The sequence below is a fragment of the Thermoflexus sp. genome (assembly GCF_042408365.1).
In the GTDB taxonomy this organism is placed as follows: Bacteria; Chloroflexota; Anaerolineae; order Thermoflexales; family Thermoflexaceae; genus Thermoflexus.
The window spans coordinates 1-45,671 of sequence record NZ_JBHOQJ010000213.1; the positions used below are offsets into that span (position 1 = coordinate 1).

General features: G+C 61.4%; 39 protein-coding genes and 1 riboswitch. Of the genes, 19 read left to right on the top strand and 20 right to left on the bottom strand.

Annotation, left to right across the window (positions count from 1 at the left end; all coding sequences use genetic code 11):
* Positions 1-63 precede the first annotated feature (63 nt).
* The 3 genes from ACFMO5_RS09985 to ACFMO5_RS09995 all read right to left on the bottom strand — a co-directional run bounded on the left by ACFMO5_RS09985 (position 64) and on the right by ACFMO5_RS09995 (position 3,088).
* Positions 64-495 (bottom strand): single-stranded DNA-binding protein, encoded by a 432-nt coding sequence (locus ACFMO5_RS09985; protein WP_376792600.1) that lies wholly within the window; start codon positions 493-495, stop codon positions 64-66.
* A gap of 227 nt (positions 496-722) precedes the next feature.
* Entirely contained in the window at positions 723-1,871 is a 1,149-nt protein-coding gene (gene dnaN, locus ACFMO5_RS09990) for a DNA polymerase III subunit beta (RefSeq protein ID WP_376792601.1), read from the bottom strand.
* Positions 1,872-2,407: 536 nt separating this feature from the next.
* The gene (locus ACFMO5_RS09995) at positions 2,408-3,088 is read right to left on the bottom strand and encodes a uracil-DNA glycosylase (RefSeq protein WP_376792602.1); all 681 of its coding nucleotides are present in this window, start codon (positions 3,086-3,088) and stop codon (positions 2,408-2,410) included.
* Between the two features lie 305 nt (positions 3,089-3,393).
* Here ACFMO5_RS09995 and ACFMO5_RS10000 point away from each other — a divergent pair, with 305 nt between their 5' ends.
* From ACFMO5_RS10000 to ACFMO5_RS10025, 6 genes are all read left to right on the top strand, one after another.
* Positions 3,394-4,332: an SPFH domain-containing protein gene (locus tag ACFMO5_RS10000; protein WP_376792603.1), complete on the top strand. Its 939-nt coding sequence runs from the start codon at positions 3,394-3,396 to the stop codon at positions 4,330-4,332.
* 47 nt (positions 4,333-4,379) lie between these two features.
* Positions 4,380-5,342, top strand: coding sequence for a bifunctional methylenetetrahydrofolate dehydrogenase/methenyltetrahydrofolate cyclohydrolase FolD (gene folD, locus ACFMO5_RS10005; RefSeq protein ID WP_376792604.1), 963 nt, complete (start codon positions 4,380-4,382; stop codon positions 5,340-5,342).
* Positions 5,343-5,381: 39 nt separating this feature from the next.
* A riboswitch (TPP riboswitch) is annotated at positions 5,382-5,512 on the top strand.
* Between the two features lie 80 nt (positions 5,513-5,592).
* A complete protein-coding gene (gene cytX, locus ACFMO5_RS10010) occupies positions 5,593-6,915 on the top strand; it encodes a putative hydroxymethylpyrimidine transporter CytX (RefSeq protein ID WP_376792605.1) in 1,323 nt (440 codons plus the stop codon).
* A gap of 115 nt (positions 6,916-7,030) precedes the next feature.
* Positions 7,031-7,657 (top strand): TenA family protein, encoded by a 627-nt coding sequence (locus ACFMO5_RS10015; RefSeq protein WP_376792606.1) that lies wholly within the window; start codon positions 7,031-7,033, stop codon positions 7,655-7,657.
* Positions 7,658-8,063: 406 nt separating this feature from the next.
* Positions 8,064-8,828 (top strand): fumarylacetoacetate hydrolase family protein, encoded by a 765-nt coding sequence (locus ACFMO5_RS10020; protein ID WP_376792607.1) that lies wholly within the window; start codon positions 8,064-8,066, stop codon positions 8,826-8,828.
* Between the two features lie 318 nt (positions 8,829-9,146).
* Positions 9,147-11,132, top strand: a complete 1,986-nt coding sequence (locus ACFMO5_RS10025) for an ATP-binding protein (RefSeq protein ID WP_376792608.1) — start codon at positions 9,147-9,149, stop codon at positions 11,130-11,132.
* Here ACFMO5_RS10025 and ACFMO5_RS10030 read toward each other — a convergent pair.
* The 3 genes from ACFMO5_RS10030 to ACFMO5_RS10040 form a co-directional block, all read right to left on the bottom strand.
* Positions 11,103-11,438, bottom strand: a complete 336-nt coding sequence (locus ACFMO5_RS10030; RefSeq protein ID WP_376792609.1) for a hypothetical protein — start codon at positions 11,436-11,438, stop codon at positions 11,103-11,105. The genes ACFMO5_RS10025 and ACFMO5_RS10030 overlap by 30 nt on opposite strands.
* On the bottom strand, positions 11,439-12,464 hold the full coding sequence (locus tag ACFMO5_RS10035; protein ID WP_376792610.1) for an MBL fold metallo-hydrolase: 1,026 nt from the start codon (positions 12,462-12,464) through the stop codon (positions 11,439-11,441). It lies immediately after the preceding gene.
* Positions 12,465-12,676: 212 nt separating this feature from the next.
* Positions 12,677-13,717, bottom strand: coding sequence for an NAD-dependent epimerase/dehydratase family protein (locus tag ACFMO5_RS10040; RefSeq protein WP_376792611.1), 1,041 nt, complete (start codon positions 13,715-13,717; stop codon positions 12,677-12,679).
* 425 nt (positions 13,718-14,142) lie between these two features.
* Between ACFMO5_RS10040 and ACFMO5_RS10045 the strand changes: the two genes are divergently transcribed.
* Positions 14,143-14,463 carry an acylphosphatase gene (locus ACFMO5_RS10045; RefSeq protein WP_376792612.1) on the top strand — a complete coding sequence of 107 codons (321 nt, stop codon included), beginning with the start codon at positions 14,143-14,145 and terminating at the stop codon, positions 14,461-14,463.
* Entirely contained in the window at positions 14,423-15,745 is a 1,323-nt protein-coding gene (locus ACFMO5_RS10050) for a hypothetical protein (RefSeq protein WP_376792613.1), read from the top strand. The genes ACFMO5_RS10045 and ACFMO5_RS10050 overlap by 41 nt, the downstream gene beginning before the upstream one ends.
* Positions 15,746-15,836: 91 nt before the next feature.
* Here the strand turns inward: ACFMO5_RS10050 and ACFMO5_RS10055 are convergent, their stop codons facing one another.
* From ACFMO5_RS10055 to npdG, 3 genes are all read right to left on the bottom strand, one after another.
* On the bottom strand, positions 15,837-16,973 hold the full coding sequence (locus ACFMO5_RS10055; protein WP_376792614.1) for a CaiB/BaiF CoA transferase family protein: 1,137 nt from the start codon (positions 16,971-16,973) through the stop codon (positions 15,837-15,839).
* Positions 16,974-16,993: 20 nt separating this feature from the next.
* Positions 16,994-17,752 carry a coenzyme F420-0:L-glutamate ligase gene (gene cofE, locus ACFMO5_RS10060; RefSeq protein ID WP_376792615.1) on the bottom strand — a complete coding sequence of 253 codons (759 nt, stop codon included), beginning with the start codon at positions 17,750-17,752 and terminating at the stop codon, positions 16,994-16,996.
* A gap of 264 nt (positions 17,753-18,016) precedes the next feature.
* A complete protein-coding gene (gene npdG, locus ACFMO5_RS10065) occupies positions 18,017-18,715 on the bottom strand; it encodes an NADPH-dependent F420 reductase (protein ID WP_376792616.1) in 699 nt (232 codons plus the stop codon).
* Between the two features lie 310 nt (positions 18,716-19,025).
* On the opposite strand from npdG, the gene ACFMO5_RS10070 reads away from it, so the two are divergent.
* Positions 19,026-19,364, top strand: a complete 339-nt coding sequence (locus tag ACFMO5_RS10070; protein ID WP_376792617.1) for a hypothetical protein — start codon at positions 19,026-19,028, stop codon at positions 19,362-19,364.
* Between the two features lie 304 nt (positions 19,365-19,668).
* On the opposite strand, the gene tgt is transcribed toward ACFMO5_RS10070, so the two are convergent.
* Both tgt and ACFMO5_RS10080 read right to left on the bottom strand, forming a co-directional pair.
* Positions 19,669-20,808 carry a tRNA guanosine(34) transglycosylase Tgt gene (gene tgt, locus ACFMO5_RS10075; RefSeq protein ID WP_376792618.1) on the bottom strand — a complete coding sequence of 380 codons (1,140 nt, stop codon included), beginning with the start codon at positions 20,806-20,808 and terminating at the stop codon, positions 19,669-19,671.
* A gap of 183 nt (positions 20,809-20,991) precedes the next feature.
* Positions 20,992-23,334 carry a PEP/pyruvate-binding domain-containing protein gene (locus ACFMO5_RS10080; RefSeq protein ID WP_376792619.1) on the bottom strand — a complete coding sequence of 781 codons (2,343 nt, stop codon included), beginning with the start codon at positions 23,332-23,334 and terminating at the stop codon, positions 20,992-20,994.
* Between the two features lie 339 nt (positions 23,335-23,673).
* On the opposite strand from ACFMO5_RS10080, the gene obgE reads away from it, so the two are divergent.
* The 4 genes from obgE to ACFMO5_RS10100 all read left to right on the top strand — a co-directional run bounded on the left by obgE (position 23,674) and on the right by ACFMO5_RS10100 (position 28,211).
* Complete coding sequence (obgE, locus tag ACFMO5_RS10085; protein WP_376792620.1) at positions 23,674-24,969, top strand: GTPase ObgE; 1,296 nt, start codon at positions 23,674-23,676, stop codon at positions 24,967-24,969.
* A gap of 59 nt (positions 24,970-25,028) precedes the next feature.
* On the top strand, positions 25,029-25,649 hold the full coding sequence (nadD, locus tag ACFMO5_RS10090) for a nicotinate-nucleotide adenylyltransferase (protein ID WP_376792621.1): 621 nt from the start codon (positions 25,029-25,031) through the stop codon (positions 25,647-25,649).
* Between the two features lie 296 nt (positions 25,650-25,945).
* The gene (locus ACFMO5_RS10095) at positions 25,946-26,947 is read left to right on the top strand and encodes a carbon-nitrogen hydrolase family protein (protein WP_376792638.1); all 1,002 of its coding nucleotides are present in this window, start codon (positions 25,946-25,948) and stop codon (positions 26,945-26,947) included.
* A gap of 31 nt (positions 26,948-26,978) precedes the next feature.
* A complete protein-coding gene (locus tag ACFMO5_RS10100) occupies positions 26,979-28,211 on the top strand; it encodes a radical SAM protein (protein ID WP_376792622.1) in 1,233 nt (410 codons plus the stop codon).
* A gap of 382 nt (positions 28,212-28,593) precedes the next feature.
* Here the strand turns inward: ACFMO5_RS10100 and ACFMO5_RS10105 are convergent, their stop codons facing one another.
* From ACFMO5_RS10105 to ACFMO5_RS10145, 9 genes are all read right to left on the bottom strand, one after another.
* Complete coding sequence (locus ACFMO5_RS10105; RefSeq protein WP_376792623.1) at positions 28,594-29,826, bottom strand: argininosuccinate synthase; 1,233 nt, start codon at positions 29,824-29,826, stop codon at positions 28,594-28,596.
* Between the two features lie 75 nt (positions 29,827-29,901).
* Positions 29,902-30,357 (bottom strand): N-acetyltransferase, encoded by a 456-nt coding sequence (locus ACFMO5_RS10110; protein ID WP_376792624.1) that lies wholly within the window; start codon positions 30,355-30,357, stop codon positions 29,902-29,904.
* Positions 30,358-30,389: 32 nt separating this feature from the next.
* Complete coding sequence (locus tag ACFMO5_RS10115; protein ID WP_376792625.1) at positions 30,390-31,580, bottom strand: aspartate aminotransferase family protein; 1,191 nt, start codon at positions 31,578-31,580, stop codon at positions 30,390-30,392.
* A 4-nt stretch (positions 31,581-31,584) separates the two neighbouring features.
* Positions 31,585-32,313 carry an acetylglutamate kinase gene (gene argB / locus ACFMO5_RS10120; protein ID WP_376792626.1) on the bottom strand — a complete coding sequence of 243 codons (729 nt, stop codon included), beginning with the start codon at positions 32,311-32,313 and terminating at the stop codon, positions 31,585-31,587.
* Between the two features lie 11 nt (positions 32,314-32,324).
* Complete coding sequence (gene argC, locus ACFMO5_RS10125) at positions 32,325-33,338, bottom strand: N-acetyl-gamma-glutamyl-phosphate reductase (RefSeq protein WP_376792627.1); 1,014 nt, start codon at positions 33,336-33,338, stop codon at positions 32,325-32,327.
* Between the two features lie 576 nt (positions 33,339-33,914).
* Positions 33,915-34,907, bottom strand: a complete 993-nt coding sequence (locus tag ACFMO5_RS10130) for a 2-hydroxyacid dehydrogenase (RefSeq protein WP_376792628.1) — start codon at positions 34,905-34,907, stop codon at positions 33,915-33,917.
* Between the two features lie 213 nt (positions 34,908-35,120).
* On the bottom strand, positions 35,121-35,336 hold the full coding sequence (locus ACFMO5_RS10135; RefSeq protein WP_376792629.1) for a hypothetical protein: 216 nt from the start codon (positions 35,334-35,336) through the stop codon (positions 35,121-35,123).
* A gap of 98 nt (positions 35,337-35,434) precedes the next feature.
* Positions 35,435-36,478, bottom strand: a complete 1,044-nt coding sequence (locus ACFMO5_RS10140; RefSeq protein WP_376792630.1) for a hypothetical protein — start codon at positions 36,476-36,478, stop codon at positions 35,435-35,437.
* A 64-nt stretch (positions 36,479-36,542) separates the two neighbouring features.
* Positions 36,543-37,637, bottom strand: coding sequence for a M24 family metallopeptidase (locus tag ACFMO5_RS10145; protein WP_376792631.1), 1,095 nt, complete (start codon positions 37,635-37,637; stop codon positions 36,543-36,545).
* Between the two features lie 551 nt (positions 37,638-38,188).
* On the opposite strand from ACFMO5_RS10145, the gene ACFMO5_RS10150 reads away from it, so the two are divergent.
* From ACFMO5_RS10150 to ACFMO5_RS10175, 6 genes are all read left to right on the top strand, one after another.
* Entirely contained in the window at positions 38,189-39,553 is a 1,365-nt protein-coding gene (locus ACFMO5_RS10150; protein ID WP_376792632.1) for a nodulation protein NfeD, read from the top strand.
* Between the two features lie 381 nt (positions 39,554-39,934).
* Positions 39,935-40,594, top strand: coding sequence for a winged-helix domain-containing protein (locus ACFMO5_RS10155; RefSeq protein WP_376792633.1), 660 nt, complete (start codon positions 39,935-39,937; stop codon positions 40,592-40,594).
* Complete coding sequence (locus ACFMO5_RS10160; RefSeq protein WP_376792634.1) at positions 40,591-41,478, top strand: PH domain-containing protein; 888 nt, start codon at positions 40,591-40,593, stop codon at positions 41,476-41,478. The genes ACFMO5_RS10155 and ACFMO5_RS10160 overlap by 4 nt, the downstream gene beginning before the upstream one ends.
* A gap of 190 nt (positions 41,479-41,668) precedes the next feature.
* Positions 41,669-42,226: a dCTP deaminase gene (dcd, locus tag ACFMO5_RS10165; RefSeq protein ID WP_376792635.1), complete on the top strand. Its 558-nt coding sequence runs from the start codon at positions 41,669-41,671 to the stop codon at positions 42,224-42,226.
* A 241-nt stretch (positions 42,227-42,467) separates the two neighbouring features.
* On the top strand, positions 42,468-43,760 hold the full coding sequence (locus ACFMO5_RS10170) for a BMP family protein (RefSeq protein ID WP_376792636.1): 1,293 nt from the start codon (positions 42,468-42,470) through the stop codon (positions 43,758-43,760).
* A gap of 346 nt (positions 43,761-44,106) precedes the next feature.
* A complete protein-coding gene (locus ACFMO5_RS10175; protein ID WP_376792637.1) occupies positions 44,107-45,558 on the top strand; it encodes an ABC transporter ATP-binding protein in 1,452 nt (483 codons plus the stop codon).
* The last annotated feature ends 113 nt before the right edge of the window (positions 45,559-45,671 follow it).

Consider the following 45,671-nt stretch of genomic DNA (forward strand, 5'->3'; position numbering starts at 1 on the left):
CCTTCGGCGCCCGGCTCGCCCCTAAACCCCCGGGGGACCAAAACCCAAAATGTGGAAGAAGGGCTAGAAGGGGATCTCCTCTTCCTCAATGGATCCAGGCTCCTCCAGCACCGGCTCCTCCGCCTCCACCGCGGGTGGGGCCTCCGCGGGCCGTGGCCCGATAAACACAATTCGATCCGCCCGCACTTCATACACCGCCCCCGCCGTCCCATCGGAGCGGCGGAAGATGCGCGGGTTCCCCGTCTGGGGGTCCGGCCGCAACCGACCCTCCACCAGCACCGGCCGCCCCTTTTGGAGGTATTGGTTGGCGATCTCCGCCTGCCGGCCGAACACGGAGACCCGGAACCAAATCGTCTCCTCTCGCTGCTCCCCACCGGCATCCCGATACCGGATGTTGCTGGCCATCCGGAACGAAGTCACTGGTGTCCCCTCCGGGGTATATCGCATCTCCGGATCCGTCCCCAAATGCCCGGCGATAATCAATTTGTGATACATTTCCCTCTCCTCCCCTTATCGGATTTTTGGCCCAGGGATTCGGGACTAGGCAAACAGACAGCCCGACTTCTGGTCCGGGCTCTTCCCCCGTGTTAAACAAGCCCTTCGTCCCTTCCCATGGCCCTTCGGACCACTGGGAAGGAGAAAGGTGAAGGATCCTGGGGGGATAGGGCCGCCTTTGGCGGCCCCATCCCGAAATCCCCCACATGAAGGGAATGGAACGGATATCACAAGAACATCGGCATCACCACATGCACGAACGATGGATCGCCCACAGGAAGGACCTTCACCGGCGACTGCGCGGTGGTCATCTCGAAAGCCACCCGATCCCCCTCGATCGCCTCCAGGACATCCATCAGGAACCGCACATTGAACGCGATCTCCAGGCGGTTCCCTTCCACCAGGGCGTCAATGGCCACCCGTGTCTCCCCCTTCTCCGGCGATCGGGATTGCAGGAGAACCTGGCCGAGCTGATTTCCCTCCCCCGGCGTGAGGACCAGACGAACGGCGTTCGAGGCCTCGCGGGCGAACACACTGAGGGCCTTACACGCCTTCAACAATGCCTCCCGAGAGAGCTCCACACGGGTTTCCCAGCGCTTCGGGATGATCGCCTGGAAATCCGGGAACTGGCCTTCAATCAGTTGGGAAAGGACGGCTGCCCGGCTGAGGCGGAAGCCCACCTGGTTCCGCCCCCGCAACACCATCATCGATACAGGCTCCATCTCGCCTTTCAACAAACGGCCCACCTCCTCCAAGGTGCTCGCCGGGAGGATCACGGAGAAGGCTCCTTCGGGGGCACGCAGCACCGGCAGCGTCTTCACCGAGAGACGGTATCCATCCGCCGCGGCCAGCGTCAGGCTTGGCGAAGGAGCTTCTCCGGTTGGCCTCTCTTCGCGACGGATCAGCACGCCCGTTAAGATGGGACGCGTCTCATCTTTGGCAGCAGCAAAAGTCACCTGATCGATCGCCAGGCGGAAATCCTCAGGGTCTAAGGCGAAGCCATCCCCTTCAATATCCGGCAGAATCGGGTACTCCTCCGGATCGAGTCCTTTCATCGCTGTCTCATAGGATCCGCAAACGATCTGGAGGGTCCATGTCTCCCGATTCACATGGAGATGGATCGGCTCATCCGGAAGAGCCCCGATGAACTCCGCCAAAGGCTTCGCCGGGACGGTGATACCTCCAGGCTCAGAAACAAGCGCTTCTTCCCATGTTATGATAGCCAAATTCAGATCCGTCCCTGCCACCTTTAAGCGCCCGGGCTCCGCCTGGAGCAACACATGGGTCAACGTGGGAAGGGTCGCCCGTGAAGGAACCGCCCGACCGGCCACGGAAAGGGCCCGCTCAAAGGCCGATTGCGCGATGGTCACATTCATCGAAAAAGACCTCCTGTCCAGGATACGGGTCATACGCGGATGGTGAGGCGCTATCGTTACTCTTGATTATAGTTGGGAATCATACCGCTCGCTTCTTGTGATGGAATAGCCCCACCCCCCTTCATCCCTCTCCCCACGGCCAGAGGGCCGTGGGGAGAGGGATGAAAAAGCGTTTTCGGAGGAGGGGCCATCAGCCTCTCCATCGCATATCCCAAAAACTAAAGCGGAGGAAGCACTACTGCTTCATCCAGATTTGTTTTTGGGGTATGCCGCCGAGAAGACGGGTGGGCTCCTCCCTCCCCACAGCCCTTTGGGCTGCGGGGAGGGAGGAGAAAATTCTTTTGGGGCTGGGGAGCGCATTGGGTCATACCCAAAAATCAAATCTGGAAGGAGCACTACGATGGAACGCCTATATCCGTATTTGCGTCGCCCGAGCACGGCCGAACAGCTACCAGGGGCCTGAGGGATGGGGCCCTTCATCTCCTCCCATCACCTCTCAATGGCGCAGCGAAGTGTAGGAGCATGGCGAAAGCCCATCATGACAAATAACGCTTCGCCGTCTCCCATATTTTATCGAACATCTCCGGCGTCAGGCGCCCGGTTTGAGTGTTCTGGCGGCTGGGATGGTAGGATGTGATCAGGATGGGCCATCCGGATCCCAGCGGATAGATCGCCCCATGGCGGAACACCGGATACGGGCCATCGTAGCCCAGGGCCCGAAGGGCGGCCATCAATCCTTCCGTGGCGATCTGGCCCAGGGTGACAACCACCTGGAGTCGAGGCAGTGCCTGGATTTCACGAATCAGATAAGGCAGACAGTTACCCCGCTCCTCCCGGGATGGTCGGTTCTCGGGCGGGGCGCATCGGACTACAGCGGTGAGATAGACATCTCGCAGGACCAGCCCATCCTCCCGATGGGTAGAGGTCGGCTGGTTGGCGAAACCCGCCCGGTATAGGGCAGCGATCAGGAAATCCCCTGAGCCATCCCCTGTGAACATCCGTCCGGTCCGGTTCGCGCCATGGGCGGCAGGCGCTAACCCGACTACCAGTAGGCGCGCCTGCGGGTCCCCAAACCCGGGGACCGGACGCCCCCAGTATTCCCAGTCCTGAAACTGCCGCCGCCGGGTGGCGGCAACAGCCTCCCGATAGGCCACCAGGCGGGGACACCGACGACACTGGATGATCTCCCGGGCGATGTCCTCTAGGGATTCCGACATAAGGATGCAGCCTCCGAGCTAAGGGATCATTCCAACGCGGGGGCTTAGGGGGTGGGGCCCTTCCGCGCCTCCTGTATTTTAGCGAGAAGTGGGTCGCACAACCGCCTACCCCTTGTGAAGAAGCAGGCCTCGCACCCCACAGAAATTCCGTAAGCAAAACGATCATCCCTACAGAGTGGGAGGACTGCCCCGCCCTCAGTCTCATAAAAAATAGATAGCCGCCCGGATCCGGCGATCCGCTCTCACCTTTATCCGGATTGGGTTAAACTGGAGAAAGCGGAGCTCCAATGTGAAAGGAGGATTATATGGAGCCGTTCGTCTCTTTGCTTCTACTCCTGGTTTGTGGCGGATTGATTCTCCTGGCCCTGCTGGGCTCCATGATCCGGATCGTCCCGGAATACCAGCGGCTGGTGGTGTTCCGCCTGGGGAAGGTGATCGGGGCGAAAGGGCCCGGCCTGGTGCTCCTGATCCCCATTGTAGACCGGGCGATCACAGTCGACCTGCGGGAGCAATTCCGTGAGATCCCCCAGCAGACCTCCATCACTAAAGACAACGCACCCATCGGCATCGATTTCCTGATCTACTGGCGGGTGGTCGATCCCATCCAAAGCGTGGTGCAAGTACGGGATTTCGTCTCGGCCGCCGTGGGGATCGCCACCACCACCCTGCGAGCGGTCATCGGTGATATCTCGCTGGATGATGTGCTGGCGAAGCGGGAATATATCAACCAGGCCCTGCGGGTGAAGCTGGATGAAGTCACGGAGCGCTGGGGGGTGAAGGTCACCGCGGTGGAGATCCGCGAGATCCAGCCGCCGCGGGATGTGCTGGAGGCGATGACCCGCCAGATGTCGGCGGAGCGCAACCGACGCGCCTTGGTGACCGAGGCCGACGGCAAGCGGGAGGCGGCAGTGAAGGTGGCCGAGGGCGAGAAGCAGGCCGCCATCCTGAAAGCGGAAGGGGAAAAGGAGGCGGCGATCCTTCGGGCGGAGGGGGAGCGTCAGGCCCAGCTCCTGCGCGCTGAAGGGTTCGCGATGGCGCTGGAGCGCATCTTCAGCGTGGCCCGCACCCTAGATGCCAACACGATGACTCTGCAATATCTGGAAGCGATCAAGGCCCTGGGGGCCAGCCCAGCGACCAAGTTCGTCTTCCCGTTGGAGTTCACGCGGCTGATCGCCCCCCTCTCGAACCTCGTTGGGCATGCAGGCTCTCAAAGCTCCCAAGAGAGCAGCGGGTCCCCCCGTTGAGCAAGGACGCTCCGTAGGAAGGCGCAGCCTAGGAGGAGGAACCGCTCGTGGCCGCACGCATCCTGGACGGGCGGGCGATGGCCGCCCGATGGCGGGACTGGGTCAAAGCGCAAGTGGAGGCGTTCCGGGCCCGGACCGGGCAGGTTCCGGGCCTGGCCACGGTGCTGATCGGCGATCACCCCGCCTCGCAAACTTATGTGCGGGCCAAGCAGAGCGCCTGCGCCGCGGCGGGCATCCGCACGTTCAGCCACTGTCTGCCCGCTGACGTGGATCGGGGAACTGTGCTGGAGCTGGTGGAAGCCCTCGCGCGTAACCCCGAGGTCCACGGGATCCTCGTGCAATTGCCGTTGCCGCCTCACTTGGATGAAGAAGAAATCTTGAGCGCAATTCCCCTAGAAAAGGATGTGGACGGCTTCCATCCGCTCAACATCGGCCGCCTGGGGCTTAAGGGGAAGGACCCTTACTTCATCCCCTGCACGCCGTTGGGGATCCTGGCCATGCTCCAGGAAGTGGGGATCCCCATCACAGGCCGTCGGGCAGTCATTCTGGGGCGCAGTCGGATTGTAGGGCTTCCCATGGCGCTCCTGCTCCTCCGGTTCGATGCCACGGTGACGATCTGTCATTCCCGGACCCCAGATCTCGGCTCGGTGACCCGCCAGGCGGATCTCCTGATCGCAGCGGCCGGGCGTCCCGGCCTGGTGCGGGGGGAGATGATCCAGCCCGGCGCGGTTGTGATCGATGTAGGAATCAACCGAGTGGTGGATCCGCAAGCTCCCCAGGGCTACCGGCTGGTCGGTGATGTTGTCTTCGAGGAAGCGGCCGCCGTCGCCAGCGCCATCACCCCGGTCCCCGGAGGGGTCGGCCCGATGACTGTGGCGATGCTGCTGGTGAACACCTTGAAAGCCGCCCAGCGCCAGGTGGAGGGATTCGCCTCCCCCTGGCTGGAACCTTTTCTTTCGAAGACATCCGGCGAGGCTGATCGCCTTCAGCCAAACGCTCCCAAAGCGTGAAAAGTAGACCGACAATCCGGATTATGCTAAAATAAGCGACGAAGCGACGTGGGGAGTCCGCGGGAAAGCGGGCTGAGAGGGCGCCTTGCTGGCCATATGCCAGCCCCGGCGCCGACCCATTGAACCTGATCCGGATCATACCGGCGGAGGGACTGTCGCTGTGGTCATGCCTCCTCGCCCGCCCATCCGTCGGCGGGCTTTTTTGTTCCCCCACGCCGCTTCATTATCATCCTCTACCAGGAGGCTCACCATGGCGTTGCGTAAGGCATGGATTCATGTGGTTCCCCGGATCCAGGCACCCCCCGAGTGGGGCATTGAACCGGTGCCCATGGAGGCCCGACGGCTGGGGTTCCTGGATTACGCGGTCCTTTGGGGGGATCTCGGCGTGGGGCTGCTGGTGATGGCCGCCGGCGCGCTGCTGGTGCCCGGCCTGGGCCTTCCGCAGGCGCTCCTGGCCATCGTCATCGGGACGCTGTTAGGGAACCTGCTCCTGGCCGCCACCGGTTACATCGGCAGCCGAACCGGCGCCCCTACGATGGTCCTGCTCCGGCCTGCCCTTGGCCGCCTCGGTTCATTCCTCCCCACCACCCTCAACGTGCTGCAGCTGATCGGCTGGGGAGCTTTCGAAATCATCGTTATGGCCCAGGCTGCCAACCTCATCAGCGCCCGTTTCTTCGGCTTCTCCAGCTATCCCTTCTGGGCCATCCTCTTCGCCTTATGGTGCACCGTGATGGCCATCGGAGGTCCATTGGTCGTGGTGCGCCAATGGCTGGAGAAGTTCGCGGTGTGGCTGGTGCTGTTGACCACCATCTGGCTGACGATTTACCTGGCAACCACCTACGACCTGGGGGCGATCTGGCAACGGCCAGGGACCGGGGAGATGCCCTTCTGGCTGGCCGTTGACCTGGTAGCGGCGATGCCGATCTCGTGGATGCCCCTGGTGGCCGATTACAACCGATTCGCCCGACGGGCCGGGTCCGCGTTCTGGGGAACCTATGTGGGCTATTTCATCGCCAACGTGTGGTTCTATGGGCTGGGCGCCCTGCTCCTCCTGACCGCCCAGACGGGTCAGCTGGTGGAGGCCATCGGGGCGCTGGCCATCGGGTGGATCGTGCTGCCCATCATCCTCGTGGATGAGACCGACAACGCCTTCGCGGATATTTACTCGGCCGCCGTCTCCCTTCAAAACATCTGGCCGCGGGTTCGGCAGGCGCTCTTCGCAGCGATCATCGGCGCTCTCTGCCTCGTCCTCGCCCTCACCGTCCCTATCGCCCAGTATGAGAACTTCCTGCTGCTCATCGGGACCGCCTTCGTCCCGCTCTTCGGCGTGCTGGCAGCGGATTATTTCGTGATCCGTCGCGCCTACATCGAAGCCGACCTATATCGCCCGGCTCCGGTGCGATGGGAGGGCCTGATCGCCTGGGTGGCCGGGGTGGCAACCTACCAGGCCCTTACCCGCCTCGCCCCCGCCGTGGGAGCCACCTTCCCAACCTTCGGGGTCTCCTTCCTGCTCTACTTAGCCATCGCCTTCGCTCGAGGCTGGGTCGCCCGGGCCCGAACGATCAGCCCGTAAGTAGGGGCTACCTCTTGCGGGCGCCCACATAGTTGATCAGCCGCAGAGAAGGGATCGGGGATGGGGGCTGCCTTCAGCGGCCCCCACCCGAAAATCCCCAAGCGGGGAGGATGCCATGGCGCGCGCTCAGGCGTTGTGGGAGGCATGTCAGGATCTGGTTCAGATCTGTGAGGCCCATCCGTTCGTGCGAGGGATCGCCTCCGGAATACTTCCGCGAGAGCGATTCGCTTTCTACATCGGGCAGGACGCCTTTTTCCTGGAGGCCTTCGCACGGGCGTATGCCCTCGCGCTCGCCAAAGCCCCGGATCGGGATACGATGGCGGCCTTCCGCAAGCTGCTGGGTAGGGTCTTTGAGGAACTTGCCATGCACCAGGGATATGCGGCTCGCTGGGGAGTTGATCTGACCCCGGCCCCTGCCCCCGCGACCCGGACTTACACCGATTTCCTCCTCCGGGTGGCGGCCCTGGAGCCGGTCGGCCACATCGTGGCCGCGATGACGCCGTGTATGCGGCTGTATGCCCACTTGGGTCAAACGCTCCGTCCCCATACGCATCCCGAAAGTCTTTATCGAGAGTGGGTGGAAACTTACGCGAGCGATGATTTTGAGGCGCTGGCACGCCAGCTGGAGGAACTGCTAGACCGGCTCCCCGGAGAAGAAGAGGCGCAGCACATCCTTTACCGCACGGCGATGGAACTGGAGGTTCGGTTTTTCGACGCCGCCTGGGATAACGAGAACGCCTAGCGGCCATGAGACAGGAGATCTATCAGGCCTCCTTTGTTCGCCTCCCCATACCCGGCTCGCATGCCTACCCCGCCCGTTGGACTTCCGCTAAAATCTCAGCCAACAGGAGCCTCGCAAACCCCGTTTGAGATTGTATGATCCTTGGGGATCCTCGGGAGTTGAGGGCTTAAAAAACGGGCGTTCAAGTCCCATGCTGCTTCTTCAGGAACATGGGATGGAGAGAGCGAATGGCCCCTCCCCCTCTCTCCCCCCTCCCTGCGGCCCCTCGGGTCGGGGGGAGGGGGAAGAAAAATCTTTCTCAAATTCAAAAAATGGATAAAGCACTACAAACGGCCTCTCACTCCCGAACGATTTTTCAAGGGAGGCCCTACGACCGCTTACAAAGTCTGAGCCTCGGAGGTGAACAATGCACATCGGACGAATCATGACCGAGGACGGCCCTCAGCTTGTGATCGTTGAAGGCGATGTGCTTTATGCCCTTCTGGGAGATCCGTTCCATGGAAGGTTTCAGCGAGGCGATCCCTTGGGATATGCCGAGGCTGCTTCTTGGCTCGCTCCATGTATACCTTCCAAGATCATAGCGGTGGGCCGGAATTACGTGGAGCATGCCCGCGAACATGACGTGGAGGTTCCCCCAGAGCCACTGATCTTTCTGAAACCTCCCAGCGCGGTGATTGGGCCGGGGAGCGCCATCCGCCTTCCACCGCAATCCCAACGAGTGGAGCACGAAGCGGAACTCGCGGTCGTCATCGGACGCCGGGGGAAGGATATTCCAGAGCATAAAGCTTGGGACTACGTGTTCGGCGTAACATGCGGGAACGATGTGACCGCACGGGACCTCCAGCGACGGGATGGGCAGTGGACTCGAAGCAAGGGCTTCGACACGTTCTGCCCCTTGGGGCCCTGGATCGTCACCCATCTTTCCCCGGAAGAGATCAGCAACGCTGAGATCCTCTGCCGGGTGAACGGGGAAGTCCGCCAGCGAGGGAACACGCGAGAGATGGTTTTCCCGGTTCCCAAGCTTATCGCCTACATCTCGTCAGTGATGACCCTCGAGCCTGGCGATGTGATCCTGACGGGAACCCCGGCCGGAGTTGGACCCCTTCGCTCGGGCGATTGGGTGGAAGTGGAGATCCAGGGCATCGGGGTGTTGCGCAATCCGGTCCAATGAGTTGGAGATAGGTTTGACATCGCCAGGAAGCGGTATTACGCTTTTTTAGGGGCAGGGCTGTGTAGGGCCATGTGAGAAGGCGAGCAGGGTCCTTCTCTTCCTGCTCCCTTCCTAGCTCAAACCTCTGATCGCAGAGCCGTGCTTCTTCCATTTGTCTTAAGGATATGGGATCGTGAGGGCCAATGGCCCCAGCCCCCAAACCCCCAGGGAAACGGCTTCAAAGTGTGTTCAATCGTATCCAACAATCAAAGTTTGTAAAGAAGCGGTGGAGCTCAGCCAATTTGGGCACCTGTTCTATCTCAAGGTATGGAGCGGCCTGTGAATCGACAGGGATCAAACTCCATACGAGCGCTGATCATCGGGGATTCCACTGCTCTGGCACAGATGCTCGCTGCAACGGAGAGCGGCTCATTACGCTTCGAGGCTCGTGGTGTTCCCTCCATCCCAGAGGCGGAGCGGTTGCTTGGTCCTTTCCAGCCGGATGTGGTTTTTGTGGATTGGAGATTATCTGGGCTGCACGACTTTCTGGACCGCATCCGACCCCAGCCCATCGGACGGGTGATCATTGGCCCGCCACTCTCAGCCTCGGAAATCGTACGCCTGATACGCCTGGGAGTTCACGATTTCTTGCTTGCCCCTCACCATCCGGAGGAAATCCTGGACTGTCTTCGGCGGATCACCGCGCTGATCCAGGAGCGCCGCCGGATTTCGGGGATGGCAGAGCGATTGCAGCGCCAGCTGCAGCAACTCAGCGTCCTCTACGAGGTCGGGCAGACACTGACCGCCTCCCTGCGTTTGGAGGAGATCCTCCCCTCGATTGTGGAAGCGGCAATCCATCTGACCCGAGCGGAAGAAGGCGGCGTATGGTTGTTGGATGAGGCCGGCCAGATTCTGCGTCTTCAGATCTATCGGAGTCGGGACACAGAAACCTCTTGCACGGCGTCCCCTATCCCTGCAACCGTGCCCGTCCTCGACAGCCTTCTGGGGCGGGCGGTTCGCACGGGCCGCCCGATCCTGCTGGGGCCGGGGGTTCACAAACTGGACACGGGGATCCTAGTGCGATCGCTCCTCTATGTGCCCCTTCGGGTCCATGGCCACATCCTGGGGGTTTTGGGAGTGATCAATCGTCTTCAGGAGTCCGCCTTCTCGGAAGCGGATGTCCATTTCCTCACGATGCTGGGGGATTACGCCGCAGTGGCCATTGAGAAAGCGCGGCTCTTTGAAGCCATTCAGACCGAAAAGGGGAAACTGGAAGCCATCCTCCAGGGGATCGAGGAGCCTGTCCTCGTAGTGGATTTCCAGGAAACGCTGATTCTAATGAACCGCTCGGCCCATCAGCACCTGGGCCTTCCACCCCAGGCGCTGGGCCAGCCGTTCCGCGCCGTGATAACCCACCCGGAGATCCTTTCCCTTCTCGATAAGAAGCCGCCGATCGGCCAGACCGTCCGCCAGGAGGTCACCCTCCCCACCCGCTTGACCTTCCAGGCGAGCCTGACCGCTGTGGAGGGAGTGGGTTATGTCATGGTGATGCAGGATATCACGTATCTGAAAGAGCTGGACCGAGTTAAATCCGAGTTTGTCTCCATTGTCTCCCACGATGTCCGCACCCCTTTGACCACCATCCGAGGCTATGTCAGTCTGTTGCCCCGCGTGGGCCCGTTGAACCCTCGTCAACAGGAGTTCGTGCAGAAAGTGGAGCGGGCCATGCAGACCATCGTGGAGCTATTGAACAACCTCCTGGACCTCTCGCGGCTGGAATCCGGATATGCCCTGTCCATGGAGACCTGCTCTCTAACGGAGATCTTGAACGAGGCGGTCCAGATCATTCGTCCTCAAGCGGAAGAAAAGCAGCACACTCTGATCGTAGAGATGCCTGGAGATCTACCCGCCGTTCAGGGGGATCCTCGTCGCCTGGAGCAGGTGTTCCTGAACCTCCTGAGCAATGCGGTGAAATACACACCCCCCGGCGGGCGTATCACCGTGGCCGCGCGGGAACAGGAGGGCTATATCGCGGTGCGGATTAGCGACACCGGGGTGGGCATACCGCCAGCCGATCTTCCACATATTTTCAGCAAGTTCTACCGCGTCCAGCGTGAAGGTGAGATGACGGAGGGAACGGGCCTAGGCCTGGCCATTGTGAAATCCATTGTGGAACGCCATGGCGGCCGGGTGTGGGCGGAAAGCGAACTTGGGAAGGGCAGCACGTTCACCGTCCTGCTCCCTTGTCATTCCCCCTACGCCGCACGCTCTCCCCTGGCCCATATTCGGGGTAACCTAACGCAGGATCCCAAGCCCTCGCAATAGCAGCAACACGACCAGCCAGGCCGTATACCCTCCGATGATGCTCCATCCGAAGGGAACACGGAGGGAGAGCAGCGCCCAGGCGGCAAGGACGAACCCGAACGATGGGATAAGAGCCAAGAAGGTGGCCCGTGTGAAATGGGCAGTTTGTTCGAGATCGCGGGTTTCAGCGTAAACAATCCACATGGCCAGCGGGATGCTTAAGGGCATAGCGGCCAGGATCCCTGCCAGCACGCGGGAACGCTCCTGGATCAGCGCCACGGCGGCGATGATCACCCAAGCGATTCCAACGTTTAACCAGCGGTGCATCTATAACCTCCGATAACGAATTGGCGTCCCAGGCTCGTTCTCCAGTTGATCCAGGTTGGCCACCTGTAGGTAGCCCCGGTCGTAGAGATACTCCACATGGGCCCCGGCTTCGAGGAGAGCCAACAACACCCCATAGCCGTATTGCCGGCCGAACAGGGCTTTTGAGACCTCCGCGATGGTGCGGGGTTCCTTGCAGATTTCCAAGACCCGCTCCAGACGCTGATGGTGAAAGGCCTCAATCGCCGCAATCCGCTCATAAGGGTTCAGAATGGGATCCTCATGCCCTCCGAACGCCAAGGCGATATCCGGGATCGCCGCAACCCGACGCAGGGATTCCAAATAATGCCCTAGGCCGGTGTAGCGAGTGATCCGCTCTGGGGCCTGATGGGGGGTCGTATGGGCCAGGATGTGATCCGAGGTCAGCAGCACTTCATCGATCTGCAGGCACACCTGACCAGGGCAATGTCCAGGGGTATGATGCACTCGGAGGATCCCGAATAGCATTTCTCCATCTGTCAATAAGCCTTCCACCGGAGTGGATTGGAACAGCGCTTTCATGCTGAGATAAAGATTAAGAAGGGCGGACTGTCGCTCAGGCGAGACGCCTGCCTGGTTCAGGAAATAACGGATCTCTTGGGCCACCGTGATCAGCCGCTCGGAATAATTCACCAGGACGCGGCGATCCAGTTCGTGCACGAACACGGGTGCTGGGCTTTGCTGACGGATAGAGGCTAATCCTCCGAAATGATCGATATGCCCATGGGTGATGAGGATCGCGGTTAGCTGATGGAGATCCACCTGGCACCCATAACGAGCCCGCAGGATCTCAAAGCCTCGGCGAAGATCCTCTAAGCTCTCCGGCAACCCGGAGCCGGCGTCCACCAGGATGCGATGATCATCGGCGAGGATGAGATACACGTAGCCGTCCAGTTCGGGGAAGAGACGTATCGGGAGACGGTAGATCTCCACCCCGCTCTTGGTACGATAACGCAATACCCCGTCACGCTCCTCCCATGGTCCCTGCATCAGGGCCTCCGTTCTTGGAGTTCGTTGCGGATCGAACTTCCCGAGCCCGAAGGCGGGCGCTCGATCGTGTACCCCATCCGTATGTCTGTTTCGTGGGCCCACTTGACCCCCGACCCAGCCCAGAGCCCCTGAGGGACTGCCCTGCACCGCTTCTGGAATCTTCCTCCCCCTCTCCGGCCCGAGGGAAGAGAAAGATAAGGAACCCACAGGGTTCAGGGAAGCAGATCCCGGATCACCCGCAAGATCCCCTGATCCCATGCCACCCGGTGGGTGATCCCAACTTTGCCGGCGAGCTCCATTTTATGGGCCAGATACCACTCGTAAGTTCGGATGAGGGATTCCGCATTGCTGTAACGGGGACGCCATCCCAGCTTGGCCCTCGCCCGATCGATCGCTACGAAGGAATCTTTGTCTGCGGTCCCATAAACCCACCGATAGAGAGGCGACAGGCGAAGCGCTTCGAAGAGGGCTAGGGCTGCCTTGACCGGGCGGGCCGGCAGGGGCCAGACCCGCGCGCCGGTGCCGGCATGATCGCAAAGCGCCTGCACATCCTCCCGAACAGTGCCGAACCGCTCGGCGCCGATGTTGAAGGTGTCATTCGCCCGATCGGCGTCCACCGTGAGGGCCAGCAAGACAGCGTCGGTCAAGTCGTCCACATCCAGCAACTGATAGCGATTTCTGCCGCTGCCGATAATGGGGATCGGCTTGCCTCGCTCCACCCAATCAAACAGGATCTGGAAAACCCCCAGCCGGCCGGGCCCAATGAAGGTCTTAGGCCGGATCACCGTCACGATCAGCCCCCGCTCTCGGAAGGATTGGCAGATCCGCTCGGCCAGGATCTTGCTCTGGCCATAAGGCCCAACGCCGCGGAGGGGGTCGTCCTCCAGGATCGGATGCTTTTTAGGGATGCCGTAAACGGCCGTGGAGGAGATAAAGACCACCCGCCGGACGCCATGAGCCAGAGCGCTCTCCAGCACTGTTCGAGTGCCCTCCACGTTCACAGAGAAGATCTCCTGGCGAGGCCATAAGGGCAAGGCGGCCGCCGCGTGGATCACAGCGTCAACGCCCCGCATCATCCGGTCCACCATCGCTCGATCGCGCACATCCCCTTTGTTGAACGAAACAGGGCCAATGTAATCCTCCACGATGTAGTCCGCGATGTCCAGCAAGACCACCTCATGGCCATGTTGGAGAAGCTTATTAGCCATATGGAAGCCAAAGAACCCTGCGCCGCCTGTGAGCAAGACCCGCATAGGACCTCCTTCAAACAAAGGGGTCGTCGTTGGCGTATATTTGATCGACTGAGAGGCTTCCTGGCAGAAGCCCGATTCTGCCTGCCCGATCCCCTTCGCAAGAGAGGACCGGTCCAAGGTCCCCGCTTAACGATAACACTAGGTTCGGCAACCTGGCAATGGCGTTCTCCCGATCATCTCAGGATGTTGGGACGATTTTTCCCGCGGGGATTTTCAGTTGGGTGTGGCCGTGGAACAAGGTAAGGACACCCCCTGTGGGTGCCCCATGAGGCTTGGGTTGTCCTTATCCCCCTCTCTCCCGGTTGGGGGAAAGGAGATAAGGGAGCTTATGGGTGGTCTCTGGAACACGCAGGCAGCTACGCTTCGAAATGGCACCGGGGCTATCCGTGTTAAAATGTAGAGCGCATCTCCGTGAGGAGGGCGTTATGGCTGAAACCGGGCAGCGCAAATCACCCAAAGAGGAGCAGGTCCGGCTTCACGCCATTGTCCATGGGATTGTGCAGGGGGTGAACTTCCGATATTACACCCGATTGCGGGCAGAAGCCTTGGGCTTGAGCGGGTGGGTAGCGAACCGCTCCGATGGCACCGTGGAAGTGGTGGCGGAAGGACCACGATCAGCCGTGGAGACGCTGCTTGATTTTCTACAAAAAGGTCCGCCGGCAGCCCGCGTGGACTATGTGGAAACTTACTGGGAGAGGCCTACCGGTGAATTCCGGGGATTTCGTATCCGCTACGAGGTGGACTGAAGCACAACTGCAGCGCCTGGCCTGGGCTACCTTACTGCTTTCTTTTACCATCTGCGTGGGGCTCGCCATCCTGGTCCCATGGCAGATCCTAACGTACCTCCGCACTTCTTATGTCGGTGTCCAGACCCGTGTGGTGGCTCTGTCAGGGATCCTCCGCCTGGAGCATGTGGATCGGGAGCCGCTGGCGATCACACCTGGAAACCCCTATTCCAGACTGACGGAAAGCGATCTCCTGATCACCGACGCGCAATCCCAGGGGCTGGTGATTTTCTCTGAGCCGCTGTCTTCTGCGCCTCAGGATCTTGCCGCTGTCCAGATCTATCCCAACACCCAGGTGGAAGTGCGGCGAGCCCGTTATCCCCGTTTTGGAATCAGCCCGGAGCCGGCCCGTCTCACGCTGTATGTTCGCAGCGGCCGGGCCCGGGTGATCCGTCTGGAAGGCCGCCGGCCTCTGGAACTGGCGATCCAGACCCCCCACGGTCAGGCCGAGGTCATCTCGGGGACCCTGGCCATAGAAGTGCAGAACGACCGGACCGACTTCACCGTGCGCTCCGGCGAAGCGCGAGTAGGGACCTCAGATCAAATCCGGACGCTGAAGAGCGATCAACGGGCGCGCATTGAGCTGAATGGTCGGGTGGAGAGCCCTCTGGAAGCAGGTCGGAATTTGTTGCCGAACCTTTTCCAGACGCCGTTGCCGGAACGGAACGTGGATGAGCCCATACCGCCCAATCAGTGGGCCATCTTCACATTCGTGAAACAACCCGGGGAGAGCCCGGGGACAGTCGCTCAAACCTCGGAAGCCGGTCGTCGAGCCCTGGCGATCTCTCGCTCCGGGTTTGATCATGCACAAACAGGGGTCTTTCTCATCCTCAATCAGGATGTGCGGGATTTTCGCTCGCTTCAGCTGCACATCACCCTTAAGATCCTCTTTCAGGACGTTGCCGTATGCGGCGTGGTTGGAACGGAGTGCCCCTTGATGATCCGCCTGGAATACAAGGACATCAACGGCGTTGATCGCCAGTGGCTTCAGGGCTTTTACGCCCTCGGGGAGGTCACCCCCCAAACTCCCGAGAGCTGCCTCCCACAGATCTGCCCCCCTCCATATAACGTCCACCTTCGGGTCCCCCTGGGTGAGTGGTACACCTTTGATTCGGGAAACCTGATGGAAACGCTTCAAGCCGTCGGGGCCCCTCCGGCCACCCTGACCCGCTTGCGCATTTATGCCTCCGGTCACAGTTACTCGGTGATGATCTCGGAGCTGGAGCTAATCGGTGAGGAGTAATCACCAGGGTTCTCATCGGAAGTTAGATCATCCCTCCGTTAAGGAGCGCACGGGAAAAGCCCGAGGTGAAACCTATACGATAGCACGAAGCTTAAACGCCCTCGACCTTGATAATGCCCCGACGCCTTAGATCCTCCAAATCGGCTGGCTGAAGTCCCAGGCCTTGGAGAACTTCTATGGTGTGTTCCCCCAGGCGGGGGGGTGGGCCGACAGCGGCGAGCCGTTGCTCATCGATCGTAAACGGCAAGCTGAAGGCTTCGGTCTGGAAAGCGGGGGCCAAGTGGGCCAGCGCTCGGATCGCCTCCTCCGGTTCCAGCACTGGTTCCAGACATGCATCCAGCTTTTCACGCAGCTTTTCCCACTCCTGCCGGGTTCGACTCTGAAATAACGCGGTTACCTCGGGGATCAGATCAGGATCAAAAGCCCGGGGAATCCACTCCGGGCGGCCGACCGCCTCACAGAAGGCCCGCCAGAAGGCGGGCTCTAACGCGGCCAACGCCATTGCGCCGCCATCCGCTGTGACATAGACCCGGTAACACGGGAGGGCCCCGTTCAATGGCATCCCCTCCCGCGCGACCGGAAGCCCAGCCTGATGGGCCAGCCAGAAGGGCTGCATCCAGGTGACCACGACTTCGAAGATTGAGGCATCCAGGATGAGCCCGCAGCCGGTCCGCTCGCGATAGAAGAGGCCGGCCAGCACAGCGATCAGCAGCGCCATCGCCCCGCCGAAATCGGCTACCGGCACAGCCGGGGGCACCGGAGGGCCTCCCCGAGGTCCGTTCAACCCCAAAAATCCAGCTAGCGCCAGATAGTTGAGATCATGTCCAGCCCGCTCCCGCCAGCGGCTCCCCGCCCCATAACCGGTTAGAGAGGCGTAGATCAAGCGGGGTTGACGCGCTAAGAGGATGTCGGGAGCCAAGCCCAGCCGGGCCATCACACCCGGCCGGAAGCCCTCCACCACCACATCGGCAGATTGAACCAACCGGAGGAAGAGCTCACGGCCCTCCGGATGTTTTAGATCCAGAGCCACGCTCTTCTTGCCCCGATTCACCGCTGCAAACCACGCGCCGATGCCCTCTACAAAGGGAGGCATCTCCCGAAGCCAATCCCCTCCCCTGGGGGGTTCCACACGGATCACCTCGGCGCCCATGGCGACCAGCCACTGGGTGGCGAAAGGCCCTGGCAACAATCGAGCTAAATCCAGCACCCGGATCCCGGATAGGAGCATGGCTTTAGACCCTCCGCGCTCTACCGAAACAGGTCATGGGATCGTTCCCGGACCAACTCGCGGGCCGAGCTCTCCTGCGGGGTAAAGGAAAGGCCCCGGATCAGCACGGCGGGGACGCCTTCGTCCGCCTGGCCCAACAGCAAGGTGGCCGCCGAAGCCAGCAGGTCCCCTAAGGCGACCTCTGTGTGCTGTAGGGTATAGCCGAACAGGTCCCTACGCCCCCTCCAGTCCTCCAGCGCCGGCAGGCCGCTGACCCCAATCGCCACCCCGATCACCCCTTTCCGATGTGCCCGGCCGTGGCTATCCGCGATCACCACACCGATATCCACTCCGAACCGCTGCCGTATCCCCTCCCGGATCCGTCGGGCGGAACGATCGGGATCCTCCGGCAGACGAAGTACGATCTCCTCGCCCTCCGGAGCCACATTGGAGCGGTCCACGCCGGCGTTGGCGCAGATGAACCCCAGGCGATGTTCAACGATGATCAACCCCGGCCGCGCCCGAAGCACCTCGGCGGTGTCCCACAAGATGACCTCCAACAGGCGGGGATCCTTGCCGGTGATTTGGGCCAGCTCCAGCGCGCGCGGAGAAGGGTTCACCTCGGAGAGACGCACGAAGCGACCCTCCGCCTTTGAAACAATCTTCTGAGCCACCACCAGCACATCTCCCTCTTGTGGCCCGCCCCAAGGGTCCAACGCTTCCGCCAACAGCGCGACCAGATCATCGCCAGGCTGAACGATCGGCAGGCCTTCGAGAGGAAACAGTGTGACCGGTTTCATAGTCTTTGACTCACATTCTGATGTAGACCCTGCTGCACCAGCATTCAAGAAGTTTCCCTTGGAGATCTTCGGGGGCGGGGGGTCGTTTGTAGTCGGGCGCCTCAGCGCCCGTTTTGGGTAGTCCCCCCAGCCCTGACAGATTTCCCTCTCCCATCCCTGCAGCCCAAAGAGCTGGAGGGAGAGGAAGGGGAGAGAAAGGGAAACCATCGGCCTCCCCATAACATATCCCCAAAACGAGGATGAATCCAGCATTGCGGAGGCGTCTTAGCTCCTGTTTGTTTGGACAGGCTCCTGTTTCTTCCCCGGGATGCCCGTGATCCGGATCCCCACACCTCGGGCTTTGTAGCGCATGTTCAACCCGATCAACACCGCTGTCAGCCCTTCCACAATCGGAGCGTTTGCCAGGGGGCCAGCGTCGTAAGCAGTGAACCCGATGGCTTCGGCCAGGGCGATAACTTGCGCCTTTGCCTCGTGATGATCCCCCACCACCAGCACATCGCATTCCGGGGTTTCGCCCAGGTTATGTAGGTGCAAATAAGAGATATTATGAAAAGCTCCCACCACGGGGGCTTCAGGGCCCAGAATCCGCTGGGCCTCAGCGGTCGCAGAGCCATCCGGCGGTGGAGCGTAGCGACGGGGATTGTTCGGGTCCAGGGGGACAACGATATCGACGATCAGTTTGCGGGCAAGCGTATCTCGAAGGGCCTGAAGGATGGCTGCATGGCCCTCATAGGGGACCGCGATCACCACCACCGTACCCCATGCCGCGGCCTCGGCGTTCGAAAGGCCAACAAGCTCCGCGGAAGAAGCCAACGGACGCAGGCGTTCTACTGTGTGGCGGGCTCGTTCAGGATCGCGGGAGCCGATGGCGATCGGATAGCCGGCCCGGGCCCAGCGAAGCGCCAGCCCGGAGCCCTCTTTCCCGGTCCCTCCCAAGATGGCAATGCGCGGATGGGAAGCCATAGGCGTTCCTCCACCAAATAGCGTATTGAAGCCTCCCGTATATAATATTTGCTTGACCCTCCATGCGCACATCTCCCTCTGGGGACTTTTAAAGATAGCGCTTCATCTATGACGCATGCAGGATCTTTGGGAGTGGAGGAGGGGCGATGCGTCCCTCCTCTTTATTAACCAGACTTTGGACAAACTCGTTCATTTCCTCCGTGTGGAGGATTTTGGAGTGGGTGGGGCCGCCTGTCCTCCTTGATCGCATATAGCGCCCCTTGATCCCCAATCCCGGTTTTCAAACACACTCTAAACCGGAGGCGCTGGGATGGCTCGAGACAAAGATATGGAAGATCTGGAGGCGTTCTTCCGACGTCTGGAATCTGATCCGGAGTCGATCGATCCGGAGGCGCTGATCGGGGCGTTCCGGACGATCCGACGTTGGATGTTGATTTCCTCGGTTCGCCTCGAGGTGCTGGCGGAACGAATGGCCGAGCTGGAGGCAGCTCGCCGCGAACTGGAGAAGCGAATGGCCCAGTTAGAAGCGGCCATGGAAGCTCTCCAGCGACGTTATGAAGAAAGCGAGGCCCTACTTCGGCAGATCTTGACCCACAACCTCTGGTGGGACTTCGCACGGGGCGTTATGCCTTTGTTCTCTTCGAATTAACGCCACAGGCTTCATACACGATTGCGTGCGTCCCAGCCCTCCCCCTTGATTCTTCCTCTTTACGGCCCTTCGGACCGCGTTGGGGGCTTTGGGGGCGGAGCGGGGCGCCTTGGGCGCCCCGCTCCGCCCCCAAGAACCGCTCGCATCCCCTTGCCCACGGCTCACAGGGCCAAGGAGGGGATGCAGAGGGTGGGGTCCTTCCGCATCCTCTTGTGGGCTCCGAACGGCGTAATTCCTAAAACAATTCGTGAAATTCTTCTGTGGGAACGATCCGCGCTCGCTGAGAGCCGATGGATTACCCAACTTAATCGGCTTCACGCTCAAGGTCCATGGCGAGAGCCGCCTGGGTTTCCAGCACAGCCATCCGGAAATCCGCGAAGCGGCCCTCCAGAATGGCCTTTCGCATGTCCTCCATAAACCGGAACAATGTATAAAGGTTATGGAGAGTGGTCAGATGCATCGCCAGGGGCTCTCCGACGTTAAATAAATGCCGCAGGTACGCTCGAGAGAACCGTTGACAGGTGAGGCATCCACACGCTTCATCAATAGGGCGTGGATCCTCGGCATAAACCGCATTGCGCAGGTTCAGACGCCCCGTCTTCGTGATGGCAGTCCCATGGCGGGCCACCCGAGTGGGCATCACGCAATCGAAGAGATCCACCCCACGGGCCACCGCTTCCACAAAATCCGTTAGGGTCCCTACCCCCATCAAATAACGAGGTTTCTCCTCTGGAAGCAGGGCATCCATCAGCTCCAGGGTACGATAGGTCAAGGACTTGGGCTCGCCGACCGAAAGCCCTCCGATCGCATACCCAGGGAAATCCAGGCCGACCAAAAAGCGAGCGCTCCGGGTTCGTAGATCTTCAAAGACCCCACCCTGCACGATGCCGAAGAGGGCCTGATCTGTTCGGGTGTGGGCGGCCCGGCACCGCTCGGCCCAACGATGGGTGCGCTCCAGAGCCTTCACGTTGTAATCGTAATCCATCGGTGGGGGACACTCATCCAAGCACATGATCAGATCCGCTCCCAGGTTCTCCTGGATACGGATGGCCTTCTCGGGGGTGAACCGATGGAGGGAACCATCCAGATGGGAGCGAAAAGTGACGCCATCGTCATCCACCTCCCGCAATCCCTGAAGGCTGAAGATCTGGAAGCCGCCGCTGTCCGTGAGGATGGGGCCCTTCCACCCCATGAACTCGTGCAGGCCGCCCAGACGGGCAATACGCTCATCGCCAGGCCGCAGATACAGATGATACGTGTTGGCCAGAATCAAATGAGCCCCCAGCGCCTCCAGATCCCAAGCCGGCACAGTTTTCACCGCCCCCTGGGTGCCCACCGGGGCGAAACACGGCGTAGGGATGCGCCCGTGGGGCGTATCCAGAAAGCCCGCCCGTGCCCGCCCATCCCGGGCGATCAGAGTGAATTGGAAGCCTTTGAGGTTCATCCTCAATGCCCTCCTAATAGGGATATGCGATGGGAGGAGAGGTGGAAGGATCTTGGGGTAAGTGGGAGCCGCTTTCGGCGACCCCACCACCCCTTGTAGAAGGAAATGGACGAGTTGGTCCAAGGTCCAGATCCCTAGCTCGGGAACGGGCGGCAGCGATCCTGAAGATCGCCACGGGATGATCTACGATTCCCCTCGCCTCGGCCCCAGATAGGCCATCGCCTCCTCATGATCGCCATCCATCACGAGGTGCAGATATCGTCCCCCCGTCGCCTGAGGGACATCGATGACTTTCACATAGGGCTCATAAGGGGTCTCCTCTGGCAGCAGTGCCGTCAAACAATTAGGCGCCCGAATGAAGAAATCGGCTTGGAAGATCGCCCGCTCATCTTCTGGAAGAATGGCTAGCGGGTAAATCTGGGCCTCGATCAGATCGCGAAAGAAATGCGTTCCATAAGAGAGCTCGGGCGTCCCCTGGGCCCCCCGCAGCCCGATCTCCACCAGGGCCCGGGCGTTATAAATGTCCGCGTAGCCCACCTTCACTCCCAGATAGGGATTCGCGCTCCCCCAGCGGCCGGGCCCGATCAGAATGAACCGTTCTCCCGTCAGCCGCCGGTTCAGCCGCCCGATCACCCGTGCGATCTCTAACCGAGTGCTCAGCGATGGGATTCGAGTATAGATCATCGGATCCACATAGATAATGTAACGGATATCATACACAGTTCCATAAGGCACCATATGGTAAGAAGTGAACAGGATGTCTTCCGCCGGGATATCTTTCGGAACGCGTGGGCTGGCTGCCTGCTCCCGATCGGTTTGAGGGCGGCATTGCAGTAGCCGGAGCATAGGACGAGGTGGTCGTCCTCCTTCCAGGAGGACAGCAAACTCCACGTCGATCGGTCGTCCGTAATAACGCTCCAGTTTGCGCAGCACAGCCCGCATCAGGGGAACAAAGTCCGTCTCCTGGAGTAGACGATCGAAAGTGATCACAAGTGAGCGCGGGTCCACATTGCGTCCAAGAACAGGCTGAAGGTAGTCCCCCTTGTGAACCGATGCCAGATAGGCCAAGCCCGGATAATCCCCCTCCAAGACCTCCGCGATCGGCAGAGTCCGAAAGCTGTTGTCCTCCATGTCAATCACATCAATGAAATGCTGGGCGTAGCGGGCGATCGATTGCGGATCCTTCTCGGGTCGTAGGCCGGGATGGCTGAGGGCGATCATTCGGGGGTAATCATGGGCCACCCGTTCCACCGCGCGGGTGCCCAGCCCGACCACCATGCGCACAAAGCCATCCTCCCGTCGGATACGCGGGCTCCATCGGAAGGGATTGCGAGAGTAGGCGACTCCGGCAACTGGTGGGAAAAAGTAGCGCCCATAGCGGGCTCCCTCCACCTTCTGGAGCAGGATCGCCATTCGCTCATCATAATCCACCAAGCCCACATGCCGCCGGTAGATCAGCGGGTCCGGGTGGAAGACGCTGGCATAAACCCGCTTGATGGCCGTCAGCAGCGCCTCCAGGTTCTCCTCCAAGGAGCCCTGGTTGGGGCAGAAATGGCTCTCGTATTTCCCCGCGAAGGAGGCCCCAAAGTTGTCCTCCAGGAGGCTCGAGGAGCGCACAATCAATGGGTGGGGGCCGATCTCCCGAAGAAGATCTCGCAGCCGCTGCACAAACCACGCTGGGAAGCGGCTCTCCAAGAAGGCATGCTGCACTTCAGGGAACTCCGCTCGGATTTCCTCCTCGCTCTTGTATTTCTGGTTCAGATAGGGAAGCAACCCGTTGCGCTCCATAAACTCGTAGAAGACATCGGCTCCGATGAACCAAGACTCCGGGATGCTCACCCGCTCAGCCAGAGGGAAAGGATCCTCAGGATCTGACTGCTGGAGGACCCGCCAGGCCAGCATCATCCCAGCTGCCTTGCCTCCGATCTTCCCTTGGCCGATCCGCCGATCGTAGATCGCTCGCAGATCCGCTGCGGTGAAATGCTCTCGGGCGATCCCCACAAAGGCCAGCTGATCGCTGATGATGCTCTTAATGAGGACGACGCGGATCTCTTTCAAGTGTGGAAGCACAGCCTTGCGCTGCTCGGGAGGAACCGCTTCATAGGCCTCCGCCTGAGCGAAGAGCGCCTCAAGCGGGGCGAGCTCAGGATTAAAGGAGAGGATCGGCCGATGCCCTGGCGCCCGCTCTTCCAACACCGAGCGGACGATCTCCACGAACAGGCTGTGGGGAAGGTTGTAAGCGAAATAGAACTCCGTGAGCTGGTCCCGGATTTGAGCCAGCCGTTCCTCCCACTCCTCCGCCGATTCCTGACCGAAGGGATCCGTCAAGCCCTCCAGGCGCTGGGAGATCAGGGCCTTCTCCCGGACCTCGGCCTCGAAGGCCTCAGGGGTGATGATGCCACGTGCGAATAGCTCCTGGCGCATCCGCTCGTGGATCCGGCGGGCCAGAATCGGATAACGGAGGATTTCCAAATGCAAGGCTAGCGCCGGCGGCAAATGCCATGGATACCCGTGCTCACCGTCCATCTCAGCTCCACCGTCCGTTGCATTCTGAATTTTGAGCATATCGCGGGCGTAAGGGACGGTCAACATCGTTAGGGGCAGCCGGCAGAGCTTTTCAATAGATTTGGGGGGGTTCGGGGGCCTTCCCCCCCGGCCCAGCCCCCGAAAAAATTTCTCCCTCCTCCCCGCGGCCTGAAGGGCAGCAGGGAGAAGGGAGAAAGGGGAGATGGACCATCCCCTTCCCCACCGTTATGCCATCTTCGTTAGTTCGTTAGAACTTTGAAAAGCCCTGGATGAAGGTAAGACCTTCGCCCGGCTGCATTGGATCTGGTTTAAAATGAAAAGGATATATGGAGGATTCCGATGGGCGAACCATGGGTTTTCTGTGACGAAGTGATCATCGAAGTGAAAGCTGGGGACGGCGGTGATGGATGTGTCTCGTTCCGACGCGAGAAATACGTCCCCATGGGTGGACCGGATGGGGGCGATGGAGGAAAGGGTGGGGATGTGATCCTGCGGGTGAACCCCCATCTGAACACCCTGGCTTATTATTACCGCCACCGCCACTTCCGAGCGGAGGACGGCCGCCATGGGCGGGGAGGGCGGAAAACGGGAGCCAGCGGGGAGGATCTCATCCTAGACGTGCCCCCCGGGACCGTGGTCCGAGATGCAGAGACCGGGGAGCTCTTGGCGGATTTAACGGAACCCGGACAGACGGTGGTCGTGGCCCGGGGCGGACGGGGTGGACGGGGGAACGCCGCTTTCGTTAGCCCGACGAATCAGGCCCCTCGAATCGCGGAACGCGGGGAGCCAGGGGAGCTCCGTCGCCTTCACCTGGAGCTGCGTCTCCTGGCCGACGTCGGGCTGATCGGCAAGCCCAACGCCGGGAAATCCACGTTGTTGGCCGCCGTGACAGCGGCCCGCCCGAAGATCGCGGACTATCCCTTCACGACGCTGCATCCCCATCTGGGGGTGGTCGTTCTGGATGACACGGCTTCCTTCGTGTTGGCCGATCTGCCCGGCCTGATCGAGGGAGCCCATCAGGGAGCGGGCCTCGGGCTGACTTTTCTACGCCACGTCGAGCGCACCCGTGTCCTCATCCATCTGCTGGATGGGCTCTCCCCAGACCCCATGGCGGATTACAAGGCGATCCGTGCCGAGCTGGGTCATTACAACCCCGACCTGCTGAGGCGACCGGAGATCATCGCCTTCAACAAGATGGATCTGCCCGAAGTTCAAGCTCGATGGCCAGCGGTGGAAGCGGCCTTCGCCGCCCAGGGTCTTTCGATACACCCGATCTCCGCAGCGGCGAAACAGGGCACCCGAGCCTTGATGTGGGAGGCCTGGAAGCGATTGCAGGAAGCCCCACCCCTCCCCTCCTTGCAACCCGCCACGCCGTCCCTCTTCCGGCGCGAGACTCCGATCCGAGTGATCCGTGAACGGAATGGATGGCGGGTCCTGGGGACGGCAGCGGAAAAAGCCGTGCGGATGGCCCGCCTCGACTCCGAGGAAGGCTTGCTCAAACTGCACCGGGAGTTGGAGCGCTTGGGGGTCATCGAGGCCTTGGAGCAGGCAGGGGTCCAGCCCGGGGATACCGTCTATATCGGCGATGTGGAGCTCGAATGGGTGGATTGGGCCGATGTCGGGAAGCGCTCATAACGGTGGACTCAACCAGCGCTCAAGGCCTTACCGAGAACAAAGGATTCGGAGCGCTTTGAATGAATCGCCTGGGTCTGCTGGGAGGAACTTTTGATCCCCCTCATTACGGACATCTGGTGCTGGCGGAGCAGGCCCGGATCCAGCTGGGCCTGAACCGGGTGCTGTTCATCCCTGCGGCGCAGCCTCCCCATAAGCTGGCAGCGGAGGTCACGCCGATTGAGCATCGCATGAATATGTTGGCCCTTGCCATTGCGGGTAACCCCTTCTTTGAGATCTCCCGGGCCGATATCGATCGCCCGGGCCCTCATTATACGGTGGATCTGCTGGTTTACCTGCGGGCCATCTATTCAGAGGCAGAGTTCTTTTTCCTAATGGGATCCGATTCTCTGGTGGATCTCCCCCGATGGCGGGACCCTCATCGCCTGATCCAGATGACCTGGCTGGCCGTGATGCCTCGGCCCGGGTACGTGGTTCATATGCCGCTTTTGGAACAAGCCTTGCCGGGGATCAGCAAACGACTGATCTGGCTGGACGCGCCCTTTCTGGACATCGCTTCCCATGATCTGCGCCGGCGCATCCGGAGCGGCGGCTCAATCCGCTACTTGGTCCCTCCAGAGGTGGAGGCCTACATTTATGCCCACGGCCTGTATCGAAACGCGGCGGCCTCATCGCCCGCGTGAGTCCAGACCGAAGCGACGAGAGATGGAATAGCGACCGCTCCATTCGCAGACCGAAGCGGAAACGAGCATCGCTCACTACTGTTGGATATGGTGAAGGCCAACGGCCCAAAGGGCCGTGGGAAGGGGGGATCCAAAGCATTTCGGGGGCGAGCTGGGGGCCTTTGGCGCCCAGCTCGCCCCCAGACCTCCATGCCAAAGATCAAATTTGGATGAAACACTACAGCCAGGCTGGGGACCGCCTTCGGCGGCACTCAACCCCCAAGCGGTCCGAGGCGTGGGGGAGAAACGTGGCCCGCATGGTTCAGCTCGTTGCCATCCAGATGCGCTGGTCCGCCCAGGATGGCCGCTCTCCGAGCGTTTTCGCCGCCCGGATCGAGGGGCTGCTGGCTCAGGCCACCTCCGGTCTGGATCCGGGGGAGCCAGCGCTGGTTGCGTTCCCCGAGGATGTGGGACTGCTAAGCGCGTTGGCCGTCCTTCCCCCGGCGCTCTCGGAACAGTCTTCTATGGCCGCGGCGATGGCCCTCGCCATCCGTCAGCGCTTTCTCCCTGTTCTTTACCATCGACTCCGTTACCGGGTCCGCTGGGCCCGCGCCCTGCTGTTGGCCATCCAACCGCGGTTGGCCCAGCTGTATCTAAGGACCTTCTCAACCCTTGCTCGGAAATATCAAGTTTATGTGGCCGCGGGCTCCGCTCCGCTGGCGGAGATCCCTCAATCTTCCCCCTTCCATCTCGAACACCTGCGCCCACGGGGCCCCGCCGTTTACAACACGGCCGCGCTCTTTGGACCAGATGGCGCTCTACTCGGCCTTCAACGGAAGGTCGCCCTGATCGACCTGGAGGGCCCCCAGGGCTTGGATTTAACTTCCGGCCCTCTGGAGCAGATCCAGGTGTTCGCTACGGAGGTCGGCCGGATCGGGATGGCGATCTGTCTGGACGCCTTCGCCCCGGAATCCCCGGTGCGGGATCGGCTGGCTCGCCTGGGGGCCGAGATCCTGGTCCAGCCTTCGGCGAACCCAGGGCCCTGGACTCCCGAGCAGCAAGCGGACTGGCTGCGGGGCGCATGGGCGGCAACTGTTCAGGAGGGACGGTTCGTCTATGCGATCAATCCGATGATGACGGGAACCCTCTTCGATTTGGCCTTTTATGGCCAATCCGCGCTCTTCGCGCGGGATCCAAAGTTAGGCCCCGGGGATTGCGGTTACCGGGACATCGGTCCGAGGCCGGGTTTCCTGAAGGTCGCAAAAGAAGCGGATTCCGAGGAGATCCTAGTAGCCCGTGTGCCGCACCCTGGGGGGTGAAACGCCCCAGTAACGGGGGAAGTATCCGATGATGCGCCTGGAGACTGCTGAAGGCCTGATCACGTTGAACCTGCAGCGGGGTGCGCTCGCCCTCCATCTTTATGGGCAAGATGTTCTCGCCTATGATCGGGCCGGCCGGCTCTGGAGTGCCACCATCGGTGGGGTGACTTACCGTCGAGGGTTGGATAACCGGATTCAAGCCGTAGAGGCAACTCCGGAAGGGGCCCGACGTCGGTGGCTGACGCGGGAGGAAGTTCGGGATTTGGAGGACAGGCTCGCCCGTCAGCTTCGATCCCTTCTGCCCATCCTCTCCAGCGGCCCTGTCCGATGGATCACCCCTCCTTCCGATGAGCGATCGTGGTTGGACGCCCTCAGGGTGCTTCAACGGGCTTCCCAAATGGACTTCGAGGCCCTGGAGGCGGATGCGCGCCGGTTTGCGGAGGTCTACGCGCCCATCGGGATCCTCCCACCTGACCAATACCTCTCACTGGTCGTTCAGGCCACCATCGGGTGCCCATTCAACACGTGCATTTTCTGCGGCTTCTACCGAACCCTTCCCTTCCGGGTGCGATCGCCGGAGGAATTTGAGGCCCACCTAGAGGCGATCCGCACGTTCTTCGGTGAGGGATTATCGCTGCGGCGAACGATCTTCCTGGGCAGCGCCAACGCCCTGGCGATCCCCATGCCGCGTTTGTTGGCCCTACTGGAGCGATTGAGGCGGGCTTTCCCATTGCGAGCAGATGGCGAGGAGAGGCACGGATTCGCAGGGATCTACGCTTTTTTGGATGGTTTCACCGGACTGAAGAAAACCGTGGGCGATTACGAAGCGCTGCGTGCCCTGGGCTTGCGCCGGGTTTACATCGGCCTGGAGAGCGGCCACGATCCGCTCTTGACCTTCCTGCGCAAGCCGGCAACCGCCGAGCAGATGATCGAAACGGTGCGGCGTTTGAAGGGTGCCGGCCTCCAGGTAGGGGTGATCATCATGATCGGCGTCGGTGGAGATCGCTTCGCGGCAGGCCACGTCGAAGACACCGTGGCCGTTCTGAAGGCGATGCCCTTGGGACGAGGAGATCTCGTTTATCTTTCGGATTTCGTGGAAGTCCCCGGCACTCCCTACCGGGCCATGGCCGAGGCCATGGGGATCCGCCCGCTTTCCCCGGCGGAGCGCCGGGCCCAAGCGGAAGCCATTCGCGCTGGCCTGCATCGCGCGGATGGGGAAGGCCCTCGGGTGGCCCCTTACGCCCTGGAGGCGTTTTTATATTAGGGGCTAGGGGCCGAAGGCTCCCAACCCTTAAAAGATTTTTTCTCTCACCTCCCTATCGAACATGCTTTCCAGCCGTTTTCCTTGGGGATCTTCGAGGGGTGGGGAAAACTACCAAAACGGGCGCTGATGGAGTTTTAAAAATTAACTCACATAGGGTTTGGGGCCTCCCGCTTCCTTCACAGCGTATCCTCAGCGTGGAGTGTCCGGATTAATTTGTTCAATTTCATAAGTGCCCTACTATAAACGGCCCCCAGCCCTGGAAGGGTTTCTCCTTCTGCAGTAAAACCACACCGGGAGGGGAGGAAATGGGGTTCTTCGTGGGGTGCCGGCCGCCTTCGGTGGCCCGCACCCCACGAAGAGAAAATGACCGTTACCGAGCGGATCAATCCCGCTCCTCAGGGAGGCGGGCCTCCCCGCGCAGGCCCCGGGTGACCAGGCCATGGACCTTCAACGGAAGCCCGAACAGCCGGATGAAACCGGCAGCGTCTTTATGGTCATAAGCTCCGACTGTATCGAAAGAGACGATGTCCTCTCGATAGAGGCTGTAGGGCGAGCGCCGACCCACGACGAAGACGTTCCCTTTGTAAAGCTTGAGCCGGACTTCCCCAGCGACGTTGCGCATCACCGTTTTCACGAAGGCATCCATAGCCTCCCGCAGCGGGCTGAACCACCAGCCGTAGTAAACCAGCTCGGCGTAACGCAGCGCCAGGCCCTGTTTGAAATGCATGGTCTCCCGATCCAGGCACAGGGTCTCCAGCGCCCGCAGGGCTTCCACCAGGATGGTGCCCCCTGGCGTCTCGTAAACGCCCCGGGATTTCATCCCCACCAGCCGGTTCTCTACCAAATCCACCCGCCCGATCCCGTGCTTCGCGCCGATGGCGTTAAGGGTTTCCATCAGGGGCACCAACCCCATCGGCTGGCCGTTCAAGGCCACCGGGACCCCCTGCTCAAACGTCAAGGTGATGGTCTCTGGGCGATCGGGCGCCTTCACTGGGTCCACCGTCCAAAGGAACACATCCTCCTCCGGCTCCCAATCGGGATCCTCCAGAGGGCCGCCCTCATGGGAGACGTGCCAAAGGTTTCGATCGCGGCTGTAGCGGCTGGTGCTCCATTCGATTGGGACGCCGTGGGCCCGCGCGTACTCGTAAGCTTCCCGTCGGGAGGTGATGGACCACTCCCGCCAGGGGGCGATCACCCGAAGATGCGGCGCCAGGGCCTGATAAGCCAGCTCGAAACGGACCTGGTCGTTCCCCTTCCCGGTCGCCCCATGGGCCACCGCGTCCGCCCCTTCGGCCAGGGCGACCTCGACCTGATGTTTGGCGATGAGGGGACGCGCCATCGCTGTCCCCAACAGGTATTTGCCCTCATAGACTGCACCGGCCTGCACCGTGGGCAGCACATAATCGCGCAGGAATTCCTCTCGTAAGTCGCGGATGATCACCTTGGAGGCCCCGCCGGCATAGGCCCGCTCCTCGATGCCCTTCATCTCCTCTGCCCCCTGGCCGATATCGGCGCAGAAGGCGATCACCTCACACCCGTAGGTTTCCCGCAGCCATGGGATGATGGTGGAGGTATCTAGACCGCCGGAATACGCCAGCACCACCTTGCGAACCATCGGCACCTCCCAAAGGATAGAGTGGACGAAACGATCGCCCAGCCAGGTGACAAAGCCTCAGCGCATGGCGATCGGCTATTCCATCCTCAGCACCACCGCCACCTCATCGCATCGCTCGCGAAGCGGACAATGAATGCAATCCCGCCAAACCTTCTCGGGGAAACGCTCGCGTCCATCAATCACGAATCCCATGCGTTGGAAGAAGGGGACCGCCCGGGTGAGGGCGAAGACGGTGCGGGCCCCGGCGGCCCGCGCCCGCTCCACCAGCGCTTGCACGATCGCCCCCCCCACGCCGTTGCCCTGATAGGCTTCGTCCACTGCTAGGGAACGGATCTCCACCAGGTCCGGCGTCATCCACACCAGGGAGCCGCAGCCGATGATTCGTTCCTCGGCCTCGGCCACCACCCAATCGGAGAGAGTGGCGGCGATATCTTCCAGGCTTCGTGGGAGGAGCCATCCCCGTTGAGCGTAACGATTCACCAAAGCATAAAGGGCCGGGATGTCCTCCGGATAGGCGGATCGAATCCGCATGGATTCCCCTCCTTCCAACTCCCAGATGAGCTTTAAGCCGATTGGGCTGTCATGGATTCCTGAAGGATGGCGATCGCCTCATCGATATGGGATCGCTCCACGATGAGCGGAGGGACCATGCGCACCACGTGGTCGCCGGCGGTGGTGAGGAGCAGCCCCCGCTCGAGGGCGGTGGCGACCACCTGCCGGGCATCCCCTTCGATCTCAAGCCCGATCAGCAATCCCCGGCCGCGGATCTCCTTCACGCCAGGAAGCTCCACCGCGTGGAGGCGGTCCATCAGATAGGCCCCCATCTCTCGTACATGGGCCAGGAAAATGGGTTCGCAGAGGCGCTGGAAAACATGAAGCGCCACCGCCGTCACCAAGGGGCCACCCGCGAAGGTGCTGCCGTGATCGCCCGGTTGGAGGACAGCCGCGACCTTCTCCCTCATCAGCACGGCCCCAATCGGGAGCCCGTTCGCCAGCGGCTTGGCCACCGTGAGCAGATCCGGCTCCACCCCATAGGCCTCATAGGCCCATAGCGTCCCTGTCCGCCCCAAGCCGCACTGCACCTCATCGAAGATCAAGAGAGCACCAACCTCATCGCATCGGGCCCGCAGGGCCTGCAGGAACTCCGGCGCAGCCACGTGCACCCCGCCCTCTCCCTGGATCGGCTCCACAATCACCGCGCAGGTCTCCTGGGTGATCGCTGCCCGCGCGGCCTCGATATCATTGAAGGGAACAAAGGTCACGCCGGGGACCAAGGGGGCGAACGGCTCGCGGTAGGCGGGCTTCTCCGTCACGGAAAGCGCGCCCATCGTCCGCCCGTGGAAGCTGTGAGCGAAGGCGATGAATCCGACCTTGCGATCATCGAAGTGGGTCCGCACGAATTTCCGAGCGAACTTGAGGGCTGCCTCCACTGCTTCCGCTCCGGAATTGCAGAAGAAGACGCGGTCAGCGAAGCTGTGGGCGACCAAAGCTTCCGCCAAGCGCAGGTGAGGTTCCGTGTGGTAAAGGTTGCTGAGGTGAACCAAACGCCGGGCCTGGGCCGCGATCACCTCCGCGACCCCCGGGTCCGCGTGGCCCAGGGCGCACACCGCGATCCCGGCCACAAAGTCCAGATATCTCCGGCCGGACGCGTCGTACACATACATCCCCTCGCCGTGAGTGAAAAGGACCGGCGGCCGTCGATAGGTCGGCGCCAGAACCCGCTCCGCAAGCGCCACAACGGCTTCGGGATCCATCCGCTTATCCCTCCCTTCGGATTTCAGTGCCCCCTTCGTGAAGCCCCGCCAGATGGGTGATCCGCACCCGCCGCACCCCGGCGGCCAGCGCCTCCAACGCCGAGCGGACTTTAGGGACCATGCCATCGCGGATCACACCGGCAGCGATCAGGGCTTCGATCTCCTCGGCGCGCAGCGAAGGTTGAATGGCATCCTCCACCTGAACCCCTGGAACATCCGTGAGGAAAACCAGCTCATCGGCGGGGAGGGCGGCGGCGATGGCCGCGGCCATCTGGTCCGCGTTGACGTTATAAAGCCCGCCCGGCCCCAGGGCGATCGGGGCGATCACCAGCAGGAGCCCTTCCGCAAGCCAGCGCCGGAGGCGATCCACATTCACTGCTGCCGGCTTCCCCACCCACCCCAAATCGGCCAGGGGGCTCACCCGCACCAAGCCTAGATCCGCCCCGCACAGCCCCAGAGCGGGCAGACCCGCCTGGGCCAGGGCCGCCACCAGGGTCTTATTGGTCAGCCCGGCCAGGGTCATCACCGCCAGCTCCCGCGTCTCGTCGTCGGTCACCCGCAGGCCGCCCACGTAACGCGGCGTGAGGCCGACCCGCTGCTGCCAAGCGCTCACCGCCTTCCCTCCCCCGTGAACCAGGATGGGGAGCGGCGACATCTCCTTCAGAGCTGCGACCAGATCCTCAACAAAAGAGGGCTGGTCGAGCTCGTTTCCCCCGATTTTGATCACCCGCATCGCGTCTTCCCTCAATTCAGTCCGGCCGTCTCCTCCAGGCCGAACATCACATTCAGGTTCTGGACCGCCTGCCCGGCGGCCCCTTTGATCAGGTTGTCAATGGAAGCCGTCACGATCACCATGCCGGCCTCCGGCACGCCCGTCACCGAGAGGACACACAGATTGGTACCCACGCTATGACGCAATGTCGCCAGGGCCCCCGGCGGCAGCACCTTCACGAAGGGCTCCCGATGATAGGTCTCCAGCAACAGATCCCGGACCATCCCCTCGGTCCAACCGGAGGCCAGGGGCACGTAGATCGTGGCCAGGATCCCCCGTGCCACCGGGAGCAGCTGGGGGGAAAAGACCAGCGGGCCCAAAGCTCCGTTCATCGCGTAAAGCATCTGCTCGATCTCCGGCAGATGCCGGTGGGAGCGGCCGATATTGTAGGGAGAAAGATTCTCATCGACCTCGACGAAGTGGGTGGTCAAGGAAGGCTTACGCCCCGCCCCGGAGACGCCCGATTTGGCGTCCACGATGATCGGGCCAGGGCCGATGGCCCCGGCGCGGGCCAAGGGGAGCAGAGCCAGCAGGGTCGCGGTGGGGTAGCAACCCGGGTTGGCGAGGAGGCGGGCGGAGCGGATCGCTGGGCGATTCCACTCCGTCAGGCCATAGACCGCCTCCGGGAGTAGGTCGGGCGCAGGGTGTTCCTCTTTGTACCAGCGGACATACACAACAGGATCCTTCAGGCGGAAATCCGCGGAGAGGTCGATGACCCGGACCCCAGCGGCGAGCGCTTGGCGGGCGACTGGTGCGGAGACCCCATGGGGCAGGGCGAGGAACACCGCGTCCACTTGATCCAGTGGGGCCTCCGCGAAACCCACCACCGGGAAATCCTCCACAACGGGAAACAGCTGCGCGAGGGAACTCCCAGCGCCGCTTTCAGAAGCCGCGAAGACAATCTTCACCGCTGGGTGGCGCTGCAGCAACCGAAACGTCTCAAACCCAGCGTATCCGCTCACGCCGTAGATCCCGACCCGGATCATCCTGGCTCCTCCTACTAGTTCTTGAGGATCTTCGGGGATTGAGAAGACTACCCAAAACGGGCGCCGAAGCGCCCGACTACAAACGGCCCCCAACCCCCGAAGGTTTTTCTCTCCCCCTTCCCCGCGCCCTTTGGGCCGCAGGGAGGGGCCATTCGTCCCTCCACTGCCTATCCCCAAAAACTCAAGGGGATGAAGCACTGCTTCGGGGCCTGGCATCCGCGGGCTTGGCAGGGGCCATGCCTGCTACGCGCCTCAGCCCCGGTTGGGCAGGCGAATCTCCCGTTGAGCCCTTCGTGCTGACCATCAAAATAAAAACCCCCCGGGCATCGGAGCCCGGGGGGTTTGAATCCATTACATCACCGTCTGGAATCAACGGCCAATAACCCGCCTCCCCGCACCGGACCCGATGCCCGGCAGGGTCTCTGGACGACGGATGCGTGGGAAGCGGATCATTGCGTCCAGCATCTTGCGAGCCTCCATAATTTAAGGAAAATGATAATCCGCAACCCGGATCTTGTCAAGAGAGACGCGGGTGCGCGCAGGGCTTCTCAGCCCATCGCACAACAGTGCAATGGGTTATGTGCCCCGGGGCTGTTCGTAAACCTCCGGGTTCACGCAATGGGGGAGCCGCTCGCCCCGGAGGCCAGCCAGAACGTTGAGGGCGGCGAGCTCCGCCATACGATTTCGAGTGGTCACTGTCGCACTCCCGATGTGAGGAACCACAATGCAGTTCGGCAGCTGAAGGAGGGGATGGTCAGCAGGAAGGGGCTCCGGATCCGTGACGTCCAGAGCGGCAGCGAAGATCCGTCCTTCCCTCAGAGCTTCGTAGAGCGCCTCCGTGTCCACAATCGGGCCACGGGCGGCGTTGACCAGGACCGCCGTAGGCTTCATCTTGGCAAAGGCCTCTCGGTTGATCATCCGATAAGTGCTCGGGTTCAGATCCGTATGGATGGTGATGAAGTCGCTTTCCCGCAAGAGGGTGTCGAGATCCACAAAGACCGCTCCCAGCTCGGCCTCGGCGGCCTCGTTCCGACGCACATCGTGATACAGGATGCGCATGTGGAACCCCTTCGCGCGCCGGGCCACCGCCGTCCCAATTCGCCCCATGCCAATGATCCCCAGCGTCGCACCGTAGACATCCTGCCCCAGCAAGAGCAGCGGGCCCCAGGTGACCCAGTGACCCCCTCGCACGTAGTCGATGCCCTCCCGGATCCGACGGGCCGCCGCGAGCAAGAGGGTCCATGTGAGATCGGCTGTGGCCTCCGTGAGAACTCCCGGGGTGTTCCCTACCGGGATCCCTCGCCGGGTGCATTCGGCTACGTCGATGTTGTCGAAACCGACCGCCATGTTGCTGACCACCTTGAGTCGGGGCGCTGCGTCCAGCAACTCGGCATTAACTTTCTCGGTCAGCAAACAGAGCAGGCCCTCGACATCTGCCACTTCCTGCAGCAGGACCTCTCGGGGAACCGGCAGGTCGCTGTCCCAGACTTTCAGCTCCGCATGTTCCCGCAGGATCTCAAAGGCCCGCTCCGGGATCCGCCGGGTGATGTAAACTTTGGGTTTCGCCATGGCAGGCCTCCGTTTGATGGACTATGGGGATCTTTAGGGGTTAGGGGCCGCCTTGGGCAGCCTTCAACCCTTGAGGGATTTTTCTCTTCCCTCCCTGCCGCTTTTTAAGCGGCAGGGAGGGAAGAGAAGAGGAAGGGCCGATAACCCCTCTCCTCGATATCCCCAAATTCAATGGGGGATGAGAATCCACTGGCAGATCCCCATCCCATGGGCCTATCCAGCCCCACCGCTCTCCAGAGCATCCACCGCCTGATCGACCAGTTCCACCAGCTCTTCCCACTCCTCTTCAGTCAGGTGGATGGAAACGTTGCCCAGCTCGAGGTGAAAAAGGGACTGGCCATCATCGCCAGCGCTGCGCCAGAGGGTGAAGTGCTCCGTCTCCGCCAGGGTCTCCATCATGAACTCATCTTCCGGATCGTTCGGAAACATCGGAAGCTCCTTAATCTTTAGATGTCGCTTTGCCCACTTGAAATGAATTTTCTGGGAGGGGCAGGCCGGCTACGCAGCCTGCCCCTCCCAGAAAATCTTCACGGTGTGGCGGATTCCTCTTGCTTCTGCCAGGCAGCCAAGTCCAATGTGAGACGGGCGAAGAAACTGCTGGGCGGCAGCGCTCCGGTGCCATATTCCAGTTCTATAACCCGGGCTTGCAGCCTCAGATCCCGGGTTTCCAGCTCGATGATCGCCCCAGGAGATGCCAGCACCAGATCCCCTTTCTGCCGCAACCGGGCCTGAAGCCCTGTATCTCGATAAGCGTATTCGCTAGCCAGCACCTTGGTAACCGTCTTGATATCGTTCTTGTCGAACAGCCAAACTTCGAAAGCGGTCACCTTGGCAGGATCGCCAACCCCGATGGTCTCGGAGATCCCCACCCCGTATTCCCCGAGGAACTCCCCATTCGGCAGTTCGATCGGGAAGGAGAGATCGAAATGGTCATCTCCCAGCTTATACGTCACCTGATGCTGGGAGAGAGGCGGCTCCCAGGTCTCCCGATAGGCTTCCACGGGGCCTGGACGTTCGATGACAGCAGGCTCGGGAGCTGACCCGATGGAGGGAGCGGCCGGGCCTGGACGACGGGGGGCAGCCCTGGGGGTCGGACGACGCAGGACCCAGAGACCAGCGATCGCGATCAGCGCCAGACCGACCAGCGGGATCAGACATGAAGTGACGGAGACGCCGCCTCCCCGAGCGGGGAGGGAAGGCGCGGGAGCCTGCTCCCAAACTCCTGCCAGCCGCTCCATGGTTCCCCGTCGGGCTGGGTCGGTCTCCTGTTGCGCCAAACGACGGATCTCCCGGGCAGCGTCGCGGGGGTTCCACCGCTGCCCCAGCCAATTGACGCTGTCCTCCGGACGCAGAAACCCTGCTCGGGTAGCATCGGCCAGCAGGCGGAGGTAGTTCGCCCGGTAGTCAACCCGCAGATCCACCGGCGCGGCGTCGGTCCACTCCACCGGGGCGATGTACCAGCCATAAATCAGGCCGGCAGCCAGCCCAACCACGAAGGCCACCGCTCCGATCAGCAGGGTCTGTCGATACGGTCTGAGCATGATCCCCAAGGCTTGCAGAATCGTTTTCACGGCGGACCTCCTTCCAAATTCGGTCGCCTGCCACTCCGGCACCAGAGCTAAGCGCTGTTCGGATTCACCGCGCTCGGATCAACGGATCTCGGGAGGCACGAGTCAGGATCTCCCGCACGCCATCCGTATCGATGACCACCATATCCTCAATTCGAATGCCGCCCCATCCGCTGAGGTAGATCCCTGGCTCCACGGTGAGAACCGCGCCTGCGGGGACGGGGTCCTCCGCGATGGGCCCAGCGGAGGGTTTCTCATGGATTTCCAACCCGACTCCATGGCCCAAGCCATGGCCGAAGGCCTCTTGATAGCCCGCCTCCTCGATCACCGATCGGGCCAGCGCATCGATCTCTTTGCCTCGCATCCCCGCCCGCATGTTTCGGATCGCAGCCTCCTGAGCGCGCAGGACAATAGTGTAAAGCTCTCGAAAGCGTCGGGGCATACGGCCCAGAACGAAGGTCCGGGTGATATCGGAATGATAGCCATCCACCCGCGCCCCAAGGTCCACAATGATCGGCTCGCCGACTTTCAACGGACGATCCCCGGGATGATGGTGAGCCATTGCGGCATTTGGACCAGAGGCCACAATCACATCGAAAGCCACATCCTCCCCGCCGTGGGTGCGCAGGTATCGCTCAGCCAGCCAGGCCACCTCGCGCTCTGTCATCCCTGGCCGCAGCCGTCGGCGAAGGTAGGCCATAGTGGCATCCGCGACGCGAGCGGCCTCCCGCATGCGGGCCAGCTCCTCCTCATCCTTGACTGCCCGCATCGTCTCGATCCAGTCTTTAGTGGGAACCCATTCCACATCCGGCACAGCCTCTTTCCAAGATATCCACTGGTCCACCGTGAGGTGAGCGCTCTCGAAGGCCACGCGACGGGGCGAGCCGATCTCCCTCAGGAACTCGGGGAGAATCTCCACAAAGCGTCGGCTCTGGAGGCGATATAGGGTGAAATCCGGCGCCTGACGGGTGGCCTGCTCCCAGTAGCGGAAATCCGTGAGGATCCAGGCCTGAGTCAGGGTGATGCAGAGAACAGCCGCGGAGCCCGTGAAACCGGAAAGATAACGGATGTTAGGAAGATGGGTAATAAAAATCGCCTCGAGGTTTTCCTCCGCCATCCGGCGGCGCACAGCTTCCACTCGTTCTCGATGCGCTGGAGCCATTCCGAACACTCCAGAGAGAGATTGCCATCCCCTACGCAGGGCCTGATTAAGTCCATATCGTAATCGATTTCTTTTCCCTGGGCAAGAGCAGCCAGGTTCCGTGCATGGCTCCCTCTCCGCTTCCTTCCCTTCATTCACGAATGCCTTGTCTGCTTAAGCTTTGGGAATAATGTCTCCTCCACATTTGATTTAAGAATTATGCCATCGATTGTTGTGGGGGAATTTGGGGGCGGGCCGGGCGCCAAAGGGGCCCGCCCCCAAGATATTTTTATCCCCCTTTCCCACGGCCCAAAGGGCCGTGGGAAAGGGGGATCCAGGGGAGTGGGGTCATTCGCTTTCTCCACCACATATCCTCAAACCAAAAGTAGAAGAAGCACTAGCTCTCCCAACAGTTATAGAACGCACATATGCACGAGGATTAAAAAGAGATAGAATCAGCTATAGAGGAACGCGGCTTTCCCTCAGGAAAAGCTGTCGATGGAGACAGGGATCGGCAAGCCAGTTGCGCTCACAGATGCATTCTTCGTGCAGGATGCGAGAAAGGAGCAACGATGCGTCGGTTTCTCTGGTTGGTCTGGGTGCTCTGGTTGATCGGATGGGGAAGTTGGGCTCAGGAAACATCGGCTCGACGGGTGCTGTGGCTACGAGTGGAGGGTGCGCTGACGCCTGTGGTGGCGGATTATCTCCGGCGCGGAATCGAGAACGCCCAGGATCAGGGGGCTGAGGCGATCGTCCTTCAGCTGAACACTCCAGGCGGCGAGGTTAATCTCACCCTACGATTGGTCTCCATGATCCGCGAGAGCCCTGTCCCCGTGATCGTTTATGTGGCCCCGCGCGGGGCGATCGCTGGATCCGCCGGGACGCTGGTGACACTGGCTGGGCATCTCGCGTGGATGGCGCCGGAGACCGCAATTGGGGCCGCCTCCCCGGTGGGCGGCCAAGGGGAGGAGCTCCCGGAGACCCTCAGCCAAAAGGTCAAGGAGATCCTTAAGGCCCAGGTCCGCAGCCTGACCGAACGACGAGGGCCGGATGCTGTAAAGTTGGCCGAAGCGGCGGTGGAATCGGCGAAAGCGGTGAGCGCGCAGGAGGCCCTGACCGCTGGTTTGATCGATGGGATCGCGGAGAATCCGGAGGATCTGCTTCGCCAGCTGGATGGGCGGGCCGTTTCCGTGCAGGGCCAGTCGCGCACCCTCCACACCATGGGCGCTGTCATTGTTCCGCTCCCAATGAACATTGTGGAGGAAATCCTCCACCGCCTGGTGGATCCGAACATTGCCCTCATCCTCTTAGCTATCGGGATACAGGCCATTCTCATCGAGCTCTCCAGCCCGGGCGGTTGGATCGCGGGGTTCATCGGGGTGGTGTGTCTGCTGCTGGCAGCCTATGGGATCGGGGTGCTGCCGGTCAACTGGCTGGGATTGCTGCTGATCGCTGTCGCGATCGTCCTCTTCATCCTGGATGTTAAGGCACCGACCCATGGGGCTTTGACGGCCGTGGGGACCGCCACCTTCATCGCGGGGGCGCTGGTGCTGTTCGCCCCGGTGGCGCGTTCCCCCTTCCCACCGCTTTCTCCATGGGTGGCGGGCGGCACTGGGCTGGCCATGGCAGGGTTTTTCGGGTTCATTGTGGCGAAGGCGCTTCAGGCGCAGCGCCGGCCCAGTGTGATGGGGGTGGAATCCCTCATCGGGCGCCTTGGGGAGGCCCGCACGGATCTCAATCCGATCGGAATGGTGCATGTGGCGGGCGAATTGTGGACGGCGGAGAGCGAATCGGGTATGATAGCGGCCGGCACTTCCGTTCAGGTGGTAGGAGTGGAAGGTCTCCGCTTACGAGTGCGGAAGTGGGAGCCGCCTGCTGACCCATCGGGCCCCGCGGCTCCGCCCGCAAACCGGGAATCCGCATCCCAGAGGGCATAAAAACCCCTCGCATCCGTTGAGGATAGTCGCTGTTCAGCGAAGTTGGGGGAGGAGCCGGGCGCCTTTGGCGCCTGGGCTCTGCCCCAAACCATTCGCCTCCTCCCTCCCCACAGCCCAAAGGGCTGTGGGGAGGGAGGAGGCGGGGAGGTCGGGCCTGCTCCCGCCTCTCGCGGACTCCGAACGACGTAACTTCTATGGGTGGTGGCCGTAGGATGGGGCTGGGACACTCATAAGGGGTGCCCGCATTCGCAAGGCCGTCGGATCATCCTCCCCCTCCAGGGAGACCACCGCCGCGCAAGGAGCAACACGCCGGAGGAACGCAGGTGTGCACTATTGCACAAAACGTATAGTCCAATCCCAACGAAATGAGAGACCCCAACAATGGCCGGGATCGGGAACGAGATGGATCGCCTGCGGGTGCTGATCATTCACCCGGATTTGGAAATAGGAGAGCGGCTACTTCGGAACGCAGTCCAGATGGGACATGTGGCCCATTATGCGCCGGATCTGCGGGGGGTCCTCTCCTGGATCGCGCGAGCGATCCCTGACGTCATCGTGGCCGATCGGGAGTGGCTGGAGCGCAACAGTCGGGGGCTGTTCAGCGCCCTACGGGGATGTTCGCCTCTCCCTTTAATTTGTCCTTTGGAAAGCACGGATCAGAATTGGGTCTGGGACCGGCTGGCCCGATCCGTGCGGGCGTTCCAGACCTGGACCGCTGGGGACGTCATGCGGGTGGGTTCCCTAATCATTGATCATGGGCGCAAGCAGGTGATCTGGCGCGGCCAGCCGGTGCAGCTCCCACCCCTTCAATTCAAGATCCTGACGGTCCTGGCCCGTCGGGCGGGCCAGGTGGTCTCCCACGCGGATTTGGTGCGGGAAGTCTGGGGGATCGAGGCCGATGACCCAGAGGCCCGGGAGCTGTTGAAAGTTCATATCCGGCAGATCCGCAAGCGTCTGGGGCTGGACCCCGAGCGGGGAGAGGTGTTGGTTTCCGTTCGCGGCTTTGGTTACATGCTGACCTCGCCGGAGGAGGGGGAATGACAGAGCGGCCGGACCGACGGCGGGGGTTATGGATCGGATACGCATTGCTCAGCGGGTTCGGCCTGATCGCGATCACCGGCAGCGTCCTCACCCTGACCCGTCCGCCCTCGCCATGGATCGCGTTGGCATCCACCGCGGCAGCGCTGGCCCTGATCGGCGCCATAGGGGTGACTTATATCTTGCGGGGATTACAATCGGCCCGATATTACCTGGATCGCAATGGGTTGACGGTGACGTGGTGGCCGGCCGTCCATGTGATCCCGATCCATACCATTCAGGAGCTGCGCCATGGCCCGACAACTCCTCGGGCGATCCGGAGCTGGCGAGGCCTGCGCTGGCCTGGCCTTTATGTGGGACATGCATGGGCCGTGGAAGAGAACCGGCCGGTCCTCTTCTTCGCCACCGAGGACCTCCCCCGACAACTCTGGGTGATCACAGAAGTGGTGATCTACGCGATCTCGCCGGTAAACCCAGAGAAGTTTATGGAGGCCGCGGCCCAGAGGATGGCCCTGGGGCCCACGCAACGCCTACAGCAGACGACGATCTTCCCCAAGTGGCGTCAGCGGGCGATCTGGGAGGATCGGAACGCTTGGGCTCTTATCGCGCTCGCCGGACTTGTGCTGTGGGGGATGTGGCTTTGGATCTGTGTGCAGCTTCCGCGCTTGCCCTCGGCGGTGCGTCTGGAGGGGTCCTCCGGGGCGCTGTTCAGCCCAGCGATTCATTTGACGCGCCTCCCGCTCCTGGGCGCCCTGACCTGGATCATCCATGCAGGCCTGGGGAGCCTGCTGCATGAACAGGAACGGGTTGCGGCTTACGGCCTGTGGCTGGTAGGGCTGCTCGTTCAGATATTGCTCTTCGGTGCCTTAATTCAAATCGTGCGATGATTCCCGGCTGATCTTTTGAAGTTTTATGGGGGTAGTCTCCTCGATCTGTAGTGGTGGTCTTTTTACGCGTGGAATTTCTATGAGGGGCGGGCTGCTGACGCGGCCCGCCCCTCATAGAAAAAAGCAAGGTGGAAGTCAATATCCACATGATTGTGACAGCCAATCATCCGATCCAGAGGAGGAGAGAACAATGGGTTTGAAATCCGACCGCTGGATTCGTGAGATGGCCCTCAAGCACCGAATGATCGAGCCTTTTGAGGACTCTCAAGTGCGGCCTGGGGTGATCTCCTACGGGCTCTCCTCCTACGGATACGACATCCGCGTTGCCGATGAATTCAAGGTGTTCACAGATGTCTATAGCACCGTTGTGGATCCAAAAAACTTTGACCCCCGCTCCTTTGTGGATCTGCGGGGTGAAGTCTGTGTGATCCCCCCAAACTCTTTCGCCCTGGCTCGGAGCGTCGAATACTTCCGGATCCCCCGGAACGTCCTGGTGGTCTGTGTGGGGAAATCCACCTATGCTCGTTGTGGGATTATCGTCAATGTGACCCCCCTGGAACCGGAGTGGGAAGGGTATCTTACCCTGGAGATCAGCAACACCACGCCATTGCCCGCGAAGATCTATGCTTACGAAGGGATCGCCCAGGTGCTCTTCTTTGAAGCGGACGAGGTCTGCGAGCGCTCTTATAAAGACCGAGGCGGCCGGTACCAGAACCAGCAGGGCATCACCATCCCCCGCGTGCGATAGACGGCCGCTCGTAGGTAAGAAGGCCCCTGGCCCAGCCCCTGAAAAAATTTTTTTCTTCCCCCTCCCCGCGGCCCTTCAGGTCGCGGGGAGGGAGAAGACAAGGAGGAGAGACCATTCGCGTCCCCAGTGTCATGCCGTCTTTGTTAGAACTTTGCAAAGTCCGAAAAAGTCCCAAACCCCGTTGCGGAGCTTAATCCAACTCATTAAAATAAAAGACAAATCCCCACAGTGGGAGGAGAAGATGGTTCCTCAGCGACATCGATGGATCGCTGTGAGCTTCTTCCTGGGTATGGCTCTGGTGCTTGCGGCGTGCGCCCAACCCGCCACGCCTGCCCCTGCGACCCCGACTGCGCCTGCCGCCCCGCAACCGACCCCCACCGCCGCTCCGCCCCAACCGACCCCCACCGCCGCGCCCAAGGAGATCATCTTCGGAATGCTTCTCGTCGGCCCTTACAATGATCGGGGTTGGAGCCAGGCCCATTATGAGGGTGGCAAATATGTTGAGCAGAAACTCCCTGGAGCCCGGATGCTTTATATTGATAAGGTGAACCCCGCCGATCGCCCGGGGACCACCGCCTCGCAACTGGCGGAGGAGCTGGTGGCCAAAGGCGCGAAGGTGATCATCTTCAACTCGGACGACCACAAAGATGAAGCCATCAAGTTCGCGAAGGCGCACCCTGATATCATCGTGATTCACGCCTCCGGCGATGACGCCTGGAAGGAAGGCAAGAACTACAAAGGCATCCCCAACCTGGCCAATGTGATGGGCCAGATGGAGTATGGAAAGATGATCGCCGGCTGCGCCGCGGCTCTGACCACCCAGACGGGTCGGATCGGCTACTTGGGGCCGCTGATCAACGATGAGACCCGCCGCCTGGCGGCCTCCGCCTACCTGGGAGCGAAGTATTGTTGGGAGCATTATCTGGGCAAGCCGGCAGCCGATCTGAAGTTCAAGGTGACCTGGATCGGCTTCTGGTTCCACATCCCTGGCGTGACCGCGGATCCTACTCAAGTGGCCCAGGATTTCATCAACTCCGGCTATGATGTGATCATCTCGGGCATCGACACCACAGAGGCCTTGCGGGAGGCGGCCAAGGCGACCCAGGCAGGTAAAAAGATCTGGGCCATCCCCTATGACTACATCGGCGCTTGCGAGGAAGCCCCTGATGTCTGCCTGGGCGTGCCGTACTTCAACTGGGGTCCGGCCTATCTGGCCCACATCAAAGCGGCCTTGGAGGGCACCTGGAAGCCGTCCTGGGACTGGGTGGGACCAGACTGGAAGGATATCAACAACCCGGACACGAGCTATGTGGGCTTCCTGAAGGGGAAGGCGCTCAGCCCAGAGGCCTCGGCCAAGCTGGATGAATTCATCAAGGGTTTGGGGGATGGATCGATCCAGCTGTGGAAGGGGCCCATCCGGCTGCAGGATGGCACGCTGTATGTTGAGGAAGGGAAGGTAGCCACCCCACAGCAGATCTGGTATCTCCCTCAGCTGCTGGAGGGGATGGAAGGCCAGAGCGTCCCGACAAAGTAGATACAAGCCCGACCAGGCGCATGACCCCTCTTCGAGTTTTTGCAGCGGTTCTGGATCTTGTACAAGGGGCGGTCCCCTGGCCGCCCCTTTTTGCTAAACTCAAATAATGGTAGGGACACCCACACTGGGTGCCCCAAGGCCAGACACAAGGCCTGGGGCAGGCACAAGACCTACCCCTACAATCGGCATTCACACCTTCCGTAGGGGCACCCCTTGCAGGTGCCTCAGAGGGTCGGGGCGTCCGCATTCACAAGATCATCAGATCAATCCACGTCCTTCGGAGAGACCACCGGACGGTTCTTAATTCGCGAAACTTTTTGCAAGGAATGTAATTATGAAGATAGAAATGCGTCACATATACAAGTCCTTTGGGCCTGTGCGAGCTCTCCAGGATGTGAGCCTTACCGTTGAGGCAGGCACCATCCATGGCCTTCTTGGGGAGAACGGAGCGGGCAAGACAACGTTGATGAAGATCCTCTCCGGTTACCTGCGGCCGGATCGTGGGGAGATCTTTCTGGACGGGCAACCCGTTCGCTTCGCCTCCCCAGCGGAAGGTCTCCAATATGGGATCGGGATGCTCCATCAGGATCCTATGGACTTCCCAGCCATGTCCGTTCTGGATAATTTTATGCTGGGCTATGAGGGGGGATTCTGGCTGGACCGTCGGGGAGCTCGACGGGCTTTGCAGGAACTGGCGCGCCAGTTCGGGTTCGATTTGGACCCAGAGGCCCGGGTCGATAGCCTGACGGTGGGAGAACGTCAGCAACTGGAGCTGCTTCGCCTTCTCGGCCGCGGGGTCCAGGTGTTGATTCTGGACGAGCCCACAACAGGCATTAGCGCGCCTCAAAAGATTCAGCTTTTCAACACCCTGCGCCGTCTGGCGGGAGAGGGGAAGACAATCATCTTTGTGACCCACAAACTGGAAGAGGTGAAGGAGCTCTGCCAACGGGTCACCGTGTTACGTCAGGGCCGTCTGGCAGGGGAGGCGACACCCCCGTATTCCCCCCAGCGCCTGATCGAAATGATGTTCGGCCGATCGATCCCCATGCCGGAACGTCAGCCCATCCCTCCCGGCGAGCCGATTCTGGAGGTCCAGGAGCTCGTCGTAGGCGACCACCGGCTCCGGTTAAGCCGGGCGAACCTCACGGTGCGAGCCGGGGAAATCATCGGGCTGGCAGGGATGGAAGGGAGCGGTCAGCAACTGTTTATGCGCGCCTGCGCGGGCCTTGTTCGCCCCTGGGAGGGATCCATCCGAGTGCGAGGGAAAGATCTCACCGGAAAATCCTATCATGCCTTCCTTGAAGCTGGAGTCCTTTTCGTGCCCGCCAACCGCCTGGAGGAAGGGCTGATCCCCGGCCTCACCCTCACGGAACATTTCGAGCTGGTATATCCGAATGGCCGGCATTTGATCGATTGGGAACGGGCGCGGCTGGAGGCCCAGCGTCGAATCCGGGATTTCAATATCCGGGGGAAGCCGGAGACCCCTGTAGAAGCCCTCTCTGGTGGAAATCAACAGCGAACCCTTCTGGCGCTGATCCGGACACCCGCTCATCTGCTGTTGCTGGAACACCCTACGCGCGGACTGGATGTGGAATCCAGCCTGTGGGTCTGGCGACGGCTGAAGGAACGGGCACAGGCAGGCGCCGCGATACTGGTGATCTCCTCCGATCTTCAAGAATTGTTACAATATTGCGATCGGATCATGGTCTTCTTCAGCGGTCGGATCTCGGAGCCGATGGAGGTCGAAGGGCTGACACTGGATCGGCTCGGCCATATGATCGCCGGACGGGGATGGTGAGAACAACCCATGAAACTCCCTGAGGGTGACGGCTCCTGACTGATCGCTTGCCCTTAGTGGTCACTCCATTCGGTGATGGTAATTTCCCCTCGTGGGGTGGGGGCTGCCGAAGG

What these genes read in the sequence shown, in the direction of transcription:
- ACFMO5_RS10135 (WP_376792629.1), bottom strand. Translation starts at nt 35,336, where the DNA reads ATGTTTCCGAACGATCCGGAAGATGAGTTCATGATGGAGACCCTGGCG.
- ACFMO5_RS10110 (WP_376792624.1), bottom strand. Translation starts at nt 30,357, where the DNA reads ATGCGGATTCGATCCGCCTATCCGGAGGACATCCCGGCCCTTTATGCT.
- obgE (WP_376792620.1), top strand. Translation starts at nt 23,674, where the DNA reads ATGGGCGAACCATGGGTTTTCTGTGACGAAGTGATCATCGAAGTGAAA.
- ACFMO5_RS10055 (WP_376792614.1), bottom strand. Translation starts at nt 16,973, where the DNA reads ATGCTCCTATCCGGGATCCGGGTGCTGGATTTAGCTCGATTGTTGCCA.
- argB (WP_376792626.1), bottom strand. Translation starts at nt 32,313, where the DNA reads ATGCGGGTGATCAAAATCGGGGGAAACGAGCTCGACCAGCCCTCTTTT.
- cofE (WP_376792615.1), bottom strand. Translation starts at nt 17,752, where the DNA reads ATGAAACCGGTCACACTGTTTCCTCTCGAAGGCCTGCCGATCGTTCAG.
- ACFMO5_RS09995 (WP_376792602.1), bottom strand. Translation starts at nt 3,088, where the DNA reads ATGTCGGAATCCCTAGAGGACATCGCCCGGGAGATCATCCAGTGTCGT.
- dnaN (WP_376792601.1), bottom strand. Translation starts at nt 1,871, where the DNA reads ATGAATGTGACCATCGCGCAATCGGCCTTTGAGCGGGCCCTTTCCGTG.
- argC (WP_376792627.1), bottom strand. Translation starts at nt 33,338, where the DNA reads ATGATCCGGGTCGGGATCTACGGCGTGAGCGGATACGCTGGGTTTGAG.
- ACFMO5_RS10000 (WP_376792603.1), top strand. Translation starts at nt 3,394, where the DNA reads ATGGAGCCGTTCGTCTCTTTGCTTCTACTCCTGGTTTGTGGCGGATTG.
- ACFMO5_RS10155 (WP_376792633.1), top strand. Translation starts at nt 39,935, where the DNA reads ATGGCCGGGATCGGGAACGAGATGGATCGCCTGCGGGTGCTGATCATT.
- ACFMO5_RS10070 (WP_376792617.1), top strand. Translation starts at nt 19,026, where the DNA reads ATGGCTCGAGACAAAGATATGGAAGATCTGGAGGCGTTCTTCCGACGT.
- ACFMO5_RS10100 (WP_376792622.1), top strand. Translation starts at nt 26,979, where the DNA reads ATGCGCCTGGAGACTGCTGAAGGCCTGATCACGTTGAACCTGCAGCGG.
- nadD (WP_376792621.1), top strand. Translation starts at nt 25,029, where the DNA reads ATGAATCGCCTGGGTCTGCTGGGAGGAACTTTTGATCCCCCTCATTAC.
- tgt (WP_376792618.1), bottom strand. Translation starts at nt 20,808, where the DNA reads ATGAACCTCAAAGGCTTCCAATTCACTCTGATCGCCCGGGATGGGCGG.
- ACFMO5_RS10150 (WP_376792632.1), top strand. Translation starts at nt 38,189, where the DNA reads ATGCGTCGGTTTCTCTGGTTGGTCTGGGTGCTCTGGTTGATCGGATGG.
- ACFMO5_RS10045 (WP_376792612.1), top strand. Translation starts at nt 14,143, where the DNA reads ATGGCTGAAACCGGGCAGCGCAAATCACCCAAAGAGGAGCAGGTCCGG.
- ACFMO5_RS10130 (WP_376792628.1), bottom strand. Translation starts at nt 34,907, where the DNA reads ATGGCGAAACCCAAAGTTTACATCACCCGGCGGATCCCGGAGCGGGCC.
- ACFMO5_RS10095 (WP_376792638.1), top strand. Translation starts at nt 25,946, where the DNA reads ATGGTTCAGCTCGTTGCCATCCAGATGCGCTGGTCCGCCCAGGATGGC.
- ACFMO5_RS10175 (WP_376792637.1), top strand. Translation starts at nt 44,107, where the DNA reads ATGCGTCACATATACAAGTCCTTTGGGCCTGTGCGAGCTCTCCAGGAT.
- ACFMO5_RS10035 (WP_376792610.1), bottom strand. Translation starts at nt 12,464, where the DNA reads ATGCAGGGACCATGGGAGGAGCGTGACGGGGTATTGCGTTATCGTACC.
- ACFMO5_RS10160 (WP_376792634.1), top strand. Translation starts at nt 40,591, where the DNA reads ATGACAGAGCGGCCGGACCGACGGCGGGGGTTATGGATCGGATACGCA.
- ACFMO5_RS10145 (WP_376792631.1), bottom strand. Translation starts at nt 37,637, where the DNA reads ATGGCTCCAGCGCATCGAGAACGAGTGGAAGCTGTGCGCCGCCGGATG.
- dcd (WP_376792635.1), top strand. Translation starts at nt 41,669, where the DNA reads ATGGGTTTGAAATCCGACCGCTGGATTCGTGAGATGGCCCTCAAGCAC.
- ACFMO5_RS10105 (WP_376792623.1), bottom strand. Translation starts at nt 29,826, where the DNA reads ATGGTTCGCAAGGTGGTGCTGGCGTATTCCGGCGGTCTAGATACCTCC.
- ACFMO5_RS10030 (WP_376792609.1), bottom strand. Translation starts at nt 11,438, where the DNA reads ATGCACCGCTGGTTAAACGTTGGAATCGCTTGGGTGATCATCGCCGCC.
- ACFMO5_RS10040 (WP_376792611.1), bottom strand. Translation starts at nt 13,717, where the DNA reads ATGCGGGTCTTGCTCACAGGCGGCGCAGGGTTCTTTGGCTTCCATATG.
- ACFMO5_RS10080 (WP_376792619.1), bottom strand. Translation starts at nt 23,334, where the DNA reads ATGGACGGTGAGCACGGGTATCCATGGCATTTGCCGCCGGCGCTAGCC.
- cytX (WP_376792605.1), top strand. Translation starts at nt 5,593, where the DNA reads ATGGCGTTGCGTAAGGCATGGATTCATGTGGTTCCCCGGATCCAGGCA.
- ACFMO5_RS10170 (WP_376792636.1), top strand. Translation starts at nt 42,468, where the DNA reads ATGGTTCCTCAGCGACATCGATGGATCGCTGTGAGCTTCTTCCTGGGT.
- ACFMO5_RS10115 (WP_376792625.1), bottom strand. Translation starts at nt 31,580, where the DNA reads ATGGATCCCGAAGCCGTTGTGGCGCTTGCGGAGCGGGTTCTGGCGCCG.
- ACFMO5_RS10020 (WP_376792607.1), top strand. Translation starts at nt 8,064, where the DNA reads ATGCACATCGGACGAATCATGACCGAGGACGGCCCTCAGCTTGTGATC.
- ACFMO5_RS09985 (WP_376792600.1), bottom strand. Translation starts at nt 495, where the DNA reads ATGTATCACAAATTGATTATCGCCGGGCATTTGGGGACGGATCCGGAG.
- npdG (WP_376792616.1), bottom strand. Translation starts at nt 18,715, where the DNA reads ATGGCTTCCCATCCGCGCATTGCCATCTTGGGAGGGACCGGGAAAGAG.
- ACFMO5_RS10015 (WP_376792606.1), top strand. Translation starts at nt 7,031, where the DNA reads ATGGCGCGCGCTCAGGCGTTGTGGGAGGCATGTCAGGATCTGGTTCAG.